We start from the raw sequence: 57,671 nt of genomic DNA, 5'->3' as shown, positions 1-57,671 counted from the left end.
GCTGGACGTCCTGCGGGCGAAGAGTCTGGCGCTGACGGACTTCTTCCTCCGCTGCGTGGAGGCGTACGCCCCGGCGGACCGGGTCTCCTCGCTGACCCCGGTGCCGCACGCGGAACGCGGCAGCCAGGTGGCACTGCGCTGCGCGGAGGCGCCCGCGGTGATGGCGGAACTGATCACCCGCGGGGTGATCGGCGATCTGCGCCGTCCGGACGTACTGCGGTTCGGCTTCACACCGCTGTACGTGGGCTTCCGCGACGCGGAGCGGGCGGCGCGGGTGCTGGGGGAGGTCCTGGCGAAGATCCCGGCGGGTGAACCCGCTGATGTTCCGGGGCCGGTGGGGGACCCGACTCCCTGAGCGTGTTCGGCCCCAGGGGCCGGGGGACCGCCGGTCGGCCCTCCGGCCTGGGGTCAGGAGCGGGTGGGCTGTCCCAGACGGCGGCCGACGGCCCGGCCCAGTTCGGTGAGTTCGTCGGTGTCGGGCCGGACGCCCAACTGGTCCGCCAGATCGGTGAGATGCAGGTCCACGGCGGCTTCGACGAGGGACGCGAGGACGGCCGCGGCGCCCCGGGCCCGTGCCACGGCGGTGACGAGCACGGCGGCACCGATCAGCGCGGCGGGCCACCACAACACGGCCAGCCCGGCGTAGAGCACACCCCAGCCGGCCAGCCGGGCCGCGGTGTCGTACGCCGCACGGGCGCCGGACAGATCGGCGCGCAGCGGGTCGGGCAGCACCGCCCACAGCCGGGGCCAGGCCAGGTCCAGGTCCAGCGCGTAGCGGGCGCGCAGGCGGACGGCGACCGCGTGGAGGGCGTCCCCGATCCTGGTGGGGCGATGCGGTTCCCGCTCCGCCCGCAGACGCAGGGCGCGTTGGGCGCGTGCCCGCCTCGCCGTCGCGGTGGCCGGGTCCGATCCCTCCGCGCGATCGGCGCCGACGGCCCGCCGGGCGCGCTCCGAGTACCACCTCTGCCACCACCGTTCACGCCACCGCAGCAGCCACGCGAGCGCCGGACCTGATCCGTCCGAACCCCACAACCGCTGGTGCAGGGCGCCCAGCCCGCCGGCCGCCAGACCCGCGGCACCGGCGGTGAGCAGGGCGGCGGCGACGGCGAGCAGGATGGCGGCGGGGCTGTCCCCGGCCCGGTGCGTGGCGATCTCGTCGAGCCAGGTGTGCAGCCGCGCCGCGTCGAACGGGTGCGACTGGCCTAACCGCGCGGCGACGACGAGCGTCGCGACCCAGAGCATGCCGGACAGGACGACCGTCTGGAGCCAGCGGTCCGCGATCCAGGTGCCGATGCCGGCGAGCAGTCCGGGCATCAGGGGGCCGGGTAGGCACGCAGCGGCTCGCCGCCCGCGGCGCAGGTCGGCGTGGAGGCACCGGCGTCGCCGGTGTCAACGGTGCCGCCGGTCTCGGGGAGAACCACCCGTCCGCAGTTGCCCCAAGGACAGACCCAGGCCCGCGCCACCCGCTCGTCCGGCGGCAGGCCGAAACCCAGGGGCAGCCGTGCGTTGCCGAACTCGCGCACATCGAGTGCGGACAGGCCGTGACGGACGCAGGCGTCCTCGATGCTGTCCAGCAGCTCCTTCTCGCGGGTCCCTTCGGCCGTCGAGGCTCCGCTCCTGACCAGTTCGAGCAGCTCGCGCAGTTGGGGTCCCGCTCCGGCGGCCTCGATCTCCGCCGCCATCGACCCGTGCCGGGTGAGCTGGTCGCACAGCACTCCCAGCCGGTTCCGCGCGCCGTTCCGCGACTTCGCCAATTCCGCCACCTCCGCGGTGCCCCGGTTGTGCGCCAACTGGCCTGTTTTCATGGTGATTTGTCAATGTAGCATCCAGTGTCCGGAGTGCCGGGCGAGGTTACGGACCCGAGGCTCCGCCGGCCTGAATCGGGGGACACGATGGCTGTTGGGGATCTGCTCGGTGACCTTCGGCGGCGTATCGAGACCGCCGTGGAGAGGGACGACGCCGGTGAGTTGTTCACCGACGGCGCGGAACGTACGGCCGCCGCCCTGGCCGCGGACCCGGGCACGGCGGCGGACGCCGACGCGTGCCACGTACTGGGTGTGTACCACTGGATCCGGCTCACCGCGCTGCCGGTCGGCGAGGCGCAGGACGAAGCGCTGATCGAGGCCGTGCGCTTCCTGGCCCCGGTCTACGACGTCGACCCCGAGGCGGTGCCGGAGCCGCTGCACATCGCCTTCACGGACGGAGAGGGCGAGGACCTGTCCGGCGGGGAGGCCCTCGAAGTGGGCCTCGCCGTGAGCCGGGCGTACGAGCGCGGTCGACATCTTCCGCTGCTGCGCCGGGCCGTCGAGCTGTTCCGTACGGCGATCGCCGGGCTGTCCGACCGGCCACTCGACCGGGCCATGGCCCTCAACAACCTCGGGCACGTCCTGCGGTTGACGTACGAGCTGACGAAGGACGCCGAAGCGCTGGACGAGGCGGTGACGGCGGCTCAGAAGGCGGTCGGCGCGTCCGGGCATCCCGAACACCCCATGTTCCTCAGCAATCTGGGGCTCGCCCTCTTCCTGTCGTACTCGCGGGACAAGGACTCGCGGGACAAGGACTCGGGGGACAAGGACACGCGGACGCTCGGCGAGGCGGTCGCCGTCGCGCGCGGGGCCGTTGAAACAGCCTCGTCCGCCGACCCTCATCTGATGATGTATCGCAGCAACCTCGGCATCATCCTGCACACGTGGGCCGACGCCGAGGCCGATCCGGTGGCGGCCGCCGAGGCCATCGAGCTGACCAGGACCGTCGTCGCCGCCATGGCCGAGGGGGACCCCGCACGCGGCACCCAGCTCCATATCCTTCTCTTCGCTCTCCAGAGGCAGCACGGGCGGACGGCCGAGGAGAGCCTGCTCACCGAGGCGGTGGCCGTCGGCCGGGAGGCCGTCACCACTCTTCCCGCCGGCCATCCCAACCTGGTCGACTGTCTGGACAAGCTCGCCATCTGTTTGAGCCGGCTGTTCAAGCACCGTGGTGAGATCGCGATGCTGCGGGAGTCGATCGCCGCCGGAAGGGCCGTGGTCGACGCGGCCCCGGCAGGCGACTCGGCCGACCATTCGCGGCATCTCCACAATCTCGGTGAGAGCCTTCGTACGCTGGCCGAGCACAGCACGGACCCCGCGGCGGCGGACGAGGCGGTCACCCTCGCACGGGCCGCGGTCGCCGCCGACGACGGTCCGCGGCGCCGGCTGTGGCTGAGCGGGCTGGCCGTCACGCTTCTCCAGCAGTACGAGTACACGGGAGACGTCAGCGGGCTCGTCGAGGCCGTCGCGTGCGAGCGTGCCGCCGTCGAAGCCACGCCCGTCGACCACCCCGAGCGACTTCAGTCGATGAACAACCTCGGTATGGCGCTGCGTCTGCGTTACGAGGCGGTGGGCGGGGACGAGTTCCTGGAAGAGGCGGTCGACATCGGCCGGGCGGTCGTCGCCGCGCTCCCCGCCGGCCATCCTCATCTGGCCATGGCCCTGAGTAATCTCGGGAACGCTCTGGCCAGGAAGAACGAACGCGACGGCGGATACGAGCGTGCACCCGAGTCCATCACCCACGCCCGCGCCGCCGTCGACACGACGCCCGTCGGTCACCCCGACCGTCCCAAGTGGATGAACAACCTGGGCATGGCACTTCAGGCGCTGGCGAGCCACACGGGGACGCGCGAGCCTCTTGAGGAGGCGGTCACCGTACTGCGCGGCGCCGTCGCCGCGCTTCCCGCCGGTCATCCCCATCTGGCCATTGCCCTGGGCAATCTCGGCAACGCCTTGAACAACCTGTTCGATCGGACCGGGGAACTGGCGTTGCTGCGGGAGGCCGCTTCGACCACCCGCCTGGCCGTCGACGCCACCCCCGTCCAACTCCCGCAACACCCGATCGCCTTGAGCAACCTCGGCCGCGTTCTGCACTTCCTGGTCTGGCAGACGGGCGAATCACGGCTGCTGCGGGAAGCGGTGGACGCAGCCCGCGCCGCTGTTGCCGCGCTTCCCGACGACCACCCGAACCACCCAAGTTTCCTGGGCTCTCTCGGGTCCGTACTGGAGACGAGTTTCCAGCGCACCGGTGACAGCGAGCACATCGCGGAGGCGGTCGCGGTCTGCCGCGAGGCCGTCGCCGCCTTCCCCGAAGGACATCCGCGTCGCGTCCATCACTTGTTCGGGCTCTCCAGCGCTCTCTACGCCCAGGCACTGCGGAACCGGGATGTCCGCACGGCGTCGGAGGCGGCGGCCACGGCCCGCCAGGTCGTCGACGCCATCCCCGGCGACCACTTCAACCGCAACGGGGCGCTGGTCAACCTGGCTACCGCACTGGTGCACCGGTTCAACCACGACGGCGATGTCGCCGGGCTGCGCGAAGCGGCCGACGCGACGCGCGAGGCCGTCGCGATCACACCGGCCGGTCTGCCGAGCTACGCGGCCGTACTCAACGCTCACGCCGGTGCCCTCCACACGCTCGCCACGAACACCGGCGACACCACGCTCCTGGCCGAGATCCTGGCCTCCTCCCGGTCGGCGGCCCAGGACGCCTCCGCTCCGGTCTGGACCCGCGTCGCCTCCTATCGGTCGATCGCCGCCCTGGCCGACCCGGCCGACAGCGGTGCGCAGGAAGCGCTCGCGGCGGCCGAGGCAGCCGTCGCCCTGCTGCCTCAGATCGGGCTCGGCACCCTGGACCTCACCGACCGGGGGCACCTGATCGGCGAAGCGGGCTCGCTCGCCGGGGCCGCGGCCGCCGCCGCGCTGAACGCGGGGCGATCCCACCGCGCCGTCGAACTGCTGGAGCAGTCACGTGGAGTGCTGACGGCCGAATCCGTCGCGGACGGGGGCGGCGACCTCGACCGCCTGCGGTCGGCGGCCCCCGATCTCGCGGAGGCCGTCGAAGAGGTACGGAACCGGCGCCAGGCCCTCGACCGCCCCGTCCTCACGGCCGTCGAAGCCCCCGCGCCCCCCGAAGCCCGTGCCGCCGCCCGCCGGGAGGCACAGGCCGAATGGGACGGACTGCTCAGGCGTATCCGCTCCCTCGACGGCTTCTCCGGCTTTCTCGCGCCCCCGGGAGCGGCCGAGCTCTCCGCCCGGGCCGCCGGGGGCCCGGTGGTGTACGTCTCCGCCGCCCCGGCACGCTGCGACGCGCTGGTCCTCACCGGTGATCCCGGCGACCCCGTACACGTCGTGCCTCTCAGCGGTCTCACCGAGGCGGAGGCCGTGCGCCGCATCGTGACGCTGGGGACGGCCATCGACGCCACCGCCGACCCCGCCCTGGATCCCGTCGGCCGCCGCGCGGCCCAGCGCGACATCCTGGACGTCCTGACCTGGCTCTGGGACACGGTCACCGAACCCGTTCTGACCGCCCTCGGTCACACCGGACCCCCGGCCCCGGGCGAGCCCTGGCCGCGGGTGTGGTGGTGCCCCGTCGGCCTTCTCGCCTACCTGCCGCTGCACGCCGCCGGCCATCACGAGGACCTGGCCGACGACTCCCCGCGGCGCGGCGCGCCGCGCACCGTGCTGGACCGGGTCGTCTCCTCCTACACCGCCACCGTGCGCGGACTGGCCCGCGCCCGCGAGCGCCGGGCCGGGCCGGGGATCCGGACCGCGATCGTCGCCGTCCCCGACGCTCCCGACGCCGGACCGCTGGAGGGAGCGGCGACCGAGGCCGAGCTCCTCACCGGGCTCGTCCCCGGCGCCGAGGCCCTTGCCCACCCGACCCGCTCCACCGTGCTCGCGGCGCTCCCCCACCACCAGGTGGCGCACTTCGCATGTCACAGCGAGCCCCACCGGACCGACCCCTGGCGCGGGCGGCTGATTCTCCGGGACCACCGGACGGATCCGCTGACGGTCGCCGACATCGGCGCTCTGCGCCTGGACGGCGGGCTGGCCTTTCTCTCCGCCTGCAACACCACGCTGACCGCCCCGCGGCTGGCCGACGAGGCGCTCCATTTGACCGGCGCGTTCCAACTCGCGGGCTACCCGCACGTGGTGGGCACCCAGTGGCCGGTGGCCGACCGCGCCGCCCACCAGCTCGCGACCGACTTCTACGCCCGGCTCACCGCCGGGGGGACAGCCCCGCCCGATCCGGCCCTGTCCCCCGAGGCCCTGCACCACGCCACCCGTCGGCTGCGCGCCGGCTACCCGGTCACCCCCACCGTCTGGGCCGCCCACACGCATACCGGTGCCTGAACGCGGGGGCGAGGGGGACGGGTTGTCCGCAACGCGGGGGGCGAGGGGGACGGGTCTTCCCGGTGATGAAGACTGAGGGCATGGAGTTCCTCTGCTATCACCGCGATCGGCCCGGTTCCCTGGCTCTGCGTCTTGAGTTGCTGGAAGCGCACTGGTCCTACATGGACGGGTACGCGGCGCAGATGATCGCCCGTGGGCCGACCATGGCCGACGACGGTGACACGCCCACGGGCAGTGTGCACATCCTCGATCTGCCGGATCCGGGCGTCGCCCGCGCGTTCGCCTTCGACGAGCCCGGTTATCAGGCGGGTGTGTACCGCGACGTGCTGCTGCGGCGGTGGCGCAACACCCTGGGGCGCACCATGTGGGAGTTCCCCGGAGGACCCGAGGAAGGCGACCGGTATCTGGTGCTCGGGCTCGGCGTGGGAGCGGCCGTCGATCTCGAACCACCGTCCGCGCGGGTCGAGTTGGACGAGTTGATCGCGTACGGGCCGCTGCTGTCCGACGACGGCGGGACCTGGGTGGGTACGGCGGCGCTGCTGCGGGCGCCGGACCCGGAGACGGCGCGCGCGGTGCTGACGCCGGACGGGTACGCCGACATCGAGGTTCACCACTGGCAGTTCGGCGGTCGGTCGTGACGCGCCGAGGGGCTGCTTGAGGCGGTACTTGATTCCGTCCTGGGGGTATCCCCACCTCGTGTCGGGTGGCCTGCTTCATGGATCGGGCCGGTGCCCCGGACCAAGCTTGACGACCATGAGCACTCAGTCGAAGACCTCACGCCGACCGCGGCTGCCCGTGGTCACCGCGCTCGTCACCGCCGCCGTGTGCGCGGTGTCCCTCGGGGTGTCCGCCGGGCCCGCGCCGGCGCACGGGAAAGAGGGCGGCCGGGACTCCGCCGGGGCCGCGCTGTCGCAGAAGCAGTTGCAGCGTGAGGTGGACCGGACGCTGAAGAAGGCCGGGTACATCGGCGTCTCCGTACAGGTGCGCGACGGGCAGCGCCGTACGTACGCCGTGGGCGGGGAGGCCGAACTCGGCACCGGACGGCCGGTTTCGCACGCGGCCGACTTCCGCGCGGCCAGCGTCACCAAGACGTTCGTGTCGATGGTCGTCCTCCAACTCGTCGCCGAGGGACGGCTGTCGCTGGACGACACCGTCGAGGAGTGGCTGCCCGGTCTCGTGGCGGGGAACGGCAACGACGGCAGCCGCATCACCGTGCGCCATCTGCTCCAGCACACCAGCGGGCTCTACAACTACGACTTCACCGAGGACACCGGGAACACGGCCGCGGACTTCGAGCGGACCCGGTTCGACCACTACGAGCCCGAGGAGGCCGTGGCCGGGGCGATGAAGCACCGGCCGGACTTCGACCCCGCGGACCCGAACGACCCCGATCCCGAGTGGAATTACTCGAACACCGGCTACATCGTCGCCGGGATGATCATCGAGAAGGTGACGGGCAAGTCGTGGGACACGGAGGTCCGCGACCGTATCGTCCGCCCGCTGGGGCTCACACAGACGTACGCCCCCGGTGACGACCCGAGCCTCAAGGGGCCGTACACGCACTCCTACCAGCAGTTCGCGGGGTCCACCGGCTGGACGGACACCAGCATCCGTAACGTCTCGTGGGCGACGGCCGCCGGTGAATTGATCACCGGCGAGCGGGACCTGGACCGGTTCCTGACGGCCCTTCAGCGCGGGCGGCTGCTGCCGCCGGCCCAGATGGCGGAGCTGCGCAGTGCGGTGCCCGCGGGCGCGGACTTCCAGCAGATCTTCCCGGGGCTGCACTACGGGCTCGGGGTGATGCGGCAGCCGCTGAGCTGCGGCGGGTACCGCTGGGGTCACGGCGGCGACCTCGAAGGCCAGACCGTACGGACGGCCGTCAGCGACGACGGGCAGCGGACGGTGGTCCTCAACGCGAGCGGCAAGAAGGCGGACGACGAGTCGCTGTTCAGGGCCGAGAAGGCGGTCCAGACGCTGCTCGACCGCGCGATCTGCGGTGATGGCGACAGGTGAGGCGGAGGCGGTCGGTGACGACGGCGCCGGGCGGGGTCGCGCCGACGCCGACGCATGAGGACCGCGCGCGGTGGTGTCCGGGTGGTGGCACGGGGTGACGGGGCCGCGGGCGGGGCTGTCACGGGGGCCGTGACGGGGGCGTCGAGGTGAGGCCGGGCCGTAAACCCGGGGCGTGGATGCTGATAGCGTCCGCGCTGATCAGGCCAATTCGGGTCTCTCATCGAAAGGTTGGAGCAGCATGACGGGTTCCGCCGCCCATGACTCCCCCGATGTCGCTGCGGTCGCCCGTGACCTCGCCGAGTCCGAGGCGCTGTTCGCGCGCCCGGGGGTGGAGCCGGATGTCACCGCGGCCTACGGGGAGCACCCTGATCAGGTGGTCGACTTCTACGCGCCGCGCGGTGGGCTCGATGGTGTGCCGCTGGTGGTCGTGCTGCACGGCGGGGCGTGGCGCGCGCCCTACGACCGGCGGCATCTGACGCCGTTCGCCGGCTTCCTCGCCCGGCGCGGCTTCGCCGTGGCCAACGTGGAGTACCGGCGGGGGAACGAGGGCGAGGCCGGCGGCTCCGGGGACGGGCCCGTCGCCGGTCGGTGGCCCGAGACGTTCGACGACATCGCCACCGTCATGGACGCGCTGCCCGCGCTCGTCGCCGACGCCCTGCCGCAGGCCGACCCGCGCAGGATCGTGGTCACCGGGCACTCAGCGGGTGGTCATCTCGCGCTGTGGGCCACGGCGCGGCATGTGCTGCCCGTGGGGTCGCCATGGCGGCTGGACGCGCCGCCGCGGCTGCGCGGGGTCGTCGCGATCGCGCCCATCGCGGACTTCACCACCGCCGTCGAGCTGGGCGTCTGTGGCGGGGCCGTCGCGCAACTCCTCGGCGGAGAGAGCGAGTTGAAGGCGCGCGGGGACAGTGCGGACCCGTCGGCACTGCTGCCCACCGGGATCGCCACCGCCGTCGTGCAGGGCCGGAACGACATCGTCGTGCCGCAGGCCGTCGCCGAGGCGTACGTCGACGCCGCCGCCAGGGCCGGCGAGATGGTGGGCATCACGCTCCTGGAGGACGTCGGGCACTACGCGCCGGTCGACCCCGGGGCCGACGCCTGCGCGGTCGTGGCCGAGGAACTGGCGCAGCTCGCGTACTGACACCCGCCGGGTCGCGGGACTCGCGGGCCTACGGGGGTTCGCGGGCGGGACTTGCGGACAGAAGCTGACCGCAAGCCCTCCTACCTTCGGAACATGACCAACAACGCGAACGCGAACGTGAACCTTGTGACAGGCGCGACCGGCACGGTGGGCCGGCAGATCGTCCTCGAACTGCTCAGCCGCGGCCACTTTGTCCGGGCCCTGACCCGTGACCCGGCCAAGGCCGACTTCCCCGACGGTGTCGAGGTCGTACGCGGTGACCTCGCCGATCCGGCCTCGCTCGTCCCCGCCCTGGAAGGCGTCACCGGCCTGCATCTGATCACCTTCGACGGCGGCCTCTTCGCACCGCTGGAGACGGGTCCCGAGATCGTCGAGCTGGCGGCCACGGCCGGGGTGCGGCGGATCACCGTGCTCAACGGCGGTGGCGACACCCCCCTCCAGGACGCCGTCAAGGCGGGCGGCATCGACTGGACCGTGATCATGCCCGTCGAGTTCATGGCCAACGCGCTGGAGTGGGCGGAGGGCATCCGCGCCGACGACGCCGTGCGTGAGCCGTTCGTCGGGCGGCTGAGCGCCATGGTCCACGAGGGCGACATCGGCGCCGTCGCCGCCGTCGCGCTCTCCGAGGACGGGCACGGCGGCAAGTCGTACCTGATCACCGGGCCCGAGGCGCTGACCATCCAGGACAAGGCGGACACGCTGGCCGGGGCGCGCGGCCGGAAGATCGAGGTGGTCGAGCTGTCCGAGGAGCAGGCCGTCGAGCAGTGGCGGGCGGCCGGGCAGCCGGAGGAAGTGATCGGATTCCTGCTGGAGGTGTACGGGAACACCCCGCCCGAGGGCCGGACCCCGATCGGCACGGTGGCGGAGGTCACGGGGCGGCCCGCGCGTACGTTCGCGCAGTGGGCGGCCGAGCACGCGGACGCGTTCCGTTCCCGGTCGTAGAAGTGGCTCACCGGGGGTACGCGGGCGACCGCGTATAGCTCTCGCGGGTGCCCTCGTAGTACCTGGGAGGGATGGGAAAGGATCCCTATCACTGGTGACGACCGGTGCCCGTCCCTCCCCTTACCTTTGAAAACGTGACCAATACACAGACGACGGCGGCGAAGGCCGCGACCGGGAAAGCCCGGAGCCCCGAGTTCCGCCTGGCCGACGGCCTGCTCAGGGGCCTGCGCCAAGACCTCTTCCACGACGCCTTCGCCTACCGGCCGCTGCCGCGCATGGCGACGGACGGACCCATCACGCGTCGCCTGCCGGGGGCGATCCGTGAGTACGCGGGATGGTTCCCGCACGCCGTGATCGCCGGCTGCGCGCTGTTCGCGCTGATGATCGGTATGGCCAACGGGACGGGCTTCGACCTGATCACGGTGGCGCCGGTCCTGCTGGTTCTCGTCAGGCCGGTCGCGGCCTGGTGGCTGGCCCTCGCCGTCACCGTGGTCACCGGCATGCTGGGTTCCTACTACTCCGACTGGCCATGGACGCCCTCCGCCTTCGCCGCGTATCTGGTCGTGATGACGATCGTCGCGATACGGACGGGCCCGCGTACCGCGGCCTGGATGTGGGTGCTCACGCTGGTGTACTCGCTGTTCGTCGGGGCGCTCTTCGGCGGCCGCGGTTACGGCTCGACCAGCGCGCCCATGCTCTTCGTCTCGGCGCTCATCCTGCTGACCGTCTCGGCGGTACACATCCGCCGCGACGCGAGGAAGGAAGTGGAGGTGCAGCTCAGCGTCAACGCGGTCGAGCGCAGCCGGCGCACGCTCCTCGAAGAGCGCACCACCATCGCCCGCGAGCTGCACGACGTCGTCGCGCACCACATGTCGGTCGTCGCCATCCAGGCGGAGGCGGCGCCCTACCGCGTCGAGAATCCACCGCCCGAGCTGGAGAAGGCCTTCGCCACCATCCGGGAGAACGCGGTGGCCGCGCTGACCGAGCTGCGCCGGGTCCTCGGAGTCGTACGGGCCGAGGACTACGACGCCCCCGACGCCCCGCAGCCGACCCTCGGTGACCTCGAAGGGCTGCTGTCCAACGTGCGGGAGGCGGGGCTGACCGTGGAGAAGGCGGTGACCGGAGCGGTGCGGGATCTGCCGCAGGGCGTCGAGCTGTCGGCGTACCGCATCATCCAGGAAGCGCTCAGCAACGCCCTGCGGCACGCGCCGGGGGCGACGGCGAAGGTGGAGGTCTCGTACGTGCTCGGCGGGCTCGGCCTGCGGATAGTCAACACGCCGCCGCAAGGGCTGGTGAAGCCCTCACCGGGGGCGGGGCACGGCATCACGGGGATGAGGGAGCGGGTGAGCATGCTGAACGGCGAGATGACGGCGAAGCTCCTGCCGGACGGCGGATACGAGGTGGCGGCGTACATACCGGTCGCCGCCCAGGAGGGGGACGAGCCCAGGGACGAGCCCCTGGGTACGGCTCCGCAGACCGACGGGAAGCCGTCATGACGATCCGCGTGCTGATCGTCGACGACCAGGTGATGGTCCGCGAGGGCTTCTCGGTCCTGCTGAACGCGATGCCGGACATCGAGGTCGTCGGTGAGGCGGTGAACGGCCGCGAGGCCGTCACCCAGGTCGCTGCCCTCGGCCCCGACGTGGTCCTGATGGACATCCGGATGCCGGAGCTGAACGGCATCGAGGCGACACGGGAGATCGTGGCGGCGGACGCGGACGCGAAGGTCCTCGTGCTGACGACGTTCGACCTGGACGAGTATGTGTACCAGGCACTGCGGGCGGGGGCCTCGGGCTTCCTGCTGAAGGACGCGTCGGCGCGCCAACTGGCCGACGGTGTAAGGGTGGTGGCGTCGGGTGAGGCGCTGCTGGCGCCCACGGTGACGCGCCGGCTGATCACGGAGTTCTCCAAGCTGGCGGAGTCCCCGCGCCCGCCGGCGCTGGCGCAGATGGGGGAGCTGACGGAGCGCGAGACCGAGGTGCTGGTCCTGATCGCGCAGGGGCTGTCGAACGCGGAGATCGCCGCGCATCTGGTCGTCGCCGAGTCCACGATCAAGACGCATGTGAGCCGCATCCTGGTGAAGCTGGGACTGCGGGACCGGACGCAGGCGGCGGTGTTCGCGTACGAGGCGAGGCTCGTCACCCCGGGGTGAGCGCGGGGTGAGCGCTGGGTGCGTCCGGGACGGCGGGCGGGACGGCGTCCGGGGCGAGATGGCGGGGCCGTGGCGTCCGCGCGGTGCGGGTCAGTAGCGTTCGGGCATGGCATCCTTCGACCCCTGGTCGCCCGGCTTCGTGGCCGACCCGTATCCCGCATACAGGGAGCTGCGCGACCGTGGCCGGCTCCACTACTTCGAGCCGTCGCGGCAGTGGCTGGTCCCGCACCACTCCGACGTGTCGGCCCTGCTGCGGGACCGGCGGCTGGGGCGGACGTATCTGCACCGTTTCACGCACGAGGAGTTCGGCCGGACGCCCACACCGGAGGCGCACGAGCCGTTCCACATCCTCAACGGCAACGGGCTGCTCGACCTGGAGGCGCCGGACCACACCCGGATCCGGCGTCTGGTGTCGAAGGCGTTCACACCGCGCAGGGTCGAGGCGCTCGCCCCCACCGTGGGGCGGCTCGCCGCCGAGCTGGTGGGCGGGCTGTGCGCGGCGGGCGGCGGCGATCTGCTCGCCGAGGTGGCGGAGCCGCTGCCGGTCGCCGTCATCGCCGAGATGCTCGGTGTCCCGGTGGCGGACCGGGGGCTGCTGCGGCCCTGGTCGGCCGACATGTGCGCGATGTACGAGCTGAATCCGACGGAGGAGGTGGCGCGGCGGGCGGTCCGGTCGTCGCTCGAATTCACCGACTACCTGCGGGAGTTGATCGCCGCCAGGCGGGCCGCGCCCGGTGCGGATCTGCTCTCCGCGCTGATCGCGGCACAGGACGAGGAGGACCGGCTGAGCGAGCAGGAGACGATCTCGACCTGTGCGCTCCTGCTCAACGCGGGACACGAGGCGACGGTCAACACCACCGCCAACGGCTGGTGGACGCTGTTCCGGCACCCCGAGCAGCTCGCGGCCCTGCGGTCCGGGGAGGCGTCGTTGTCCACAGCTGTGGAGGAACTGCTGCGGTACGACACACCGCTCCAGATGTTCGAGCGGTGGGTGCTCGACGACATAGAGATCGACGGCACGGTCGTGCCACGCGGGGCCGAGCTCGCGCTCCTCTTCGGCTCGGCCAACCGCGACCCGGCCCGTTTCGACCGCCCGGACACCCTCGATCTCACCCGCACCGACAATCCGCATCTGACGTTCGGCGCGGGGATCCACTACTGCCTGGGCGCGGCGCTCGGTCGGCTCGAACTGAGCGCGTCGTTCGGTGAGTTGCTGCGCCGGGCGCCGACACTGCGGCTCGTCGCCGAGCCGCAGTGGAAGCCGGGGTATGTGATCCGCGGGGTGAAGGAGCTGCTGGTGGAGGTGTGACGCCCTCCCCCGTGGAGCGTCACACCCCCGGCCGTCACTTGGTTTCCAGGTCCCGGCGGCGGAAGCCGGCGAGGCCGAGCCAGATCAGCCCGGCCGCGAGGGCGGTCAGGACGAGCATGGGCGTCCAGCTCATCCCGGCGGCCGGCAGCTGGGGTACGTGCCCGAAGGGCGACAGGTTGTTCATCCAGTCCGGGAACTGGAGGATCGACCCGAGATACCCGACCAGGAACGCGTACACGGGCACGATCCAGGCCGCCGTTCCGGCCCGCGGGAACCAGCCGAAGAGCACCACGGCCACGCCGACGGTCACCCACAGCGCCGGCGCGTACGCCAGGGCGGCGCCGACCAGTTGGAGGACGAGACCGCCGTCCCCGACCGACGCGGCGCCCGAGACGCCGAAGCCCAGCCCGGCGACGAGCAACAGCGCCGTACCGCCCGCGAGCGCGACGGCGACATGGCCGCCCACCCAGCGGTCGCGGGAGAGGCCGGTGGCCAGCAGCGGTTCGGCGCGGCCCGCGCTCTCCTCGGCGCGCGGCCGAAGCGTGGCCATCACCACGTACACGGCGGCGACGACGGCGATGACGACCATGATCATCGAGGCGAACGACTCGGCGACGGACACGCCGCCGATCTTCTCCAGCGCTTCCTGGAGCTGCTCGATGTCCTTCACCATGTCGGCGGCCTCGCCGAGGATGGAGCCGTACATCACGCCCATCAGGAACAGTCCCGCGCCGAAGCCCAGCAGGGTCCCCCGGTGCAGCCGCAGCGCGAAGCCGAGAGGCCGGGTGAGCGCGCCGGAGGCCGTACGCCGGCCGAGCCGGGAGGAGCGCAGCCCCGCGCCGACGTCGCGCCGGGTGCTCAGTACGAAGCCGGTGGCGGCGGTCAGCGCGGCGAGGCCCAGACAGAGCAGCAGCGGCCACCAGCGGTTGTCGACGAAGACGTATGTGCGCTGGCCCCAGCCGATGGGTGACAGCCAGGACAGCGCGTCGTTGCCCACGTCGCCGGAGGCGCGCAGCACATAGGCGACACCGATCACGGCGAGCGCCATGCCGGCGGCGCCGCGCGTATGGGCGGTGATCTGCGTGGTGATCGCGGCGACGCCCGCGAAGACGAGACCGATGGCGGCGAGCGTGAGCCCGTAGAGCAGCGCCTCGCCGGTGGCGATCCCGTCGACGCCCGCCGAGAGGACGCTCAGCGTCAGCAGGGCGGCGAGCGCGAGGTTGGCGACGGCGGCGACGACCAGCGCGGACGCGAGTTGCGCGTGGTGTCCGACGACGGTGGAGCGCACCAGCTCGGCGCGGCCGGTCTCCTCCTCGTCGCGGGTGTGCCTGGTGACGATCAGGACGCTCATCAGACCGACCAGGACGGCCATGAAGCCGATCAGCTGGTGGCCCATCATCGAGCCGATGTTGTAGTCGGTGAGGTAGTGGCGCGGGCCGGTCATGGCGAGCGCTGCGGGGCTGTCCATGGAGCCGACGGCCGAGGCGCGTTCCTCGGCGGTGGAGTACAGCGTCTTGAACTCGGTGACCGTGGACGTCGTGCCGAGGGTGAGGGCGACCACCCAGATAGGGATACGGACGCGGTCCCGGCGCAGACCGAAGCGGATCAGGGTCCCGGTGCCGGCGAGGGCGCCGGCGCCGATCCGGGCGGGCGCGGAGGCGCGGCCGGCGGCGGGTGCCGTGACGGTGGTCATCGGGCGGCCCCACTGTGGCCGTTGGCCGCCAGCTCGTCGCCGTAGTGGCGCAGCATCAGCTCTTCGAGGGTCGGCGGGTGGCTGATCAGGCTGCGGATGCCGAACTCGCCGAGCCTGTGGATCGCGGCGTCCAGGTGCGCGCCGTCGACGGCGAAGTGCACCCTGAGGTCCGTCACCCGCACCGCGTGGATCCCGGCCATGGCGTCGAGCCCGGTGACCGCGCGCTCGGTCTCGGCCTCGACGGTCGTACGGGTCAGGTGCCGCATCTCGGTGAGCGTGCCGGACTGCACGTTCCGGCCCTGCCGGATGATGCTCACGCGGTCACAGAGTTTCTCGACCTGGGCCAGGATGTGGCTGGACAGGAGCACCGTCTTGCCGGCGGCCTTCGCCTGGAGGATGACGTCCTGGAAGACGACCTCCATGAGCGGGTCGAGGCCGGCCGTGGGCTCGTCCAGGAGCAGCAGTTCGGCGTCGGACGCGAGCGCGGCGACGATGGCGACCTTCTGCCGGTTGCCCTTGGAGTAGGCCCGGCCCTTCTTGGTCGGGTCCAGGTCGAACCGTTCGATCAGCTCGTCCCTGCGCTGCCGGTCCAGGCCGCCGCGCAGCTTGGAGAGCAGGTCGATGGCCTCACCGCCGGTGAGGTTCGGCCACAGCTCGACGTCGCCGGGCACGTAGGCGAGCCGGCGGTGCAGGGCGACGGCGTCCTTCCACGGGTCCTTGCCGAGGAGCTGGGCGGCGCCCGAGTCGGCGCGCAGCAGCCCGAGCAGGACGCGGATGGTGGTGGACTTGCCGGCGCCGTTGGGGCCGAGGAAGCCGTGGACCTCACCGGAGTCGACGGCGAGGTCGAGGCCGTCCAGTGCGTGAGTCCGGCCGAACGACTTGTGCAGTCCGGCGACGGTGATTGCCTTCTTCATAGACTTGGAAAGTACGCTACTTTTGAAACTTGTGAAGTTAAGGAAGCGTATAAACGGCTGGATATACTTGATCCAGGCGTTGACGGCACGAGGACGCCGTGAGCACAGAGACAGAGACTGAGGTCAGCGCATGGGTGAGCGGCGGCGGGAAGACGGCCGTGACGAGATTCGCGACGACGCTCATGGCGGTGACCGTGGCGAGGCGGCCGCGACCTCACAGTTCGTGGAGCGCTTCGCGGCCCAGCTCGTCGAGGCCGGCATGACGCGCATGCCGGCCAGGGTCTTCGCCGCGCTGCTCTCCTCCGAGCGCGGCGTCATGAGCTCCGCCGAACTCGGCGAGCAGCTGAAGGTCAGCCCGGCGGCCGTCTCCGGCGCGATCCGCTATCTCGCGCAGGTCAACATGGTCATCCGCGAACGCGAACCGGGCTCCCGCCGCGAGCGCTACCGGGTCCAGGGCAACCAGTGGTACGAGGCGCTGACCAACCGCGACTCCATGCTGCGGCGCTGGCGGGACACCATGAAGGAGGGCCTCGACCACTTCGGCCTCGACACCCCTCAAGGGCGCCGGATCAACGAGACGATGGAGTTCTTCCAGTTCCTGGAGGTGGAGCTCGGATCGCTGATGGAACGCTGGGCGAAGCACCGGGCGGAGCAGCTCGGGAACTGAACAGGACCCCGCCGGTCAGGCCTCCGCCGGCAAGGTCAGCCCCCACGCCCCCGCCCGCAGCGTCCAGGTCCGCGTCCGCACCGGGCCGGTCACCGCCGCGTCCGCCCGGTAGCGGAAGTCCGCGCCCGAGACCGTCACCGACAGCGCGCTGGCGGTGATCGGCTCGGCCGAGGAGTGCGTACGGATCACGACCTCCGCCCGGCCGCCGCGCGAGCGCACCGTCACGGCCTCGACCGGCTCGTCCAGATCGCTCAGCACGACACCGTCCGCCTCCACGCGCAGCCGGTGCGTGTGGACGGCGAGCACCTGTGGCACCGGTTTGACCAGCGTCCGGACCAGGGACCGGCAGGTGTCCCAGACGGACGAGCCTCCCGGCCCGCCACCGCGCCCCGACTGCCCGTCGGCCGCCGGCGGCGCCGGGATCCGCAGATCCCCCAGCACCACACCGTCGCTGTCGTCGACGAGCAGATCCAGCCGCCGCACGACCCCGTCGAGCACCGCCCGCGCCGCGGCGACCGCGCCCGTGGGCACGCCGAGCGAGTGCGCCAGCTCGACCGAGACCCCGACCGGCACCAACGACAGCGCGCCCGCGGACAGGTCGCGCTCCCGGTGCAGCAGGGCGACCGTCCGCAGCAGGGCGCGGTCGTCGCCGACCACCACCGGCCGCCGCGAGCCTCTGCGGGCCAGCACCCGCGCGAACTCCGCCGGCCCGTCGGGCAGACAGATTTTCGCGGTCGCGCCCGCGCTCAACACATCTTTCGCGATCCGGACTGATTCGCCGTCGGTCCGGCGGGCGACCGGGTCGATGACCACCAGAAGCTGTTGCGCACCGTTCTCGGCGGGCTCTGGAGCCGACACCTCGGTCCTTCCTCGGGTAGCATCTTTGTGCAAGAGCCCCTTGCGCTATTGCGCCAGGGGCTTGGTCTATTCCGGGGCAACCGGTTCGACGGCTCAGGCTTTGTCATACACAGACGGACGGTTTCGTGCGAGATTTCGCACGTCCGCGTCCGGCGTATGTACGTTCCCTGACCTTGGACATGCCCCGCCCGGAAGGGGTGTACGCCTGTGCCCGCACTTGTGCTGCTCGGTGCTCAGTGGGGTGACGAAGGCAAGGGAAAGGCCACCGACCTGCTCGGTGGATCCGTGGACTATGTGGTGCGCTACCAGGGCGGCAACAACGCCGGCCACACGGTCGTCGTCGGCGACCAGAAATACGCGCTGCATCTCCTCCCTTCCGGAATCCTCTCGCCCGAATGCACGCCGGTGATCGGCAACGGCGTTGTCATCGACCCGGCCGTCCTGCTCTCCGAGCTGAGTGGGCTCAACGACCGTGGCGTTGACACGTCGAAGCTTCTGATCAGCGGAAACGCGCATCTGATCACTTCGTACCACACCACGATGGACAAGGTGACGGAACGGTTCCTCGGTTCCCGGAAGATCGGCACGACGGGCCGTGGCATCGGCCCGACGTACGCCGACAAGATCAACCGGGTCGGTATCCGCGTCCAGGACCTCTACGACGAGTCGATCCTGATCCAGAAGGTCGACGCGGCGCTGGACTTCAAGAACCAGATCCTCGCCAAGCTCTACAACCGGCGTGCCATAGAGGCCGGGAAGATCGTGGAGGAGCTGCTGGTCTTCGCGGACAAGCTGCGTCCGTACGTCAGCGACACGACGCTCGTCCTCAACGACGCGATCGACGCCGGAAAGGTCGTCCTCTTCGAGGGCGGCCAGGGCACCCTCCTGGACGTCGACCACGGCACGTATCCCTTCGTGACCTCGTCGAACCCGACCGCGGGCGGCGCCTGTACGGGCGCCGGTGTCGGCCCCACGAAGATCAGCCGGGTCATCGGCATCCTCAAGGCGTACACGACACGCGTCGGTGCGGGCCCCTTCCCTACGGAACTGCTGGACGCGGACGGCGAGGCACTGCGCCGCATCGGCGGCGAGCGTGGCGTCACGACGGGCCGCGACCGCCGCTGCGGCTGGTTCGACGCGGTGATCTCCCGCTACGCGACGCGGGTCAACGGCCTGACGGACTTCTTCCTCACCAAGCTGGACGTGCTCACGGGCTGGGAGCGGATCCCGGTCTGCGTCGCGTACGAGATCGACGGCAAGCGCGTCGAGGAACTCCCGTACAGCCAGAGCGACTTCCACCACGCGAAGCCGATCTACGAGTACCTGCCGGGCTGGACCGAGGACATCAGCAAGGCGAAGACGTTCGATGACCTGCCGAAGAACGCGCAGGACTACGTGAAGGCGCTGGAGGAGATGTCGGGCGCCCCGATCTCCGCGATCGGCGTGGGTCCGGGCCGTACGGAGACGATCCAGATCAACTCGTTCCTGTAGCCCACGGGTTCGACAGCACCTCCGCAACTCCACAGAACGACAGCTCCGCCCCGGTGGCCGTAACAGCCACCGGGGCGGCGTTCGTTCTGAGCCGGTCGGCCGACGGGTCAGCCGGCGCGGCGGTAGGTCGTCGGTTCGTCCTCGTTGTCCAGCCAGGTGAGGGTGAGCGCGTCCGTGCCCTTCATCTTCACCGTGCGGGAGCCGAACGCGTCGCATTCCTCCTCCGGTTCGGACGCCGTCACCGACTGCGGGCCCAGACGCAGGCCGTCGGGCTTCGCGTCGACCAGGACGCTCTCCCATTCGCAGTGGTACGAGGCGCTGTCACCGGTGTACTTGGCGACGACCGTGCCGGACTTTCCCTGGCTCAGTACGAGGGTCGTCCTGTCCCCGGGTTCGCTCGTGCTCTCCTCGTCGGTGGACGGTTCCATCGTCCAGGTGCCCAGGAAGCCCGCCGGGATCGGCTCGGCGGACTCGGTGAACTTGGTGAGGACGGCCGTCTCGCCGCTGTCCCCGCCGGTCCAGGTCAGCGTGCCGTCGGCGTTCGCGCGGACGGTCTGCCGGCCGCCGTCGGAGCAGCCGTCCTCGGGGATGCTCGTGACCGCCCGGGACTCCAGCACCATCAGGTTGTCGAACGAGACCAGCTTCGCCGCGCCCTCGCACAGCAGGTCGTCGAAGGAGTTGAACGTCGTGACGACGTCCGCGCCCACCGAGCCCTGAGTGATCTTCAGTCGGCGGAGCGAGACCTCCTCGTCGTCGTTCTTCCCCGGGCCCTGCCACGTGCCCAGGTACTCCTTGCCGATGACGCCCTCGACCGCGGGCGGGGCGGAGGCCCCTGACGCGTCGGACGCGTCGGAATCCTCGTCCGACGGCGTCTGCTTGTCCGAGGACCTGTCCTTCGCGCCCTCGTCCGCGCCGGAGTTGTTCCTGTCGTCCTGCCCGTTGCCGCCGCCGAGGCTCATCACCGCGTACGTCGCCCCGCCCGCGATCAGCGCGGCGGCCACGACGACCGACGCGACGACGAGCGCGGTGCGTCTGCCGCGCGCTGGACGCGGCTCCTGTACGGCGGTGGGCGCCCCGAACACGCCCAGCGGGGCGGGAGTCGGAGTGGCCGTCGCGGTGGGAGGCGGGGTCGGTGCCGGGGTGGGTGTCGGGGTGGGCGCCGGTGCGCTCGGCGGCGGCGTGGGCGCCGGGGTCTCGACCGCAGTCGGGGGCGGAGTCACCGGTGGCGGTGGGGTGGAGGGCGCGGGCGGGTTCAGCGGCGGCGGTGGGGTGGACGGTGCGGGCGGCCCCGCCGGACGCGCCGGGAGCGGCGAGGCGGGCGTCTCCGCCTCCAGCAGCTCCGCGGAGCGGCGCCCGAGGTCCGCGAGCACCGAGCCGGGCAGCCACGGCAGGTCGGTGTCGTCACCCTCGTTCGCCTCGTCCGCCGTGAGGTCGGCGACCTCCGCCGGTGTGGGCCGTTCGGCCGGGTCCTTCGCCAGACATCTGCGCACCAGGTCCGCGAGGCCGTCGGGCAGCCCCGCGAGATCCGCCTCCTCCTGCGCGATGCGGAACATCACCGCGTGCATACCGCTCGTGGACGTACCGAACGGCTGGCGCCGCGTCGCGGCGAAGGCGAGCACCGAGCCCAGCGAGAAGACGTCGCTCGCGGGCGTCAGCGTCTCGCCGCGCACCTGCTCGGGAGACATGTAGCCGGGCGACCCGATCACGACACCCGTACGTGTCCGGTTGTCGCCGGTGACGGCGTCCAGCGCGCGGGCGATCCCGAAGTCGATGACGCGCGGACCGTCGATGGTCACCAGTACGTTGGCGGGCTTGAGGTCGCGGTGGATCAGACCGGCGGTGTGGATGGCGGTGAGCGCCTGCGCGAGCCGGTGGGCGAGGATGCGCACCGACCGCTCCGGCAGCGGCTGCGGCCGGCCGGCGATCACGGCGTGCAGCGAGGGCCCGGGGACGTAGCCGGTGGCGACCCACGGCTCGCGGGCGTCGGTGTCGGCGTCGAGGACCGGCGCGGTCCACTCGCCGCCGACCCGGCGCGCGGCGGCGACCTCCTGGGCGAACCGCCGCCGGAACTCGTCCTCTTCGGCCAGTTCCGGGCGTACGAGCTTCACCGCGACGGTCCGGCCGCCCTCGGACCTGGCGAGGAAGACGCGGCCCATGCCGCCCGCGCCGAGTCTGCCGAGGAGCCGGTACGGGCCGATACGGGACGGGTCGTCCGGGGTCAGCGCTTCCACGTTGCCTGTGCCTCTCCTGACTGACAGTCAGCTGCCAACTGCCGCATGTCATGGGATCTTTGCACAGCACCAGGGGCCGGGACAGACTGAGGCGGCGCCTGTGGCCGAGCTGTGGCACAAGCGTTTTCGACCGATGTGCCGACGGCGGCGGGACCCGTCGCGACCGATGTGTCGGCAGTGACGGGGGACCCGTCGGGGAGCTGTCGGGGCACGCACGAGGAACGTACGAGAACCAACGGGGAACGGGGGACGCACGTCCGATGCTCGGTGAGCTTCATGAACGGTCGCCACGTCAGGTCGGGCCGTACCGCATACTCGCCCGCCTCGGCGCGGGCGGCATGGGCGAGGTGTATCTGGGCGCCGACACCCGGCCCACCACCAGCGGGGCCGCGTCGCTCGCCGCCGTGAAGGTCGTGCGCGCCGATCTCCTCGCGAGCGGCGAACACGCCTTCCGCGACCGCTTCCGGCGCGAGATTTCGACCGCACGCGCGGTCGAAGGCGGTTTCACCGCGCGCCTGTTGACCGGTGACGCGGACGCCCCCGCGCCCTGGCTCGCCACCGAGTACGTCGCGGGCCCGACGCTGGACCGCGCCGTACGGGAGAGCGGCCCGCTGCCGGTCGAGACGGTACGGAGCCTCGGTCTCGGTCTCGTACGGGCGCTGCGCGGAATCCACCACGCACGCGTCCTGCACCGCGACCTGAAGCCCGCGAACGTGCTGCTCGGCGCCGACGGTCCGCGCGTCATCGACTTCGGCATCGCCCGCGACTTCGGCGCGAGCACGCTGACGGCGACCGGCGCGATGATCGGCTCACCGGGCTACATGTCACCCGAGCATGTGCTGGGCGGGCGTCATGTCGTCTCCGCCTCCGACGTCTTCTCGCTGGCTTCCGTGCTCTGTTACGCGGCCACGGGCGAGGGCCCTTTCGGTACGGGGCCGGTCGCGGCCGTGCTGTACCGGGTCTCGCAGGCCGAAGCCCGACTCGACGACGTACCGGCCGAGTTGCTCGCGCTGATCGAGGACTGTCTGCGGCCCGACCCCTCGGCGCGCCCGGACGCGATCGAGCTGGAAGCGCGCTTCCGGGACGCCGGCGCCCCGGACCCCGTGGTCTGGCCGGAGGAGGTACGGGCCCAAGTCGCCCTGTACGAGGGGGAGCTGGCCCGCACCGTACAGGCGGCCGGTCCGGTCGCGGGACGCGTACCGACCATGCCGGGCGCCTCCCCCGTGCACAGCGCGCAGACCGTCACCGGCCCGCCGCGACAGCCGCCACCACAGTCGTCCGACGCCCGTCGCCGACGCACCACGATCCTCGCCGTCGTCGCCGGCGCGCTCACGATCGGCGTCCTGGGCGCCCTCGGTATCCGCGCGCTCCAGGACGATCCGGCCCCCAAGTCCCCTGCTCCGGAGGCCGGTTCGGGGTCGGACACGCGGTCCGCGCTCGTCGGACTCGACAAGCACGGGGCCGACCGCAGCCGCCACTTCCCTGTCGACCCGGCGGCCCGTCCGGACGGCTGGAAGCCGTGGACGGCGAAGCTGAGCGGCCGGCCCTGGGACTGCTCCCTCAACAGCGAGATCCTGGTGTGCCGCATGTTCTACGGCGGCCTGGAGGCGGTCGGCGCGGCCGACGGCAAGCCACGCTGGAAGGCCCCGTCTGCGGAGCCCGACGCGGAGCCGCTGCTGGGCGCGTCGAGCGGTATGTACATCCCCGGCGACGCCACCAACCCGGTGATCCACGGCGATTCGGTGCTCTCCACCGAGGGCGGCATGGTGCGGTCCCGGTCCCTCAAGGACGGCACGGTGCGCTGGGAGCAGCCCCTGAAGGCCGAGGGCACGGTGCGGCTGGCCAACGTGGGGGAGGCGATGGTCGGCGGCGGAGTCGCGTTCTTCACCACGCGCGGTGAGGGCACCGAGGTGCACGCCTTCGACGCCGGGACGGGGAAGCCGCTGTGGAAGCGCGCCCTGTCGACGTACGTCGGGGCGGAGGTCGGCTACGGAGGCTTCGGCCCCGACGCCTTCGCGGGCGGGCGCCTCCTCGCGTCGACGGACGGCGGCCTGACGGGGTTCGACGCGCGTACGGGCAAGCCGACGCCGTACACCGTGCCGGGTGAGGACGGGGGCGACTGCGTGAGCGTGCGCGTGCGGGGCGGCGAGGTGCTGTGCGGGATCGAGGGCGGGGGCAGCGTGGCCCTGGACGCGGAGACCCTGCTGCCGATCGACACCGGACAACCGGGGTTCGACTCGGATCTGCCGCCGCAGGATCTGGTGACGGTGGGACTGCGTACGTATCTCCTCGCACCGGACAGCGGGAGCGCCCGGATGGAACTCGTCGACACCTACAAGGGGGCCGACCCCACGCCGCGCACGGTGGGGACGTTCCCTCCCGCTCCGCAGGGCGGGCGGTATCTGCGCTCCGAGGCGTCGGTCGTCGGCAACACCGCCGTCTTCCTCGACAACGAATTCCTCTACACGCTGCCGGTGGCGGGCGATGCCCCGCGGGGGACGAGATCGCGGATCGAGGGCGCGCCCGGCAACCGGGCCGAAAGCGGTCTCGGAGACGACATCGACGGGCAGGTCTGGGAGCCCGAGCTGATCTCGGTCGGCGGGGTGTTGTTCCTGATGTTCCACGACGGGACGGTGCGTTCGACGGAACTGCCCGGCTGACAGTTGAGTGAGTGTCAGTGATCCTGTCCAGATGAGGAGTTGAGGCCGTGCTCCGCCCGCTCGATGCCCACGCCCCGTACGACGTCGGGCCCTACCGGCTGCTCGCCGGTCTCGGTTCCGGCGGTATGGGCACGGTCCACCTGGCGCTGCCGCCCGACGGCGGACCGCATGATCTGGCCGCCCTCAAGACGGTCCGCCAGGACGCCGATTCCCAGGGGGATTTCAGACTCCGGTTCCGGCGTGAGGCGCAGGCGGCGCGGGCGGTCCGCAGCCCGTACGTCGCCGCGCTGGTCGACGCCGACCCGGATGCCGAACGGCCCTGGCTGGCGACCGAGTACGTCGTCGGTCCGGCGCTGGACGAGGCGGTTGAGCGGTCGGGACCACTGCCGGTCGAGGCTGTACGGGAGCTGGGCGCGGACCTGGTGCGCGGGCTGGCCGCCGTGCACGGCGCGCGGCTCGTGCACCGTGACCTGAAGCCGGGCAACGTCATCCTCGGTACGGGCGGCCCCCGGCTGATCGACTTCGGTATCGCCCAGGCGTACGACGCGACCGCACTCACGGCGATCGGCGTCATGGTCGGCTCACCGGGCTTCATGTCGCCGGAGCATGTGGCGGCGGACCGCTCGGTGACGGCGGCGTCCGACGTGTTCTGTCTCGGCGCGGTGCTGTGCTTCGCGGCGACGGGCCAAGGCCCCTTCCACGACGTGGAGTTGGCGGCGGTCGTGAGCCGTATCGCGCGGGGTGGCGCCGATCTGTCGGGCGTGCCGGTGGAGTTGCGGGAGGTGATCGCGTCCTGCCTGCACACGGATCCGAAACAGCGCCCGACCACGGGCGAGTTGCTGCGGACACTGGACCCGGCGGGGACGGCCGCCGCCCGTCCGGGAGTGGCGCCGGCGCGGCGCGAAGGGGCCTTCCCGTGGCCGGAGGGCGTACGGAAGCAGATCGGCGAGTACGAGGTCGCGGTGGGCCGGGCGTTGCTGGCGCCGGTACGGAATCCGCCCGCCCCGGTCCCGACCACTCCGCCCCCCGCCCGCGCCAACCGGCTCAGGTGGGGGATCGGGATCGCTGCCGCAGCCGTCGTCGGGGTGGTGACGGCCGTCCTGATCTCCCTCTGGGGAGGCGGCTCCGGCGAAGGACAGAACGAAGGCGGTGGAGGCGGCGGCGGTACGGGCGGCTCGTCCGCGCCGCCCTCCGACGTGACCGTGATGAGCACCATGAGCGACTTCGGCCCGGACGCGACGGACCGCGCGAAGGCCCCCGACGGCTGGTCCCCCTGGTCGGCGGAGTCCTCGGAGCCCAAGGAGGCGGAGCGCTGCGCGCTCAGGGGCACGACCCTCGTCTGCTCCTTCCTCGCGGCCGAGCCCGACGACCAGGGCATCCGGGGCGGGTGGCTGGAGGCCCGTGACGCCTCGGACGGGACGCCCAAGTGGCGCTATCCCGCGGAGGGTACGACGCAGGGGGTGGTCGGCTTCGGCCCGGTGGACATGGACGCGGAGCGGGTCTACACGCAGGCGCCGGACGGTGACGGCTTCGCCGTGCTGGACCTCGCGACCGGTGAGCCGGTGGCCAAGCTGCCCGGCGAGCCCGGCTACCGGCCGGCACTGGTGCGGGTCCACGAGGGAAGGATCTTCACGTCGTACGAGGGCGCCTCCGGGGAGGGCGCGACGGGCAACATGCTGTTCCGCGCGTTCTCGGCCGACGACCGGAAGCTGATGTGGGAGCGAGTGATCAACAGGGCGTACCAGTACTCCCTGGACGTCGTCTCCGACGGCGACCGCCTCCATCTCACCAGTCCCAGCAGCACCTGGGCACTGGACGCGGCGACCGGCGAGACGGTGGCCGAGGTCCCGGGAATGTGCACGGCGCTGGCCCAGGGCGGGCCGTATGTGTCCTGCTCGCCGTCGGGGATGCGGGACAGCGCCACGCTCAAGAAGGCGGACGTGTACCAGACCGCCCTGCCCGTCGGGCTCAGCCGCGACGGCACGGTCCTCGTCCCGGGGGGAGGGAACGCGATCAACCCCGAGGGACTCGACGCGCACGACATGGAGACGGGCGACCGCCGCTGGACGACGGCGGAGTGGACGGCCGACAGCCTCGCGGCGGTGGCCGACGACCGGGTCCTGATCGCGGGCGCCGACGACATGCGCAGCCTCTCGCTGGCCGACGGCGAGGAGTTGGCGGGCCGGCGCAGCTTCGAGGGCTGGCCCGAGGGAGAGGCGCCCAAGGCGATGCTGGTCTCGGGCGGGGTGGTGTTCCTGGCGTTCCCGGACGGGACGGTGCTGACGGCGCACGTCCCCTGATGCGCGCCCCCGACGCCCGTGCGCGGAAGGCTGTTACTCCTCCGCGCAGATCTTCAGCCCCTCCGGCGTCGCGCACGGCAGATGCCCGTGCGTCCGGATCACGTCCTGTCCGCTGCCCCTGATCAGGTAGTTCAGGAAGCTGGAGACGAGCGAGCTGGCGGGCGGGCGGCCGTATGTGTACGCGTACTCGATCTCCCGGTACGGGTACCCGCTCTCCGCGATGTCGTCCACCGACGGCGCCCGCCCGTCCAGCTCCAGCCGGTGCAGCCCCTTCGTCGGGGCGGCGGAGCGCAGTTCGCTGTAGCCGAGGGCGCCGGGCAGTTCCGCGACGGTGTTCAGGACCTGCTCGGTACTTTCGAACTCGCAGCGGAAGACGCGGGCGCTCGCGTCGTCCTTCCGCCGGCAGTCGGTGGACGAGGCGCCGGGTTCGAAGCCCTGGAGGACACGGCGCTGGAAGGTGTCGCGGGTACCGGAACCGGCGTTGCGGCTGACGAGACGGATGTCGAGGTCCGGGCCGCCGACCTCCTGCCAGTTGGTGATGTCGCCGCGGTAGATCTTGCGTACGTCGGACGTGGTCAGCCCGTCGAGGCCCACGCCGTCGTTGACGACCAGGGCGAACGTCGACACCGCGACCCGGTTCTCCCGCAGCTGCCCGTACCCCGTCGACTTCGGACCGTCTGAGAGGGCGACGATCGCCGGTGAGCCCTCCTTCCGTCGCGCCCCGGCATCGGCCAGCTCGCGGATTCCGGCCGCGCTGCCGTTGAGGTCCACGGTGATCTCGGAGCCGGGGCAGTCGTCCTCGTACTTCTTCTCCAGCTCCTCGGCGACGGGCCTGAAGGCGGTCGACCCGATGACGGTCAGCTCGCCCTTCGCGCAGCCGATGGGGGGCCGGGTGTTGTCCCGCAGGAGGATGATCGAGGCGAGCGTGACCACACAGACCGTCAGCAGGACCGTGATGAGCCGGGTCGCGCGGCTGAAGACGGGCGGAGCCTCGTCGGGGACGATGGCACGGTTGACGACCACCTCGCCTTCGGAGATCCCGCCGCTGACGGTGACCTCCTCGCCCACCTCGCCGCCCGTCAGCAGTACCAGCAGCTTGAAGTGCTGACCCTTGTTGAGCGGGACCTTCGGGACGGTGAGCATGCTGCCCGAGCTGCGCAGGCCCCGCGCGTGGGTGAAGTGCGACATCAGATGGCGGGCGGCGGACGGCAGCGTGACGGCGACGCCCTTGATGGTCCGGCCGGTGAACGTGACGGTCAGACCGTGGATGTCGGGTGACGTGTAGTCGTCCACCGAGATGGTCTGCGAGCCGTCGTTCTCCAGGCGCAGCAGTACGAGCGTGGCGTCCGCCATGTCGGGGTCGTCGTCGAACAGCCCGAGGCGCACGTTCGTGTGGCCGGAGCGGACGTCGCTGCCGATGGCCGTGTCCATCTGTACGCGGTAGCCGATCCGTTTGCGGCGCGGCACCCTGCGCTCGTACCAGAGCACCCCGACCGAGGTCAGCAGGCCCAGCAGGGTGGAGAAGACCGCGAATATGTTCTCTCCGTCGAACCACTCCACGACCTGTCGCCCCCCGGCACTCTCCGACCTCGTGAGGTGACGGTAGGTGGGTACGGGACGAACAGCAGTACGGCGACGCCTTCGATGACGGATGTTCACGAACCGTTCCCCGGCGGGCATTTGCCGTTCAGGGGGACGTGCGGAGGAGTTCGGCGGGGTGGGTCGTCGAGCTCGGGGCTCGTGACGTGAGACGTGTCGGTGGGCCGTGGTCCGCTCTCCGGTCGGAAGGCTTCGGGGATGATCCACGACGTACTCCACGACGTACTCCACGCCGTACCGCACGCGCTGTCGATCGCCGGTTCCATGACCTGGGAGATCACCTGGGCCCTGATCCTGGGCTTCGCCCTCTCCGCCGTGGTCCAGGCGGTCGTCCGCAAGTCCACCGTGGTCGCCCTGCTGGGCGACGACCGCCCCCGCACCCTGGCGGTCGCCGCCGGGCTCGGCGCGGCCTCCTCCTCGTGCTCCTACGCCGCCGTCGCTCTCGCCCGCTCCCTCTTCCTCAAGGGTGCGAACTTCACCGCCGCGATGGCCTTCGAGATCGCCTCTACGAATCTCGTGGTGGAACTCGGCGTCATCCTGGCGCTGTTGATGGGCTGGCAGTTCACCGTGGCGGAGTTCGTCGGGGGACCGGTCATGATCGTCGTTCTGGCCGTACTGTTCCGGCTGTTCCTGCGCGAGGGGCTGCTGCGAGGGGCCCGCGAGCAGGCCGAGCGCGGGCTGGCGGGCTCCATGGAGGGGCACGCGGCGATGGACATGTCCGTCCGGAGGGAAGGGTCCTTCGCCCGGAGGCTGTTCTCGCGCGAGGGGTTCACCGCCACCTCTCACGTGTTCGTCATGGAATGGGCGGCGATCCTGCGCGACCTGGTGATCGGCCTGCTCATCGCCGGCGCCGTCGCGGCCTGGGTGCCGGACTCCTTCTGGCGCGCGTTCTTCTTCGACGGCCACCCGCTGGCGTCCAAGCTGTGGGGCCCGCTCATCGGCCCGCTGGTCGCCGTCGCGTCGTTCGTCTGCTCGATCGGCAACGTGCCGCTCGCGGTCGTGCTCTGGAAGGGCGGCATCAGCTTCGGCGGTGTCGTCGCGTTCATCTTCGCCGACCTGCTGATCCTGCCGATCCTCAACATCTACCGGAAGTACTACGGGGCGAGGACGGCGTTCTTCCTGCTGGGCACGTTCTACGTCGCGGCGGTCGTCGCCGGTTACGTCGTGGAGTTCGTCTTCGGCGGGCTGGGTCTCGTCCCCGACCAGGCCGACGCGAGGATCCCCATGGAGGGGATCACCTGGAATTACACGACCTTCCTGAACATCGCCTTCCTCGTCCTGGCCGCCGCGCTCCTGATCCGTTTCCTCCGGACCGGCGGCCTGGGCATGCTCCGCATGATGGGCGGGGCCCCGCGTGACGGGGAGGTTCACTCCGATGGGTGAACTCCGCAGGGGCGTGACGGGCTGTCACGAGCTGTGCGGAAGTGGACATTTGATTGATTTTCGCAGGTCGGGCCTGGCCCGGTTTCCGGGCTCCGGGTGCCCCAACTCCGGGTTCGGGGCCCGGCCTTGGCGTTTGCCATCGTCACGGTGTGTGGCGTTACAGTCACGGAGTCGATGCCGTCTCCGGTATTCGGACATGAGAATGCCCCCGCGGTGCGGTAACACCCGGGGGCTCGACAGCAGGAGCAGAACCTCCCGATGCGCATTCACCGTACAACGCCCACGCGTTCGTTCTCCACCTTCACTAATGCCCTGCTGCGCGATCGCAGCATCTCGTGGTGTGCGGCAGGCGTACTGCTGTACCTACTGAGCCTGCCCTCCGGGGCCCGCGCGTCGATCAGGTCTCTTGCCGAGCAGCGCAAGGAAGGCCGCGCGCGGATCGCCGACGCGCTGACTGACCTGGAGCGTTCCGGCTATCTGCGCCGGGTGCTGGTGAAGAACCCGGAAAGCGGCGAACTTTCCACGGTGTACGAGGTGTTCGATCGCCCGTACGTGGATCGGGTGACAGCCGAATCGGCGGAGAACGGCCGGAACCCGGCCTCCGGTGAGGGGACTTCCGGTGACACGGGCCCGCTCCCTACGGGAGTAAAGACGGAGGAACAAGAACCTCCCTCCCCGGACCCCGGTCCGGCCCCGGCCCAGGCCCCGGAGCCGGACAGCGAGCCGGTTCCGGTGCGGAAGCGTCGCCTGGCCAAGGTGACCGTCCCCGAACAGCTCCGCTCCGCAACGGAGTTGCTGCTCTCGCTCGGCCGCCGCGATCCCCGGCTCACGCTCGGTACGGCCGAGGCGGTACGGCTCGCGCCACTGGTCGGCGAATGGCGGGAGGCCGGTGCGAGTGACGCGCAGCTGCGCGAGGCGCTGACCGGCGGGCTGCCCGTACGCGTGCTCTCGGCCCCGGGCATCCTCGCGGACCGCCTGCGCCGCAAGATGCCGTCCCGGCCGCCGCGCCCCACTCCACCGGCGCTGAGCGCCGAGTGCGATGACTGCGGCGTGCCTCTGGCCCCCTCGGGCACCTGCCGTGCCTGCACACCGGAGCCCCCGCCCCCCGCGACCCACGGCTTCGCCGCGGCGGCCCGCAAGGGGCGGGCGCTGGCTCGCGAGGCCCTGACGGGCGCGGCCTTGGCGGGCGGGGCCTGCGCGGCGATGTGAGACTCCCGGCCCCGAGAGAGGGCCGGGTCAACCAAGAGAAGGAATCCCATGACCATCCAGTTGGAACGGCCACCCGAGGCGGTATACCGCCAGTATACTGTCGTTATGGCTGACACCACCGTCAAGGTTGACCCCGCAGTCCGTGACCGCCTCATGGTCCTCGCCCGCGAGCGCGGCCTGACGATGCGCGATCTGATCGCCGAGCTGGCCGGGGCGACGCCGACCAAGGAAGAACTGCGGCTGCGGTACGAGGCGACCAAGGCGTACTGCGAGACGCACTTCGGTGTGACGCTCACCGACGAGGACCACGACGAGGCCGAAAAGGTCTGGCAGGACTTGGAGGCCGGTCGGCCCGTGGACAGCCTGTGAACGGGTCAACCGGGGTCGTGTACGACGAGACCGCACTCATCGCGCTGGGCGCGGGCAACAGCCTCGCCTCGCAGTTCATGTCCAACACGGAACACGGCCCGACGCGGCACGTGTACGTACCGGCTCTCTGCCTCGCGGCCGCCGACGGCAGGCGCAAGGGCTTGGCCGACCATGTCGGCGCACTGCCGGCCGCCGAGATCGTGGCGCTGGACTTCGCCGGAGCCCAAGCCGTAGGGGCGTTGCTCCAGGCCGGTGTCGAGTGGCGACTCGGTCAGGCGATCCACCTGTCCCGCCCGACCGTGGACTGGCCGGACGGGCGCCCGGTTCTCACCGCCGAGCCGGACCTGTACGCGGACATGCCGCTCGTCCGTACGATCCGGCTGCCTGAGCGGCGGTAACCGGTCACGGGGTAGGGGGCCGGGTGCACCCGGCCCCCTACCCCGTCGGGGCGCTCGCGGCGGCGGGCCGTCGGGCCCGAAACACCGCCCCGTGGCGTGTCCAATGTTCCCGATCTTCGCAAGAGCGGCACATGGGGTCCGCACCGCCTCCCGGAGAGGTCGCTATGTTGTTCGCGCTCGATCCCGAGTGCGAAATCCGACAGGTCGTCGGTCCACCGATGGCGCAGTCAGCACAGAAAGATCGCGGATGGACTACTGCTCGACGTGCCGGCGGACTCTCAACGGGGTTTTCGTATGCCCCGGTTGTGGTGCCTATTCCCCCGACATCGCCCCCGCCGGCTCACACGTCCACCACACTCCGTCGACCGTCGCGGTGATGGCGGAGATATCCCACACGCGGGAGTTCGACGCGTTCCCGGGGTTCCCCGAGCCCGAGGCCGACGTACCTGTCGGCCCCTCCGCTCCCTCCGCGACGGGCCGTGCCGCCCGTCGGCGTCGGCTGGCGGACTGGAAGAAGCAGCGGCGCCGGGCCGTGGTCGCCTCGACCGTCGCGCTCGTCGGCGGCGGTCTGACCCTCGCCTTCATGCCGTCCTCGCGGCCCTCCGTCGCTCAGGCCCAGGCGTCCACACCGGACCCGTCCAGGGCCCCGACGCTGCCTTCGGTCGGTGGCGCCGACTCCACCACGGAGAAGCAGCGGCCCCACACCGGCGACATCGGCACCTCGGACAGCGGCACCCGCCCGTCCGGGTCCGGTAACGCGCCGGGCAGCGCGACGGCAACCACCCCCGTGGACGCCCCGGCGAAGCGGAAGACCTCGCCGCAGACCACCGGCGACGCCCGCCCCACCGCGGAACCGCAGCCGGAGTCCCCGAGCACGGCCCCCGCGGTGCCGGACGACCCGCCGCCGCCCGCGGCCGAACAGCCGACCCCCCAGCCGAACCAGCCCACTTCACCGGCCCAGCCGCCCCCGCCGCCGCCCCCGACCGCGGAGCCGCCGGAGGACGACTCGTCGGAACTCTGCGTCCTGGTCATCTGCCTGGGCCTGAACGGCAACAAGTAACCGTACGAGAAGGGCCGCCCGCCGGAGCGCGGGCGGCCCTTTCGGCTGTCACCCCGCCCGATACGCCCGGAGGAAGGTCCGCACTCCCTCGACCACCAGGGGGCGCACGCGCGGGTCCTCCGTGGCGTTCGCGGAGCCGAGTCTGTCCAGGGCGACGCCGAAGGTCAGCGCGATGAACTGGTCGGCCGCCAGCCGGGGGTCGGGGACGTCGAGCAGGCCGGCCGTGGCGAAGGCGGCGAACCGCTCGGCCAGTGCCTCGTCGGGGGTGTCGGCCATGGTGTTGTAGCCCCGGTGCGGGAGGTGGCCCGATTCCGCGCGGACCAGTCGTTGCAGCGTCGCGTACTCCGCCGAGCCGAGCATGTCCGTCGCGATGCGCATCGAGAACGTGACCAGCGCGTCCTCCAGGCCGGCGGCCTCGGTGAGATCCGCGAGGGTGTCGTCCAGGGTGCGCCGGACCGTGGTGATCATCGATTCGCCGACGGCGTCGACAACTGCCTGCAACAGCGTCCGCTTGTCGCCGAAGTAGTCGTAGACCGTCCGCTTGGACACCCCGGCCCGAGCGGCGACCGCGTCCACGCTGGAGCGGTCGAAGCCGTCGGCAAGGAACAGTTCGCGGGCCGCCGAGAGGATGGCGGCCCGTTTTTGTGTGGACCCCTCGCGCAGCGTCTTCGTGGTCGGCATGGACTCATCCTAGCCTCCTACACTGCACGGTGTAGTGTAGTTTCGGGTTACGGCGTTGACCCCTCACTCACCCGGCAATGACGGAAGGACGTCCATGACCGCAACTCTGGCTCAACCGGTCCGCATCGGGAAGGCAGCTGTCTGGGCCCTCGGCATGCTGGCGCTCGCCACCGGTGCCTTGGAGTCGGTGGTGACGCCGACGCTCCCGCTCCTGCAACGCGAACTGCACATGAGTCCCGCCGAAGGGGCGTTACTCAGCATCGTTCTTCTCATCACCGGCGCGCTCATCACGCCGGTCGCAGGGAAGTTCGGCGACCGCTACGGCGGGAAACGGGTTCTGATCCGGCTGATGACGGTGGTCTGTGCCGGTGGTCTGGTGTCCGCCATGGCGCCGAACCTGCCGATCCTGCTGCTCGGTCAGGTACTTCAGGGAGCGATGGTGGGCGCGCTGCCGCTGTCGTTCATCCTCGTACGCAAACACCTCCCCGCGGGAGAGGCGAAGGTGGCCATCGGGGTGGTCAGCGGGTTGTTCGTCGGGGGCGGGATGGCGGGAACGCTGTCGGCCGGACCCGTGGCGGAAGGGCTCTCCCGGCACTGGATGTTCGCGCTGCCGACGATCGCGGTCATCGCGTCCACCATGCTGGTGAACAGGCTGATGCCCCATGATCCGCCCGGCAGTTCGGACGACGCCGGCATCGACTGGCCCGGCCTGGTTCTTCTGAGCGGGACGCTGGTCATGCTCATGCTCGTACTCGCGACGGCGCCCGACCTCGTCTCGCAGCCACTCGTACTCCTGGCCCTCCTGGGGCTCCTGGCCGCCTTCGTGGCCGGATGGATAGCCGTCGAGCGCCGAGCGGCCTCGCCGATGGTCGATCTGCGCATGCTGGCGCGGCCCGCCGTATGGAAGTCGTGCGTGCTGACGTTCGTGATCTGCGTCGGCACCTCGGTGCCCGTCTATCTCGTCCCGCAACTCTTCGCGGTGTCCTCCGACGAATACGGCTTCGGGGCCAGCGCCACCGAGATCGGCTTCTTCCTGCTGCCCGGCGCCGTCGCCGCGTCGCTGGCCGGGCCGATCGCCGGGGTCGGAGCGCGGCGCTTCGGCTCGCGTGCCGTGGTCACCGCCGGGATCGTCATCATGGTCGGCGCCCTGATCGGCCTGGCGGCCGTACACACCGAGGTCTGGCACCTCGTCATCGGCAAGATGCTGATCGCGCTCGCCAACGGCCTGTGCGTCACGGCGATGGTCACCAGCACCGCCACATCCGTCGACCAGAGCGACACCGGCATCGCCACCAGCCTGGTCCTCGTGACTCGCGTGCTCGGCTTCGCAGTTGGTGTGCAGGCCAGTGGCGCGATCCTCACCGCCGCGACCCCGGCCGGGTCGGACGTCCCGGCCGAATCCGCCTTCGTCATCGGCTTCGTCATAGCCGCCGCCGTCACGGCGCTTTCCCTGCTCGTCGCCCGCACCATGAACAAAGGAGTCAAGGAATGACCCGCACCGGTCAGTTGAGGGACATCCGCACCACGCCGAGACGCACGGCCCTGATATCCGGCGCCAGCATCGCGGGGCCAGCCCTCGCGTTCTGGCTGAACCGATACGGATTCGCGGTCACGGTGGTCGAGAAGGCGGGCGCGCTTCGCGACGGTGGTTACCCCATCGACGTACGCGGCACCGCACTTGAGGTCGTCCGGAGGATGGGCATCCTGCCGCGGCTGCGGGAAGCGCACATCGACCTGCGCCGGCTGACCTTCCTCGACGGGGACGGCGGCGAGGTGGCCTCGGTCGACCCGCACACCCTCACCGGCGGCGTCGCGGGACAGGACGTCGAAGTGCGGCGCGGGGATCTGACCGACGCCCTCTACACGGCGGTCCGTGACGACGTGGAGTTCCTGTTCAACGACTCGATCGCCACCCTCGACCAGTCCGGCGACGGAGTCGACGCCACCTTCCGCGGCGGCAGCACGCGTACGTTCGACATGGTCTTCGGCGCGGACGGTCTCCACTCACGTACCCGCGAGTTCCTGTTCGGCCCCGAGGAGCAGTTCCACCGGTACCTCGGCTACTGCTTCGCCGGGTTCACCATGCGCAACACCTTCGGGCTCTCCCGCGAGACCGTGCTGTGGAACACCCCGGGCAGGGCCGCGGCGCTCTACGCCGTGGGGGACAACGACGAAGTGCACGGCTTCCTGAACTTCGCCCACCCGGAACCGCCGTTCGACGCGTTCCGGAACCCGCAAGCCCAACGGGACCTGGTCTCCAAGGTCTTCGCCGACGCGGGATGGGAGGTCCCGGGCATGCTCGCCGCCATGCACGACGCGGACGACCTGTTCTTCGACGCCGTCAGCCAGATCCGTATGCCCCGCTGGTCCAGCGGCCGGGTCGCGCTGGTGGGCGACGCCGCGTACGCGCCCTCGTTCCTCACCGGACAGGGCTCCAGCCTCGCGCTCGTCGGCGCGTACATGCTCGCCGCCTCCCTGGCCGACCGGGACCACGCCGCGGGCTTCGCCGCCTACGAAGACGACACCCGTGAGTTCGTGACCCTGAACCAGGACCAGGTGCGCGAGGGCGACGCCGCGCTCTTCCCGACCACCGCTCGGGCCCTGGAGCAGCGCAACGACATGCTGCGCGAACTCAGCGGCGCCATGCCCGCCTCGGCGGGGCGACCGGCCCACTCGGCGCTCGCTCTGCCCCCTATTCGGCCCAGGTGAGGAACGTCTTCCAGGCTATGGGAGCGACCGCGAAGGTGGGGCCTTCGTGGACCTTCGAGTCACGGACGTGGACGGCGTGGGGGCAGGTGGCCACCTCGACGCAGTCGCCGCCGCTCGGGTTGCTGTAGCTGGACTTGTGCCAGTCGAAGGCGATCTCGACGCAGCTACCGCCGCTGTCGCTGCTGTAGCTGGACTTGAACCACCGCAGGGTGCTGGTCATTCCGGTTCTCCTGCCAACCTCTCGATGAGGCCCAGCGATTCACGAGGGCCCATGGCCTGTGATCGGATCTTCGCATAACGCTGGGCGTAGGTGCTCACCTTTGCCGGGTCGGAGATCAGCACACTCTCGTCCTGCGGTTCCAGGTACACCAGGCGGTCGTGTTCTGGAGTCTCCACCATTTCCATTTCGCCTCGCACGCCTGCGTGCTCGCCCATCAAAGCGCTGTCCAAAGGCAGCACCTGGAGCGTCACGTTACGGCGCCTCCCGCACTCCGCCAAGTGCGAAAGCTGGTCACGCATGACCCCCGCGTCACCGATCGTGCGGCGCAGTACCGACTCCTCCAGAATCACCTCGATCAACGCCACCGGCTCCCGGTCGAACAGCGCCTTCCGCGCCATCCTCGCCTCGACCAGCTCCTCCACGCGCTGGTCCGACAGCGGTGGATAGCCTCCGCCGATCAGTGCCCGTGCGTACGCCTCCGTCTGGAACAGGCCGTGGACCACCAGCGTCGCGTACAGACACAGGCCCACCGCCTTCTGCTCCAGCAGCACGTAGTTCTTGAACTGCGCGGGGTACTTGTCCAGCCGTACGTACTCCCGCGCCTGCTCGAAGATGCCGAGTTCGTCGCCCAGGACCCGTCCCAGCGCCACCAGCATCTGGTCGCTCGCCGGCTGCGCGCAGGTCTCCATCGCGCTGATCGCCGCCGCGGAGAAGCCACTTTCGATGCCGACCTGTTCCTGCGTCATCCCCTTCCGCAAGCGCATCATGCGGGCGATGTCCGCCACCAATCGCGTCGCCGGACCTGCTGATTCCTTGTTTTCCGCTCGCGCCATTGCGATCACCGTTTCGACTGGACCGGACTCAACCGGTCACAACTGATCCTCGCTGGATTCGACCTGGCGTAACGGGAGTTCGTGCAGGTCAACCGGTGTCCGACGGCTCCCGTCGTGCCATGGAAAACGCTACCGGCGACTACGCAGAATGTCCGCGTGAATACACAGAATGAGCGTCTATGCGTCGACTGGGTCCCCGAAACCGGATTCCAACTCCGCAAGGCCGGCGTGCGATTCGACGCCGTACGCGTCGACGGGGCCGAGGGGCGGCGGCTCGCCGACATGATGGACTCGATCACGGCGGGGGATCCCGGCCCTATCGCGACCGAGTCGAACCGGTGCCGGGCGGTGTACTTCTATCTGCCCGCCGGGAGTACCGCGCACCGCGTCTGGGCGCCGGGTGTGACGCGGTTCAACTCGGTGAGCGGGACGGTGAGTTACGTACCGGTGCCCGCGCTCAGCGGGGAGACGTGGCCGCTTTTCTGGTACTGCCCGCCCTCGAATCCGAAGCGCTTCGTCCATCCGGCGATCCTGCGCAATGCCGCCGCCGCGCTGTTCGGGCACCCCATGTCGTTCGACGAGGAAAAGCGCTGTTGAGACGCGGTGTGGGCCCGGCGTTGGGCCCTGAGGTGGGTCCGCAGACCCTTCGGATTGGGTCTTGAACGGACATAACGTGACGGCAAATGCGTCATGGCTGGTTCGGGGGAGCCTGGCTTCAAAAGCAGTTGGTGGAGGGTTTTCCCGTTGTTGGACTCAAAGGGCCTGGCGTTCCAGGCCGGCATACCCACGCAGAGGTGGGAGTTGCCGCGACCACTCGTAGTGACACGGGTTCTCCTGTACCTGATGTTCGGCCTGACGTTGATGGGTGGCGTCGGTGTTGTGGACTCGATGCTGGATCTCGGCCGTCACATCACACCGACGTTGACTCTGGCCGCGCTGTACGCGGTGGTGCCGGGGATCGCGGCCGTGGTTCTGGCGCGGCGGTTGTGGACCGGGGGGAAAGCGGTCTGGTTCTCCCTGCTCGGTCTCCAGGCGTGGCTGGTGATCGGCAGCGTCGTCAATCTGTACGCGGGTTCGACGCGCGGGCTCAGTCAACTGCTGCTGCCGGGCGCGTTGTTGGCGCTGATGAGTGTGGGTGCGAGCCGGGCGTGGTTCGAACTGCCGACGGATCAGCGGGCCATGAGGCCGCGCTTGACGCTTGAGCGGCTGCGCCGCGAGGCGTTTCCGTCGATTCCGCATCTGATCACGTGGCGGCGGAATCGAGGCCAGTCCACCGTCGAGTACGTCGGCATGGTCGGCCTGGTCGCGCTGATCATCGGAACGCTTCTCTTCAGCGGCGTGGGTACCCAGGTAGCGACCGGTCTCCAGAACGCTGTGTGCAACGTCCTGGGCGGCGACTGCGAGAGCGAAACGGTCGTCGGGGACAACGGCGGTGGCGACAGCGGCGGTGGCGATTCCGGCGGTTCTTCCGGCGGTGGCGACAACGGCGGGGGGAACTCCGGGGGCGGTGACTCGGGTGGTGACTCCGGCGGGGGCGATTCCGGCGGTGGTGACTCGGGTGGTGACTCCGGCGGCGGTGACAGCGGTGGCGACTCGGGCGGCTCTTCCGGCGGTTCCGACTCGGGCGGTTCCGACTCCGGTGGTGCGGACGGTGGAGGCGACTCCGGCGGTTCGGACAGCGGTGGTGACTCGGATGGTGCGGTCGGCGGTGCGGTCGGCGGTGCGGTCGGCGGTGCCTCTGGTGGCAGGTCCGGTGGCAACAACACCGGCGGTGGTGACAGCGGCGGTTCGGACAGCGGTGGCGGTGCGGACGGCGGCGGGAACTCCGGCGGCTCCGACAGCGGCGGCGGTGCGGACGGCGGCGGTGACTCCGGCGGCTCCGACAGCGGCGGTTCGAACGGCGGTGGTGCGAACGGCGGTGGTGACAGCGGCGGTTCCGACTCCGGTGGTTCGGACAGCGGTGGCGGTGCGGATGGCGGCGGTGACTCCGGCGGTTCGGACAGTGGCGGCGGTGCCTCTGGTGGAGGTGACTCCGGTGGCTCCAACAGCGGCGGGAACTCTGGTGGCGCTGACGGTGGAGGCGACTCCGGTGGCTCCAACAGTGGTGGGAACTCCGGTGGCGCTGACGGTGGAGGCGACTCGGGCGGTTCGGACAGCGGTGGTGCTGCCTCCGGTGGAGGTGACTCCGGCGGCTCCGACTCCGGTGGTTCGGACAGCGGTGGCGGTGCCTCTGGTGGCGGTGACTCCGGCGGTTCCGACAGTGGTGGTGACTCCGGTGGTGACTCCGGTGGTGCTGACGGCGGTGGTGACTCCGGCGGTTCCGACAGCGGTGGTGGTGCCTCTGGTGGCGGTGACTCCGGCGGCTCCAACAGCGGTGGGAACTCCAGCGGTGGCTTGATCAGCGGCGGCGTGATCAGCGGCGGTCTGATCAGCGGTGGCCTGGTCACCGGCGGTCTGGTCAGCGGCGGCAGCTCCGGTGGTAACAACTCCGGCGGCAGCAGCAGCGGCGGCAGCTCCGGTGGTAACAACTCCGGTGGTGGCAGCAGCAGCGGCGGTCAGGACGAGGACGGCGACTGCGAGGACAACGGGTCCTCCGGCGGTGGTTCCTCGGCCACGGGTGGTGGCTCGACCATCGGTGGTTCCTCGACGAGCGGCGGCGGGGGCCGCAAGCTGATCTCGTTCTGCGAGGACGACGACGATGACGACGAGCCCGACGACGACTGCAAGACCAACGCCTCCTTCTACAGCAGCGTGACCGGCGGATCCGGCAGCGGGCGCTACATACTCGCCTCGGCCGGCCACCGTAAGCACGTCGTCGCCGGCGGCAACGTACTCCTGGCAGCTCCCAGCGCTCCGTCCCCGATGGACCTGGTCCGGACGGCGTCCGGCAGCTCTCTCGCCGGTGTCGACGCGTTCCAGGACGTGAAGAACCGGCTCCAATTCAAAATCGGTCTCACCGACCTGCCGCCCCCGCCGATCCCGGACGACCCGGAGGAGGAGCCGGAGCCGGAACCGGAGCCCGAGCCGGAACCGGAGCCCGAGCCGGGGCCGGAGGACTGCCCGCTTCCCAATCCGACGGACAACCCGCACCCTGAGGTCGCGGTCACGGACGTTGACACGTCCGGCCTCCCGAAGAACACGAAGTGGCGCGACACGGACGAGCCTCTGTACCGCTTCGACGACCGTCCGCCGGAGGACATCTTCGTGGACGACTTCGAGCCGAAGAACCCGGACAACATGGATCTGTACAACTACGTGGACAAGAACACGGAGTCCGGCTTCGTCTCGACGACGACGAAGGAGAAGCCGGTGCCGTTCTACGGTCAGGACTACATGTACGAGGTCGACGCGCCGGGCGGGATCGATGTCAACGGGACCTTCGGACCGAACAGCCCGCACCCCAACGAAGACGAGATCGCTTTCCCCGGCGGAATCGATTCGAAGTACATCAAGGGCGGCTGGAAGCTCGACTCTCGGGGCAACAAGACCGGTGAGTTCATAGAGAACCCGTACTACGAGTCGCCGGAGGAGCGGGGCGAGGCCTGACAGCCGCCGGCCGCACACCGGCCGCAACGACCGACCACCGGGTCGTGGGATTCCCACGGCCCGGTGGCCTTTTTCGTTACGGCGGGCCCGGCATGGGCCCGGAGGTGGGTCCTCGGGCCCTTCGGATTGGGTCTTGGTTCTACCTACCTTGGTCGCATAAGCGTCACGGCTGGGGGAGCCGGACTTCTTTTGCAGTTGGTGGAAGGGTTTCCCGTGTCGGACTCAAAGAGCCTGGCCTTCCAGGTCGGTGCACCGCCGCACCGCTGGGAGTTGCCGAGGTCACTCGCAGCGACGAGGGTTCTTCTATATCTGATGTTCGGCCTCACGCTGCTCGGCGGCGTGGGCGTGCTGAACTCGCTGCTGGAGCTGGGCACTCGCATCACGCCGGCGCTGAGTCTCGCGGCGGTGTACGCGATGGTTCCGGGGATCGCGGCCGTGGTCCTGGCGCGGCGGCTGTGGACCGGCGGGAAAGCGGTCTGGTTCTCCTTGATCGGTCTCCAGGCGTGGCTGTTGGTCGGCAGCGTCGTCAATCTGTACGGCGGGTCGGAGCGCGGGTTCAGCCAACTGCTGCTGCCGGGTGCCTTGTTGGCGCTGATCAGTGTGGGTGCGAGCCGGGCCTGGTTCGAACTGCCTTCGGAACAGCGGGCCGTGAGGCCGAGCTGGACGCGCGAGAGGTTCCGCCGGGAGGCGGTTCCGTCGATTCCGCACCTGATCACATGGCGCCGGAACCGTGGTCAGACCACGGTCGAGTACGCGGGCATGGTCGGCGTGGTCGCGCTGATCATCGGCACGCTGATGCTGAGTGGCGTGGGGACCCAGCTCGCGGGCGGTCTCCAGACGGCGGTCTGCAACATCCTCGGCGGCGACTGCGAGTCGACGACGGTCGGTGGCGGGGGCGACTCCGGCGGTGGCGACAGCGGTGGAGGTGACTCCGGCGGTGGCAACAACGGCGGTGGTGACTCCGGCGGCAACAACGGCGGCGGCGACTCGGGTGGTGACTCCGGCGGTGGCAACAACGGCGGTGGTGACTCCGGCGGTGGCAACAACGGCGGCGGCGACTCGGGCGGCAACAACGGCGGTGGTGACTCCGGCGGTGGCAACAACGGCGGCGGTAACAACGGCGGTGGCAACAACGGCGGCGGTAACAACGGCGGCGGTGACTCCGATGGAGACGACTCCGGCGGCGGGAACTCCGGTGGCGGTGATTCCGGCAGTGGCAGCAACGGTGGCGGAAACTCCGGCGGCGGTGACAGCGGGGGTGACTCCGACGGAGACGACTCGGGTGGCGGCTCCTCGGGTGGCGGCTCCTCCAACGGTGGGAACTCCGGCGGTGGCGATTCAGGCGGAGGGAACTCCGGCGGTGGCGACAGCGGGGGTGACTCCGATGGAGACGACTCCGGCGGCGGTTCGTCCGGCGGCAGTTCCTCGGGCGGCGGTTCGTCCAGCGGTGGGAATTCCGGTGGCGGTGACAGCGGCGGTGGTTCCGACGGCGGTGGCGATTCCGGTGGTAGTTCCGGGGGTTCGTCCTCCGGTGGGAGTTCCTCGGGTGGTGGCTCCTCCAGCGGTGGCTCGTCCAGCGGCGGTTCATCCAATGGTGGTTCGTCCAGCGGTGGGAGTTCCTCGGGTGGTGGCTCCTCCAGCGGTGGTTCGTCCAGCGGTGGTTCCTCCGGTGGTGGCTCCTCCAGCGGCGGATCTTCTGGCGGTGGGAGTTCCTCGGGTGGTGGGTCCTCCAGCGGTGGCTCGTCCGGTGGTGGCTCTTCTAGTGGTGGTTCCTCCGGTGGTGGTTCCTCCGGTGGTGGCTCCTCCAGCGGCGGCTCGTCCGGGGGCGGTTCGTCCAGCGGCGGCAACGAGGACGACGACCAGGACGACGACGAGGACGAGGACGACGAGCCGGAAGTCGAGTGCAATCCGGTCATGGCCCCCTGGGGCATCATGCAGAGCTGCCGGGAGGTCGGCCCCGGTGGTTCCGACAGCGGCGGTAACGACGACGACAAGGAAGAAGAGGACAACGACGACGACAAGGAAGAAGAGGACAACGACGACGACAAGGAAGAGGAAGACAACGACGACGACAAGGAAGAGGAGGACGAGGACAAGGAAGCCTGCCCGGAGGGCACTCAGGTCGCCTACCGCGGCAGTGTGACCGTCGGCGCCGCCGGCAGCGGGCGCTACACGCTCGCCTCCGCCGGGGTCCGTACGCCCGTCCTCGTCGGTGGTGCAACGCTCGCGGCCGGAACGCCTACTGCCGAGGGCATGATGCAAGCGCTCTCCGAAGCCTCCGCGGCCGCTGTCCCCGGTGTCGAGACGTACCAGGAAGTGGAAGACCGGCTCCGCAACGCTCTCGGCCTCACCGACGAGCCGAAGGAGCCGTCGACGCCGAAGCCGAAGCCCGAGCCGAAGCCGAAGCCGCCGCACCTGGCCGGTTGCCCGGTGAAGACTCCGATGAACGTCCTGGACAGCATCCCGGACTTCGACCCCACGGACAAAAAGGGCTGGGCGGAGAAGGTCGAGGAGATCGCCCGCCAGAACCCGATGACCAAGGACTTCACCGCCGACGACGCGCTCATCATCGCCGACTACACCGGCTCGTGGGCCCTGGACGCGAACAAGTACCTGCGTGGGGACGCGATCCCCGGCCGTCGTGGGGAGAAGGTCCCGGAGTTCATCGAGCGCATGGACCGCGCGCTGGACCATCTGCCGCCGGTCGAGGGGACGTTCCACCGGGGCACGTTCATGCCGGACGAGCTGCTGGACAAGTTCGCCGCCGGTGACGTGGTCGAGATGCCCGAGTACCTCAGTACGTCGAGCGACCCGGCGAAGGCCGACCGCGCGGCCAAGAACGCGAAGAGCAACGGGCGGCAGGGCGAGAACGTCGTGCTGGAGATCAGTACGGACAACGGCCGCAACATCGACCCCCTGTCCCGCTACCGGGGCAAGGAGTCGGAGGTTCTCATCCCGCGCGGCGGCAAGTTCGAGAAGACGGGCGAGACGACGAAGATCATCGATGGCAAGGAGTACAAGGTCATCCAGGTGAAACAGGTCGGCTGAGCCACGCGTAGGGCCGGAGTGGCCGCAGGGCTCCCTGCGGCGGGGCGCCCCCATCGGTACTTTCCGATGGGGGCGCCTGGCGTTGCGTCATGGGGTGGAACGGTGAAGCCGTCGATCAGTAGGCGTAGCTGGTGTTTCCGCCGAGGGACGCGGCTACGTTCTCGATCGGCGACCGGGGGTTGAGGGTGGCGACGCCGTCGACGCGCGCCGTGGTGGTGCGGTCGCCGAGCTGGCCCTCGTTGTTGTGGCCCCAGGCGAAGACTTCCTCGCCGAAGGTGGCGATGCCGTGGTTGGCACCTGCCGCGATCCGCTGCGCGCCTTCCAGTCGGGGGATCTCGACGGCAACGGTGCGGTTGGTCCGCGGCGCCCTGGCGTCGGTGTCGGCGTCGGCACCGGCGTTCGGGTTGGCGTTCGGGTTCTCATCCCGCGGGGCGTTCGGGTTCGCGTTGGGGTTGGCGTTCGGGTTGGCGCCGGCCGGGGCCTCGGACTGGAGGAGCTGGTTGTTCTTGTTGTTGCCCCAGCCCCAGACGATGCCCTGCTCCGTGATGGCGTAGTTGTGGTTGGCGCCCGCCTCGATGTCGTTCACGCCTCTGAGCCAGTCGACGTCGACCGGGACGACCGCGGACTTCGTGGAGGAGTCACCGAGCTGCCCGGAGGAGTTGTGGCCCCAGGACTTGACGGTCTTGTCGGCGGTCAGGGCCAGCGCGTGGTGGCAGCCGGCGTCGATGTCGGTGATGTTCTCCAGGCCCTCGACCTCGCGGGGGGTGGAGACGGTGGCACGGGTGCCGTTGCCGAGGGCGCCGTAGGCACCACGGCCCCAGGCGTACACCTTGCCGTTCTCCAGCAGCGCGAGGCTGAAGTCGCAGCCGGCCGAGACCTGCTTGACCTTGGCCAGCCCCTGGACGCGGTTCGGGACGCCGCGGGCGTCGCCCGTACGGCTGTTGCCGAGCTGACCGTAGGTGTTGTCACCCCACGAGTAGACCTGGCCGTTCTCGTTCATCGCGAGCGCGTGCTCACCACCGGCGGCGATGTCCTTGATGTTGGCCAGGCGCGGCACGGTGGTGGGCACGCTCTGGCTCTTGCGGCTGCCGTTGCCGAGCTGGCCGGAGGCGTTGTGACCCCACGACTTGACCGTCTTCTTCGTCAGGGCGAGCGCGAAGGAGTCGGTCGAGGCGGTGCCACCGGCGGAGATCCGGTCGACATCGCCGCGGAAGAGGTCGTTGACGGGGACCGGGCGGGAGCTGTCCGCCTTGGCCCCGTTGCCGAGCTGGCCGGTGCGGCCGGCGCCCCAGCTCAGAACGGACGGGTTGTCCTGGGCGGGCGCGGCGGAGACCGCGGCCATCGGGGTGAGTGTGAGACCGGCGGTCAGAGCGGCGGTCAGGAGTGCGCGACTACGGCGCATTGGGATTCCTCTCAGGATGCTGTGGCCCCGCCCTCGCGGGACCGCATCTGATCATCGGTATGTCCCACTGGCTGCCCCTGAGGCGCGACCGTCCGCACACCCGGATGGACCCGGACGGCGACCCGAACGGCGTGCAGTTGCGCGGTGCGCCGTGTACGCCGCGGCTGCGGCCCTCCCCGTTTGGTAAGGGTGGCCGGCTCAGGGGGCCGAGGGGGGCAGACAGGTGGGAGTGAACGCCCGCTCCGCGAAGCGTTCTCCCATGCGGCGGTGGGTCGCCGCGTCCGGATGGAGTTCGTCCGGGAGCGGGAGCTCCGCGTAGTCCGCCTCCCCGTACAGCTCGCGGCCGTCCAGGTAGCGCAGGTTCGGGTCCCGCGCCGACCGCTGCTCGACGATCCGGGCCAGCTCGTCCCGGATGACGTTCAGCGTCAGCTTTCCGGCCGCCCGCTCCGCCGGGTCGCCCGACGCCAGGAACTTCAGTCGTCCTTCGGCCATGCCGGAGAAGTCGGGGGCGCTCGGGCCGGGGGTGTCCTCGTGGATGGGGCACAGGATCGGCGAGACCACCAGCAGGGGTGTCGTCGGGTGGCCCTCGCGGATCGTGTCGAGGAAGCCGTGTACGGCGGGGGTGAAGGCGCGCAGGCGCATCAGGTCGGTGTTGACGAGGTTGATGCCGATCTTGACGCTGAGCAGGTCGGCCGGGGTGTCCCGCATCGTACGAGCCGTGAACGGGTCGAGCAGCGCACTGCCGGCGAAGCCCAGGTTGATCAGCTCCACGCCGCCCAGGCCGGCGGCGAGCGCGGGCCAGGTCGTGGTGGGGCTCGCGGCGTCGGAGCCGTGGCTGATCGAGCTGCCGTGGTGCAGCCACACCGGGCGGCCCCGGTCCCGTACGGGCTCGACGGGGGCGTCGGTGCGCAGGGCGACGAGTTCGGTGGCCTCGTTGTGCGGCAGCCAGATCTCGATGTCCTTCTCGCCCTCGGGCAGGTCGCCGAAGCGCAGGGTGCCGGGCGGGCCGGGTGTCCGCTCGGCGGTCCCGGCGGTCATGTCGATGGTCAGGGTGTTGCCTCCCGTGACAACGGCCCGACCGGCCGGGCGGCCGTCGACCAGCAGGTCGTACACACCGTCGGGGCGGGGCGGGGCGCCCACGTAGGAGCGCTTGGTGGGCAGCGCGTCCAGTTCGACGACCGTGGCCCGCGTACGGAACGCCAGTCGTACGCCGGAGGGCTGGGCCTCCGCCATGGCCAGCTGCGGGTCGGTGTTCTGGGCGCGGGCCCACGCGGGGAGCCGGTGGGGCAGGACGCCGTGCGCGGTGCGCTCCAGTTCGAGGGCGCCGCGCAGGATGTCGGTGGTGATGGGGGTGGTGGTCAGGGGGTGGTGTTCGGTGCTCACGGTGTCTCTGCCTATGGGTGATCTGTCGCTGATCGTCAGGGGGATGACGAGGTGAGATGGAGAGGGGGACCCGTCAGGGGGTGGCCGGCCAGGTGCGCAGCAGCGTGTCGACGCGGTCGACGATCCACGCCCACGTCTCCTCCGAGTCGGGTGTGCTGTGGCTGAAGCCGCCGGCCGTCTCCAGGCTGATGTAGCCGTGGAAGACGCTGCCCAACAGCCGTACGGCGTGGGTCTGGTCCGGCTCCGTCAGGTCGTAGCCGCGCAGGATCGCCCGCGTCATCCGCGAGTGCCTGGGGCCGGCGCTCGCCGCCGCCGTCTCCGGGTCGAGCGGCAGTCTGGCCGCCGTGTAGCGGCCGGGGTGCTCGCGGGCGTAGTCGCGGTAGACGTTCGCGAAGGCGGCGAGGGCGTCCTTGCCCGCGCGTCCGGCGAGTGCGGTGGAGACCCGGTCGGCCATCTCCTCCAGGGAGAGCAGCGCGATCCTGGTCCGGAGGTCCTGGGAGCCCTTCAGGTGCGAGTACAGACTCGCGACCTTGACGTCGAACTGCTTGGCCAGCGCCGAGACGGTCACCTGGTCGAAGCCGACCTCGTCGGCCAGGTCGGCTCCCGCCCGGACGAGGCGGTCGGTGGTGAGTCCTGCGCGGGGAGACATGGCTCTCGCCTTCCGTTTCGGGCATCCGTTCGCTTACCTAAAACGATTATGCGCATACCTAAACGCTTTAGGCAAGCGTGCGTAAGCGGCTCAGGGCGGCTTGGGCGGGCGTCGTTGTCAGACCCGTCTGCGACGGTGGGGAGATGGATGAGACGAGCTCACAGGTGGTTCTCCAGATCACGATCGACTGCGCCGACCCGGAGCGCCTCGTGGCCTTCTGGACAGAGGCGCTCGACTACGTGCCGGAGCCGCCGCCGGGCGGGCACGCCACTTGGCGGGAGTACTGGAAGGACAGAGGGCTGCCCGACGACGAACTGCCCGAGGGGGCCGGCGAGACCCCGGAGTCGATCGTCTCTCCGACGGGAGTGGGGCCCAGGGTGTGGTTCCAGCAGGTCCCGGAGAGCAAGGTCGTGAAGAACAGGGTGCATCTGGATCTCAAGGTGGGCGGCGGGCGCGAGGTGCCGTTGGCCGTACGGAAGGAGCGCATCACCGCGAAGGCGGACCGGCTGACGGCCGCGGGGGCGACGGTGTCGCGGGTGATGAACGAGCCGGACATGGGCTACTTCGCGATCGTGCTCCAGGACCCGGAGGGGAACGAGTTCTGCGTGGGTTAGGGGCGGAGGGAGCGGACGCGCGCAGGTTCACGTCGGCACGATCCGCGCCCGCTCGAAGCGGTGACCGGCAACTGACGGCGCACAACCGTCAGAAGCGATCCGGGCGGCAGCCCGACAGGGCCGACTCGACGGTTCCGTCGACCAACTCCCGTGCGACCAGGCGGCCCACGGCCGCAGCGAGCGTGATCGCCGAGTGCATCACCGCCAGGTAGAGGCCGGGGACCTCGGCGACCGGGCCGACGATCGGCTCACCGTCGGCCGGCATCGGGCGCACTCCGATCTGGGTGCCGAGCAGCTCGACGCTCCCGGCGCCACGGAAAGTGGACCGGACGGCGGCAAGGGTCCGTTCGGGCGAGTCCGCGGCGGCGATCAGCCGGTCCGCGCCGACCTGCCGAAGGTCGAAGTCCTCGGTGTTGACCAGGGTGCGGACGAGACCGGCCGGGGCGCTGAGCCGGAACAGCGGAGACGGCGACGGTTCGACCGGGACGCGCACGCCGAGCGACGCGCCCAGCGCGGCCGTGGCAACTCCGGCCGCCAGCACCACCGTCGCACCGGAGAGGGGCCCCGCTGTCGTATCGACTCCGTCGATCCGGCCCGCCGCATCCCGGCGAACCCCGGTGACCGGCGTGTCCAGATGTACCCGGGCTCCATGGGTGCGGGCGCCCGCGACCAGCCGCTCGGTCACGCCCACCGAGTCGACAGAGCCGTCACCCGGCGCCCAGACAGCCCACTCCGGAGGCTGCCGAAGGGTGGGCTCAAGCGTCGCCATCGTGGCCGCGTCCACGATCGTCTGCCCGATCCCGGCGTCCGGCGCACTGCCCTGCCCGGTCCAGCTCAGCGAGCCGGACCAGTTCACCGGGAGTCCGGGCAACTCGGCCCCGAGCCGGTGGTACTCCGCCGTGGCGGTCGCCCGCAGCCCGGCTGCCGGACCTTTGCGCACACCGGACGCTCCGATCCAGGCGAACGAGTCCGCCGTTACACCGGCGCCCGGCCGCCCGGCGTCGACCAACGTCACGGTGGCGCCCGCACGGGCAGCGTGATACGCCACCGACGCGCCGACAATGCCGGCGCCGACGACGACCAGATCCCTACTCACCGGTGAGCTCAACACGTGCACAACCTAACGAGATCCGCCGGACAGGACCTAGTCGTTTTTCGTGTACGTCACCGATTCGCCGTCCGACGTCGTGACCCGGCGCAGACGGCCGTCCGGGAGGATCGTCAACTCCGTTGCCGCGCCCGGCGTGCACGAGGACATCGGCCGGCCCTCCGTCACCTTGGACGGGCCGATCCGCAGCGGGCCGTCCGACGAACCCGGCGCCGCGCCGAGCGCGGCCTCGAAGACACAGAGGTACGTCCCGCCGGTGTCGGTCGGGCCCTCCGCCGTCAGTTCGAGCACGGTCTCGCCCACCTCGCCCTGCCGGATGGACAGTTCGCGGGTGCTGACCCCGGCGCCGCCGCTGATGGTGCCCGACCAGGCGCCGAGGTATTGCTTGGGCACGTCGCCGGGACCGGCGTCCTCCGAGGCGGACGGGGAAGGCGACTCCGTCGCCGGTGGCGTGTCCTCGGACGGGGTGTTCTCGGCCTGCGACGACTTGTCGTCGCCCGACTTGTCCGCCTGGCCGTCCGACGCCTCGTTCTTCTCGCTGCCGCTGTCCATGAACGCGTACACCGAACCGCCCGCGCCGAGCGCGACGACCAGCGCGACGGCGATCAGCGCGACCGTGCCACGTGCGCTACGGCGCGGCTCGGGCTGCGGGGCGGGGACGGGGGCGGCCGGGCCGTACGGGGGAGTGGGACCGTACGGCGAGGGATACCCGTACCCGGCGGGAGGGGTCGCGCCCCAAGGGGGGAGCGGGGGCTGGCCCGGCTGGGGATAGCCGTACTGCTGGGGCGGCGGGGGCTGTTGGGGTTGCTGGTTCTGCGGGTAGCCGTACGCCTGGGGTTGCGGCGGCTGCGCTGCCGGAGGCGGGCCCGGGACCGGCGACCCCGCACCGATCATCGTCGCCATGCCGTGTACGCCGTTCCCGCCGCCCTGGCCGGGCCCGCCCGGGGGCGGCGGCGGTATCGAAGCCGGGTCGGGAGCCGGCTTCGACGACGGTCCGGGCGGCGGCGTGGGCACCGACGCTGCCGACGGCGGCTTGGGCACGGACGCTTCCGACGGCGGTTCCGGCGGCTTCGAGAACGCCAGTTCCGTACGGGCCCCGGGCTCCTCGTGGTCCAGCAACTGCACCGCGTCGCTGCCCAGTTGGGCGAGCAGTGCGCCGGGCAGCCAGGGCTCGTCGTCGTCCGGTTCGCCCACCCGGGCCAGGATCTGCGCCGGGGTCGGGCGTTCCTCCGGGTCCTTCTTCAGGCAGTCGGCCACCAACTCCCGCAGACCCTCGGGGAGTTCGGACAGGTTCGGCTCCTCCTGGGCGATCCGGAACATCAGCACGTGTACGGCGGTGTCCGCCGTACCGAACGGGAGCCGCCCCGTCGCCGCGTACATGAGCACCGAGCCCAGGGAGAACACGTCGCACGCGGGGGTGACCGGGGTGCCGCGCACCTGCTCGGGCGCCATGAAGCCCGGCGACCCGACCAGGCCGCCGGTCCGGGTCAGCCCGGCGCCGGTGACCGTCTCCATCGCGCGGGCGATGCCGAAGTCGATGACCTTCGGGCCCTCGATGGTGACGAGGACGTTGGACGGCTTGAGGTCGCGGTGGATCAGTCCGGCGGTGTGGATGTCCTGGAGGGCGTGGGCGAGCCCCGAGGCGAGTATCCGCACCGAGCGCGCGGGCAGCGGCCCGTGCGTGCCGGATCCCTGCGTGCCGGATCCCTGCGTGCCGGATCCTTGTGTGCCGGAGGACCCGCCGGCACCGGGCCCGTGCGGACCGGATCCGCCCGCACCGGGCCCGCCGGAGACGATGTCCTGGAGCGCGGGGCCGGCCACGTAACCCGTCGCGACCCACGGCACCGCGGCCTCCGTGTTCGCGTCGAGGACCGGCGCCGTCCACGCGCCGCCGACCCGCCGGGCCGCGGCGACCTCCAGCCGGAAGCGGTTGCGGAACTCGTCCTGCTCGGCGAGTTCCTTGCGTACGAGCTTCACCGCGACCGTACGGCCGCGGTCCGAGCGCGCCAGATAGACCTGCCCCATGCCCCCCGCACCGAGGCGCGCCAGCAACCGGTAGGCGCCGATGCGCTGTGGATCTCCTGTAGCCAGCTTCTCCATGGCCGTACGGCCCTCCCCCAGATGCCCAAGCCCAACGGGCAGAGGATAGTGCCGGAGTCGTCGCACTGCGCGGTCACGGTGAAAGCGGCGGTCGGCCCGCCGGCGGAGGCTGATCTACCGGTCCGGCCGGCGGCCGATCGCCTCCATCGCCTCCGACAGCCGCTCCAGCACCCGCACCGTCTCGGCGAAGCCCGCCGCCCCCAACTCCTCCGCGAGGCACGCCGCGAGAGCCGCGTGGCCGGGCGTGATCTCATGGATCGCCGCGCGGCCCGCCTCGGTCGGGGCGAGCAGTTTCGCGCGGCGGTGGGCCGGGTTCGGCTCGTACGCCGCCAGCCCGCGCTCGACCAGCAGGTCCGCGATCCGCTGCACGCTCTGCCGGGTGATGCCCATCGTGCGGGCGATCCCGGAGACGGGCAGCGGCTGGGGCAGTACGGCTCCGAGGACCTGCCACCAGGCCGCCGTCAGGCCGGCCGGGGCTGCCAACTCCTCCGCCACGGAGAGGAATTGGCCGTTCAGCCGGAAGACGCCGAGTGCGCTCCTGCTGAGCAGCTCCGGGTAAGCGGCCTGCGCGCTCTGCTCGGTCACGCCCCGCTCGGTCCCGAGTCGCTCGGCCGCGCCCCGCTCGGTCATGAGTTGAGGGTGTCGTACGCGTTCACGTCCGAGTTCTTGAACAGCCGGTACCAGGCGTCCAGCTTCTCGCCCTCGTACACGCCGAGCAGTGCGAAGATCTCGCGGGCGAAAGCGACGGGCTCGGTCGGGCCGGCCGTGATCACGTTGCCGTCCGTGACCGCGTCCGCGTCGCGGTAGTGCTCGCCGCCCTCGTACCCCGTGGCGTCCAGATACTGGCTGACGGCGCTGGTGTGCGCCCGGTCGTCCAGCAGCCCCTCGCGGGCCAGCCCCGCCGTGGCGCCGCAGATCGCGGCGACGGGGAAGCCCAGCCCCACGAGCCGCCGGGCGGCGCGGGCGAACGGAGCCAGATCGTCCCCGGAGTCCCAGAGCCCGGCGCCCGGGAGGATGAACACAGCCGTGTCACCGGGCTCACCGAGCTGGTCGAGCGCGATGTCGGGCTCGATGCGCAGACCGCCCATGGTGGTCACCGACTCCATGGTCGGGCCGACGGTCCGCACGGAGAAGCCGTTCTGGGCGAGATGCGCGGTGGCGTACCCGGTCTCCCAGTCGGCGAGGGTGTCGTACACGGCGAGGTACACGGTCTTGCCGGTCATGGTGGCCTCCTCGGTTGTATGACAGCAGCCTGTCATTTCGACAGCATGCTGTCAATACTGTTTCGGGTGCGGGGAGGCGCGCGGGCCACGGAGCGCGCGGGCCACGGAGGGCGCGTGGGGCGACAACCTGCCGAGTCCCGCCGCGCACACCAGACAGGATGGTCATTTCGGTCCCCGCCAGTCCCTCTCTACGCTGGCCGCATGACCCCTCACCTCGACCCTCTCGACGCTGCCGACCCGAAGGCAGGCGCGGCCGTCAAGGCCGCCGACCGTGCGCATGTGTTCCACTCCTGGTCCGCCCAGGAACTGATCGATCCGCTCGCCGTCGCCGGCGCCGAGGGCTCGTACTTCTGGGACTACGAAGGCAACCGCTACCTCGACTTCACCAGCGGCCTCGTCTTCACCAACATCGGCTATCAGCACCCCGCCGTCGTGGCCGCGATCCAGGAGCAGGCGGGCAGGCTCACCACCTTCGCGCCCGCCTTCGCCGTCGACGTACGGTCCGAGGCCGCACGCCTCATCGCCGAGCGCACCCCCGGCGACCTCGACAAGATCTTCTTCACGAACGGCGGCGCGGAGGCCGTCGAGAACGCCGTACGGATGGCCCGGCTGCACACCGGCCGCCCCAAGGTGCTCTCCGCCTACCGCTCGTACCACGGCTCCACCTCCACCGCGATCAATCTGACCGGTGACCCGCGCCGCTGGGCCTCCGACTCCGGCAACGCCGGCGTCGTGCGCTTCTGGGCGCCGTTCCTCTACCGCTCGCCCTTCTACGCCACCACCGAGGCGGAGGAGTGCGCCCGCGCGCTGGAGCACCTGGAGGCGACCATCGCCTTCGAGGGACCCGCGACGATCGCCGCGATCATCCTGGAGACGATCCCCGGCACGGCGGGCGTCATGACGCCGCCGCCCGGATACCTCGCGGGCGTAAGGGAGTTGTGCGACCGGCACGGCATCGTCTTCGTCCTGGACGAGGTGATGGCGGGCTTCGGCCGCACCGGCGCGTGGTTCGCCGCCGACCACTTCGACGTGGTGCCCGACCTGCTGACCTTCGCGAAGGGCGTCAACTCCGGTTACGTACCGCTCGGCGGAGTCGCGATCTCCGCCGCCATCGCGGACACCTTCGCGACCCGTCCGTACCCCGGCGGCCTCACCTACTCCGGCCACCCGCTCGCCTGCGCGGCGGCCGTCGCGACACTGCGGGTGATGGCCGAGGAGAAGATCGTCGAGCACGCAGCGCACATCGGCGAGACGGTCCTCGGCCCCGGCCTGCGCGAACTGGCCGACCGGCACCCCTCGGTGGGCGAGGTGCGCGGGATGGGCGTGTTCTGGGCGCTCGACCTCGTACGGAACAAGGAGACGCGCGAGCCGCTGGTGCCGTACAACGCGACGGGCGAGGCGAACGCGCCGATGGCCGCGTTCGCCGCCGCGTGCAAGAAGGGCGGGCTGTGGCCCTTCGTGAACATGAACCGCACGCACGCGGTACCGCCCTGCAACGTCACCGAGGCGGAGGCGAAGGAAGGGCTCACGATCCTGGACGCGGCGCTGTCGGTGGCGGACGAGCACGTGGTGTGAGGCGCCGGATGTGGTGTGACGACGCACGTGGTGTGAGGGCGGACGTGGTGTGAGGCCGGGCGGCGCGGCCGTCAGCAGGTCTCGCGGTGGTCGAGCGACGGGACGTGGGTCCGCCAGGCGCTCCTGGACAGCCCGCCGCCCGCCCGCTCGCACACCGCGTCGGCGACGCGCCCCGGCGAGAGCGTGAAGGTGCGCGTCGTCGCGCGCGGGGTCGTGACGCGCAGCCCGGTGCCGCCGTCGGCGAAGGCCAGGGCGAGTACGGGGCCGTCCACCGTCGGCAGCGGCGCGCCCGCGCTCGTCGGCGTGGCCGCCTCCCAGATCCGCAGCGTGCCGTCGGCGCCGCCGACCGCGATCCTGCTCCCGTCGGGGGAGAAGGCGAACGACGGCCGTGTGATCGGCTGCCGTCCGGGCTCGCCGCCGGTATCTCCCGAACTCCCGGTGAGCACCGCGAGCCGCCGCTGCCCCCGGCCGTCCCACACGGTGACGCGGCTATCCATGTCGTTCACGGCGAGGAACCGGCCGTCCCGGCTGAAGACGGCCTTCTCGATGATTCCCTCGCCCGCCAGGACGCGGGTGGGGCGGCGGGTGACGGGATCGATCAACTCGTTGTCCCCGGTGAGGACATGACCCTGCGGACCGACGGCCAGGACGCTGCCCACGTCGGTGGCGTCGGCGGCGGATCCGGGCTGCCGCTGTTGCGTCGCGGTGCCGGTGCCGGCCGGCCGGCGTTCCAGCACGGTGTGGGTCAGCTCGGACCCGGGTGAGTGGACGGCACGGCTGACGACCGCGTACCGGCCATCCGGCGTGAGGCCGATGCCGTCGACGCCCTTGCCGAGGTGGTCGGCTCCGCCGCCCTTCAGGCTCCGCACGACGGCGGTGGCGGACTCCGCGTCGGCCCCGGCCCGGTACGCGAAGGTACGGCCGTCCGCGCTGAACACCATCAGCGACGCGGGGCAGTCGGCGCTGTCGCAGCCCCGCTCCGGCAGCGTGGCCCTGAGCCGTCCCGTCGCGCCGTCCCGGAGCTGGACACGTCCGCCCTCCGTGGTGGCGAGCGTGGCGCCGTCCGGGCTGAACAGGGCTTCGGAGTAAGGCCGTTGGCGTACGGAGCGGGGAACGGCACCCGCGAGTGACATCGTCCGTACGACGGCCGCCGGGTCGGATCCCTCCTCGTAGCGCAGGACCCCGCCCTCGACGTCGAGGCGCAGCGCGGTCGCGCCCCGCACCGGGTGGCGCAGGACGGGTGCGGACAGGTCGTCCGTCCGCCACACCTGTACGGCGCCGTCGGCGGCGGTCGCCACGTACGTGCCGTCGGCGCCGAACGCGATGTCGGACACCGGTCCGACGGCGGATCCGGCTCCCGTACCGGCTCCCGGCCCGCTTGGCGAACTGTTGGGGCGCTGCTTGCCGGAGCGCGCGTCCCGGATGTGCAGACCCGACTTCCCCGCCGCCGCGATGAACCGGCTGTCGGGCGTGAAGAGGAAGTTCTGGTCGCCGCACAACTCCGCACCGACGCTGTCCGCCCACGCGGTGGGCAGCCTGCGCCGCTCCCGCACGTCCCACACCTGGAGCCGTAGTTCGGGCGTGCACAGCGCCAACAGGCGGTTGTCCGGGCTGACTCGGGTGTACGGCTCCTCGCTCGGCGGCTGCGGGACGCTGAGCAGCGCGCGGTGTGCGGCCGGGTCCCAGAGTTCCACGGCGGGACTGTGCGGGGGCAGGCGGTGGACGACGAGGGTCCGGCCGCCGGGCGTGAACTCGGCGTTGCGCGCGGCGCCCCCGAACGGCCGCTCAGGGGTGAGCTTTCCGGCCGCCAGATCCCAGACGCGTATGCCCCGCGGAGTACGGACGGCGGCCCTGCGGCCGTCGTCGCTGATGTCCAGCACCTTCGTGGCCAGCGCACCCAGGCCCCGGTACGAGGGGAGTCGGCGGTGCGTCCTGAGGTCCCAGCGCTCCACCCGGTCCGGGCGGGTCATCATCAGCGTCCGGCCGTCGTCACTGATGTGGCGCCAGGTGTCGTTCGCGTCCTGTTCGAACGCGACGACCGGCGGCGCCGGGAAGGTGTCCACGTCGCGCTGCGCCCCGGCCTCGAAGAGGGCGCTACGGGTCTCCGGGAGGTCGGCGATCCGCCAGGCGGCGACGCTCAGCCGCAGTGCGGTGCGCGGGTCCGTGACGCGCAGCGTGCCCGCGACGGCCGCGATCCGCCGCGCCTCGGCGTCCCTGGCCTGGCGGGAGTTGACGCGGCTCTGCTGCCAGGCGGTCAGACCCGCGACGGCGGCGAGGCAGAGCAGTACGGAGAGCGTGACGGTGAGGACGCGCAGCCGCCGGGTGGTACGGACGGCGGAGCGTCGTACGCGGTCGTGCGCATCGGTGGAGGCGAGGAGGAAGTCGCTTTCGGCGGAGGTGAGTTCGCCGGCCCGTTCCCCCGGATCGCCGGTGTGCTGCGTTTCGCCGCCGAACGCCTCGCGGGCGAAGGCGAGTTGGGCGCCCCGGTAGAGCGCGCCCGCGTCCCGGCCCAACTCCTCCCAGGTGCGCGCCGCCGCGGTGAGCCTGCGGTGCAGACGCAGCCGGTCGCGGTCCTCGTCGATCCAGGCGCCGAGGCGGGGCCAGCCGGTGATCAGGGCCTCGTGGGCGAGGTTCACGGTGGTGGCGTCGGTGGTCAGGAGCCGGGCGCGGACGAGCCGTTCGAGCACGCTCGCGGTGTCCCCCGTGCCGGGGGCGGTGGCCAGTTCGCTCCGGTCCGCCGGGCGGCGGGTGTCCGGGGTGCCGTCGCCGGGGGAGACCAGCCGCAGCAGCAGCGCTTTGGCCGCCCGTGCCTCCGGCTCGGTGAAGTCCGCGAAGACCGCCTCGGCCGTGTGCGCGATCGCGCCCTGCACGCCACCGATCGCGTCGTACGCGGCCTCGGTGAGCGTACGGCCGCTGCGCCGGCGCCAGGTCTCCAGCAGGGCGTGCGACATGAGGGGGAGCCCGCCGGGCTCGTCGGCGACGTCGGCCACGATGCGGGCGGTCAACGACCGCTCCACGATGAGCCGTTCCGCCGTCGCGGGCCCGACGACTGCCTCCCGCAACTGGGCGGGGGACATGGGGCCGACGAGCAGGGTGGCGTCCTTGAGCGCGTCCGCGAGGGCGTGGTGCTCGGCGCACCGGCCGTAGAAGTCCGCGCGTACGGCGACGATCACGCGCAGGCGGGAGCCGGGGGTACGGGCGTGGAGGAGCAGACGCAGGAACTCGGCGCGTTCGGCGGGGTCGCGGCAGAGGGTGAAGGTCTCCTCGAACTGGTCGACAACGACGACGGTGTCGCCGGGTGGCACGTCGGTCGCGCCGCCGTCGCCGGCCGGGTCGTGTTCCTCGTCCGGCCGGAGCAGGTGCGCGTGCGTCCTCGCCGGATGCTCGCCGGGTGTGAGGATCCGGATCGCCGCAGGGCGGGACGGGCCGGTGGACTCGCGCAGTACGGGGATGAGCCCGGCCCGCAGCAGTGACGACTTTCCGCTGCCGGACGCGCCGACGACGGCGGCGAAGCGGCGGCGGCCGGCGAGTGCGACGAGATCCGCGCGGAGTTCGTCACGACCGAAGAAGTGCTCGCGGTCGTCGGCGCCGAAGCGCGCCAGTCCGGGGTACGGCGCGACGGCCTCGTCGGAGTCGTCCGCGTCGTCGGGCAACTCGGCCGTCGCCGCGCGCCAGCGCTTCTCCCACTCCTCGCGGTCCCCGCCGCAGACGGTCGCGTAGGCGAGCGCGACAGGCAGTGACGGCAGCCGCTCACCGGAGGCGGCGGCGGACAGCGTCGGCGCCGAGTACGCGGCCTGCCGCGCCATCGCCCGATAGGTGGGAGTGCCGGAGGCGCGGCGGAGTTCGCGCAGGTCGTGGGCGAATCGCTGGACGGGCCCGGCAGCCGGATCGAGAGCCTTCTCGTGACGACCCATGTGCCACCCCCGTTCACGCGTCCCGTTCACGCGTCCCGTTCACGCGTCCCGTTCACGCGTCCCGTTCACGCGTCCCGTTCACGCGTCCCGTTCACGCGTCCCGTTCACGCGTCCCG

43 protein-coding genes (1 of these 43 only partly in view) are annotated in these 57,671 nt (G+C 71.2%); 25 read left to right on the top strand and 18 right to left on the bottom strand.

Features of this window, described 5'->3' with window-relative positions:
- A protein-coding gene (kynU, locus tag ACFWHU_RS17825) for a kynureninase (protein WP_385797911.1) crosses the window boundary here: on the top strand, positions 1 to 355 show its 3' portion. 938 nt of this gene lie to the left of the window's left edge; only the last 355 of its 1,293 coding nucleotides appear in the window; the start codon falls outside the window, past its left edge; its stop codon occupies positions 353 to 355.
- A 53-nt stretch (positions 356 to 408) separates the two neighbouring features.
- Here the strand turns inward: kynU and ACFWHU_RS17820 are convergent, their stop codons facing one another.
- Together ACFWHU_RS17820 and ACFWHU_RS17815 are read right to left on the bottom strand one after the other, a co-directional pair.
- The gene (locus ACFWHU_RS17820) at positions 409 to 1,314 is read right to left on the bottom strand and encodes a hypothetical protein (RefSeq protein WP_385797909.1); all 906 of its coding nucleotides are present in this window, start codon (positions 1,312 to 1,314) and stop codon (positions 409 to 411) included.
- Positions 1,314 to 1,805: a hypothetical protein gene (locus ACFWHU_RS17815; protein ID WP_387225500.1), complete on the bottom strand. Its 492-nt coding sequence runs from the start codon at positions 1,803 to 1,805 to the stop codon at positions 1,314 to 1,316. Before ACFWHU_RS17815 ends, ACFWHU_RS17820 begins: the two co-directional genes overlap by 1 nt.
- Positions 1,806 to 1,892: 87 nt before the next feature.
- On the opposite strand from ACFWHU_RS17815, the gene ACFWHU_RS17810 reads away from it, so the two are divergent.
- The 8 genes from ACFWHU_RS17810 to ACFWHU_RS17775 all read left to right on the top strand — a co-directional run bounded on the left by ACFWHU_RS17810 (position 1,893) and on the right by ACFWHU_RS17775 (position 13,718).
- The gene (locus tag ACFWHU_RS17810) at positions 1,893 to 6,161 is read left to right on the top strand and encodes a CHAT domain-containing protein (RefSeq protein ID WP_387225499.1); all 4,269 of its coding nucleotides are present in this window, start codon (positions 1,893 to 1,895) and stop codon (positions 6,159 to 6,161) included.
- A gap of 80 nt (positions 6,162 to 6,241) precedes the next feature.
- A complete protein-coding gene (locus tag ACFWHU_RS17805; RefSeq protein WP_387225697.1) occupies positions 6,242 to 6,799 on the top strand; it encodes a YciI family protein in 558 nt (185 codons plus the stop codon).
- 115 nt (positions 6,800 to 6,914) lie between these two features.
- On the top strand, positions 6,915 to 8,174 hold the full coding sequence (locus tag ACFWHU_RS17800; RefSeq protein WP_387225498.1) for a serine hydrolase domain-containing protein: 1,260 nt from the start codon (positions 6,915 to 6,917) through the stop codon (positions 8,172 to 8,174).
- Between the two features lie 238 nt (positions 8,175 to 8,412).
- Positions 8,413 to 9,315, top strand: coding sequence for an alpha/beta hydrolase family protein (locus ACFWHU_RS17795; protein WP_387225497.1), 903 nt, complete (start codon positions 8,413 to 8,415; stop codon positions 9,313 to 9,315).
- A 93-nt stretch (positions 9,316 to 9,408) separates the two neighbouring features.
- Entirely contained in the window at positions 9,409 to 10,257 is an 849-nt protein-coding gene (locus ACFWHU_RS17790; protein WP_387225496.1) for an NAD(P)H-binding protein, read from the top strand.
- Positions 10,258 to 10,391: 134 nt separating this feature from the next.
- Complete coding sequence (locus ACFWHU_RS17785; protein WP_387225495.1) at positions 10,392 to 11,753, top strand: sensor histidine kinase; 1,362 nt, start codon at positions 10,392 to 10,394, stop codon at positions 11,751 to 11,753.
- Complete coding sequence (locus ACFWHU_RS17780) at positions 11,750 to 12,409, top strand: response regulator transcription factor (RefSeq protein WP_147873526.1); 660 nt, start codon at positions 11,750 to 11,752, stop codon at positions 12,407 to 12,409. Before ACFWHU_RS17785 ends, ACFWHU_RS17780 begins: the two co-directional genes overlap by 4 nt.
- 106 nt (positions 12,410 to 12,515) lie before the next feature.
- Positions 12,516 to 13,718 (top strand): cytochrome P450, encoded by a 1,203-nt coding sequence (locus tag ACFWHU_RS17775; protein ID WP_385797894.1) that lies wholly within the window; start codon positions 12,516 to 12,518, stop codon positions 13,716 to 13,718.
- Positions 13,719 to 13,752: 34 nt separating this feature from the next.
- Here ACFWHU_RS17775 and ACFWHU_RS17770 read toward each other — a convergent pair whose 3' ends face one another.
- Together ACFWHU_RS17770 and ACFWHU_RS17765 are read right to left on the bottom strand one after the other, a co-directional pair.
- Positions 13,753 to 15,411 (bottom strand): ABC transporter permease, encoded by a 1,659-nt coding sequence (locus ACFWHU_RS17770; RefSeq protein WP_387225494.1) that lies wholly within the window; start codon positions 15,409 to 15,411, stop codon positions 13,753 to 13,755.
- Positions 15,408 to 16,325 (bottom strand): ABC transporter ATP-binding protein, encoded by a 918-nt coding sequence (locus ACFWHU_RS17765; protein WP_385797890.1) that lies wholly within the window; start codon positions 16,323 to 16,325, stop codon positions 15,408 to 15,410. The genes ACFWHU_RS17770 and ACFWHU_RS17765 overlap by 4 nt, the downstream gene beginning before the upstream one ends.
- Positions 16,326 to 16,455: 130 nt before the next feature.
- Between ACFWHU_RS17765 and ACFWHU_RS17760 the strand changes: the two genes are divergently transcribed.
- On the top strand, positions 16,456 to 16,992 hold the full coding sequence (locus tag ACFWHU_RS17760) for a GbsR/MarR family transcriptional regulator (protein ID WP_387225493.1): 537 nt from the start codon (positions 16,456 to 16,458) through the stop codon (positions 16,990 to 16,992).
- 15 nt (positions 16,993 to 17,007) lie between these two features.
- Here the strand turns inward: ACFWHU_RS17760 and ACFWHU_RS17755 are convergent, their stop codons facing one another.
- Positions 17,008 to 17,850 carry a diacylglycerol kinase gene (locus tag ACFWHU_RS17755; RefSeq protein WP_385797886.1) on the bottom strand — a complete coding sequence of 281 codons (843 nt, stop codon included), beginning with the start codon at positions 17,848 to 17,850 and terminating at the stop codon, positions 17,008 to 17,010.
- Positions 17,851 to 18,057: 207 nt separating this feature from the next.
- On the opposite strand from ACFWHU_RS17755, the gene ACFWHU_RS17750 reads away from it, so the two are divergent.
- Positions 18,058 to 19,341, top strand: a complete 1,284-nt coding sequence (locus ACFWHU_RS17750; RefSeq protein ID WP_385797884.1) for an adenylosuccinate synthase — start codon at positions 18,058 to 18,060, stop codon at positions 19,339 to 19,341.
- 107 nt (positions 19,342 to 19,448) lie between these two features.
- On the opposite strand, the gene ACFWHU_RS17745 is transcribed toward ACFWHU_RS17750, so the two are convergent.
- Complete coding sequence (locus ACFWHU_RS17745; protein WP_387225492.1) at positions 19,449 to 21,572, bottom strand: serine/threonine-protein kinase; 2,124 nt, start codon at positions 21,570 to 21,572, stop codon at positions 19,449 to 19,451.
- Between the two features lie 260 nt (positions 21,573 to 21,832).
- On the opposite strand from ACFWHU_RS17745, the gene ACFWHU_RS17740 reads away from it, so the two are divergent.
- Both ACFWHU_RS17740 and ACFWHU_RS17735 read left to right on the top strand, forming a co-directional pair.
- On the top strand, positions 21,833 to 24,232 hold the full coding sequence (locus ACFWHU_RS17740; protein ID WP_387225491.1) for a protein kinase: 2,400 nt from the start codon (positions 21,833 to 21,835) through the stop codon (positions 24,230 to 24,232).
- A 47-nt stretch (positions 24,233 to 24,279) separates the two neighbouring features.
- Positions 24,280 to 26,532: a protein kinase gene (locus ACFWHU_RS17735; protein ID WP_387225490.1), complete on the top strand. Its 2,253-nt coding sequence runs from the start codon at positions 24,280 to 24,282 to the stop codon at positions 26,530 to 26,532.
- 33 nt (positions 26,533 to 26,565) lie between these two features.
- On the opposite strand, the gene ACFWHU_RS17730 is transcribed toward ACFWHU_RS17735, so the two are convergent.
- A complete protein-coding gene (locus ACFWHU_RS17730; protein WP_387225489.1) occupies positions 26,566 to 28,092 on the bottom strand; it encodes a PstS family phosphate ABC transporter substrate-binding protein in 1,527 nt (508 codons plus the stop codon).
- A gap of 237 nt (positions 28,093 to 28,329) precedes the next feature.
- On the opposite strand from ACFWHU_RS17730, the gene ACFWHU_RS17725 reads away from it, so the two are divergent.
- The 5 genes from ACFWHU_RS17725 to ACFWHU_RS17705 all read left to right on the top strand — a co-directional run bounded on the left by ACFWHU_RS17725 (position 28,330) and on the right by ACFWHU_RS17705 (position 32,550).
- The gene (locus tag ACFWHU_RS17725) at positions 28,330 to 29,514 is read left to right on the top strand and encodes a permease (protein ID WP_387225488.1); all 1,185 of its coding nucleotides are present in this window, start codon (positions 28,330 to 28,332) and stop codon (positions 29,512 to 29,514) included.
- Positions 29,515 to 29,772: 258 nt separating this feature from the next.
- Positions 29,773 to 30,723 (top strand): hypothetical protein, encoded by a 951-nt coding sequence (locus ACFWHU_RS17720; protein WP_387225487.1) that lies wholly within the window; start codon positions 29,773 to 29,775, stop codon positions 30,721 to 30,723.
- 105 nt (positions 30,724 to 30,828) lie between these two features.
- Entirely contained in the window at positions 30,829 to 31,092 is a 264-nt protein-coding gene (locus ACFWHU_RS17715; protein ID WP_385797870.1) for a hypothetical protein, read from the top strand.
- Entirely contained in the window at positions 31,089 to 31,490 is a 402-nt protein-coding gene (locus ACFWHU_RS17710; protein ID WP_387225486.1) for a hypothetical protein, read from the top strand. Before ACFWHU_RS17715 ends, ACFWHU_RS17710 begins: the two co-directional genes overlap by 4 nt.
- A 376-nt stretch (positions 31,491 to 31,866) precedes the next feature.
- Positions 31,867 to 32,550: a hypothetical protein gene (locus ACFWHU_RS17705; protein ID WP_387225485.1), complete on the top strand. Its 684-nt coding sequence runs from the start codon at positions 31,867 to 31,869 to the stop codon at positions 32,548 to 32,550.
- A gap of 48 nt (positions 32,551 to 32,598) precedes the next feature.
- On the opposite strand, the gene ACFWHU_RS17700 is transcribed toward ACFWHU_RS17705, so the two are convergent.
- Positions 32,599 to 33,231, bottom strand: coding sequence for a TetR/AcrR family transcriptional regulator (locus ACFWHU_RS17700; protein ID WP_385797864.1), 633 nt, complete (start codon positions 33,229 to 33,231; stop codon positions 32,599 to 32,601).
- A gap of 94 nt (positions 33,232 to 33,325) precedes the next feature.
- Here ACFWHU_RS17700 and ACFWHU_RS17695 point away from each other — a divergent pair, with 94 nt between their 5' ends.
- Entirely contained in the window at positions 33,326 to 34,723 is a 1,398-nt protein-coding gene (locus tag ACFWHU_RS17695) for an MFS transporter (RefSeq protein ID WP_387225484.1), read from the top strand.
- Complete coding sequence (locus ACFWHU_RS17690; protein WP_387225483.1) at positions 34,720 to 35,940, top strand: FAD-dependent monooxygenase; 1,221 nt, start codon at positions 34,720 to 34,722, stop codon at positions 35,938 to 35,940. Before ACFWHU_RS17695 ends, ACFWHU_RS17690 begins: the two co-directional genes overlap by 4 nt.
- Here the strand turns inward: ACFWHU_RS17690 and ACFWHU_RS17685 are convergent.
- Entirely contained in the window at positions 35,924 to 36,160 is a 237-nt protein-coding gene (locus ACFWHU_RS17685; protein WP_387225482.1) for a DUF397 domain-containing protein, read from the bottom strand. The genes ACFWHU_RS17690 and ACFWHU_RS17685 overlap by 17 nt on opposite strands.
- Positions 36,157 to 36,993, bottom strand: a complete 837-nt coding sequence (locus tag ACFWHU_RS17680; protein WP_387225695.1) for a helix-turn-helix domain-containing protein — start codon at positions 36,991 to 36,993, stop codon at positions 36,157 to 36,159. Before ACFWHU_RS17680 ends, ACFWHU_RS17685 begins: the two co-directional genes overlap by 4 nt.
- A gap of 156 nt (positions 36,994 to 37,149) precedes the next feature.
- Between ACFWHU_RS17680 and ACFWHU_RS17675 the strand changes: the two genes are divergently transcribed.
- The 3 genes from ACFWHU_RS17675 to ACFWHU_RS17665 all read left to right on the top strand — a co-directional run bounded on the left by ACFWHU_RS17675 (position 37,150) and on the right by ACFWHU_RS17665 (position 43,587).
- A complete protein-coding gene (locus tag ACFWHU_RS17675) occupies positions 37,150 to 37,590 on the top strand; it encodes a hypothetical protein (RefSeq protein ID WP_385797855.1) in 441 nt (146 codons plus the stop codon).
- Positions 37,591 to 37,836: 246 nt separating this feature from the next.
- The gene (locus tag ACFWHU_RS17670) at positions 37,837 to 40,539 is read left to right on the top strand and encodes an enterotoxin A family protein (protein ID WP_387225481.1); all 2,703 of its coding nucleotides are present in this window, start codon (positions 37,837 to 37,839) and stop codon (positions 40,537 to 40,539) included.
- Between the two features lie 312 nt (positions 40,540 to 40,851).
- The gene (locus ACFWHU_RS17665; RefSeq protein ID WP_387225480.1) at positions 40,852 to 43,587 is read left to right on the top strand and encodes an ADP-ribosyltransferase; all 2,736 of its coding nucleotides are present in this window, start codon (positions 40,852 to 40,854) and stop codon (positions 43,585 to 43,587) included.
- 115 nt (positions 43,588 to 43,702) lie between these two features.
- Here ACFWHU_RS17665 and ACFWHU_RS17660 read toward each other — a convergent pair whose 3' ends face one another.
- The 3 genes from ACFWHU_RS17660 to ACFWHU_RS17650 all read right to left on the bottom strand — a co-directional run bounded on the left by ACFWHU_RS17660 (position 43,703) and on the right by ACFWHU_RS17650 (position 47,021).
- Entirely contained in the window at positions 43,703 to 44,989 is a 1,287-nt protein-coding gene (locus ACFWHU_RS17660) for an RCC1 domain-containing protein (RefSeq protein WP_387225479.1), read from the bottom strand.
- 198 nt (positions 44,990 to 45,187) lie between these two features.
- On the bottom strand, positions 45,188 to 46,372 hold the full coding sequence (locus ACFWHU_RS17655) for a GDSL-type esterase/lipase family protein (RefSeq protein WP_387225478.1): 1,185 nt from the start codon (positions 46,370 to 46,372) through the stop codon (positions 45,188 to 45,190).
- 73 nt (positions 46,373 to 46,445) lie between these two features.
- On the bottom strand, positions 46,446 to 47,021 hold the full coding sequence (locus tag ACFWHU_RS17650) for a TetR/AcrR family transcriptional regulator (RefSeq protein WP_385797843.1): 576 nt from the start codon (positions 47,019 to 47,021) through the stop codon (positions 46,446 to 46,448).
- Between the two features lie 143 nt (positions 47,022 to 47,164).
- Between ACFWHU_RS17650 and ACFWHU_RS17645 the strand changes: the two genes are divergently transcribed.
- Positions 47,165 to 47,635, top strand: a complete 471-nt coding sequence (locus ACFWHU_RS17645) for a VOC family protein (RefSeq protein WP_387225477.1) — start codon at positions 47,165 to 47,167, stop codon at positions 47,633 to 47,635.
- Positions 47,636 to 47,723: 88 nt separating this feature from the next.
- On the opposite strand, the gene ACFWHU_RS17640 is transcribed toward ACFWHU_RS17645, so the two are convergent.
- The 4 genes from ACFWHU_RS17640 to ACFWHU_RS17625 form a co-directional block, all read right to left on the bottom strand.
- A complete protein-coding gene (locus tag ACFWHU_RS17640; RefSeq protein ID WP_385797840.1) occupies positions 47,724 to 48,731 on the bottom strand; it encodes an NAD(P)/FAD-dependent oxidoreductase in 1,008 nt (335 codons plus the stop codon).
- A 48-nt stretch (positions 48,732 to 48,779) separates the two neighbouring features.
- Positions 48,780 to 50,843 (bottom strand): serine/threonine-protein kinase, encoded by a 2,064-nt coding sequence (locus tag ACFWHU_RS17635; protein WP_387225476.1) that lies wholly within the window; start codon positions 50,841 to 50,843, stop codon positions 48,780 to 48,782.
- Positions 50,844 to 50,957: 114 nt separating this feature from the next.
- Positions 50,958 to 51,473, bottom strand: a complete 516-nt coding sequence (locus tag ACFWHU_RS17630; protein WP_387225475.1) for a MarR family winged helix-turn-helix transcriptional regulator — start codon at positions 51,471 to 51,473, stop codon at positions 50,958 to 50,960.
- Positions 51,470 to 52,066, bottom strand: coding sequence for a type 1 glutamine amidotransferase family protein (locus ACFWHU_RS17625; RefSeq protein WP_385797834.1), 597 nt, complete (start codon positions 52,064 to 52,066; stop codon positions 51,470 to 51,472). Before ACFWHU_RS17625 ends, ACFWHU_RS17630 begins: the two co-directional genes overlap by 4 nt.
- A 201-nt stretch (positions 52,067 to 52,267) precedes the next feature.
- Here ACFWHU_RS17625 and ACFWHU_RS17620 point away from each other — a divergent pair, with 201 nt between their 5' ends.
- Positions 52,268 to 53,641, top strand: a complete 1,374-nt coding sequence (locus ACFWHU_RS17620; protein WP_387225474.1) for an aspartate aminotransferase family protein — start codon at positions 52,268 to 52,270, stop codon at positions 53,639 to 53,641.
- Positions 53,642 to 53,712: 71 nt separating this feature from the next.
- On the opposite strand, the gene ACFWHU_RS17615 is transcribed toward ACFWHU_RS17620, so the two are convergent.
- On the bottom strand, positions 53,713 to 57,555 hold the full coding sequence (locus ACFWHU_RS17615) for a hypothetical protein (RefSeq protein ID WP_387225473.1): 3,843 nt from the start codon (positions 57,553 to 57,555) through the stop codon (positions 53,713 to 53,715).
- Positions 57,556 to 57,671 lie beyond the last annotated feature (116 nt).

It is taken from the genome of Streptomyces sp. NPDC060366 (assembly GCF_042725135.1).
In the GTDB taxonomy this organism is placed as follows: domain Bacteria; phylum Actinomycetota; class Actinomycetes; order Streptomycetales; family Streptomycetaceae; genus Streptomyces.
The sequence above is the reverse complement of the archived record's forward strand: the minus strand, read 5'-3'. Positions and strand labels throughout refer to the sequence as shown.

Excerpts from the sequence above, each read along its gene's own strand:
- ACFWHU_RS17670 (WP_387225481.1), top strand. The coding sequence starts at position 37,837 with ATGTTCGGCCTGACGTTGATGGGTGGCGTCGGTGTTGTGGACTCGATG.
- ACFWHU_RS17645 (WP_387225477.1), top strand. The coding sequence starts at position 47,165 with ATGGATGAGACGAGCTCACAGGTGGTTCTCCAGATCACGATCGACTGC.
- ACFWHU_RS17740 (WP_387225491.1), top strand. The coding sequence starts at position 21,833 with ATGCTCGGTGAGCTTCATGAACGGTCGCCACGTCAGGTCGGGCCGTAC.
- ACFWHU_RS17615 (WP_387225473.1), bottom strand. The coding sequence starts at position 57,555 with ATGGGTCGTCACGAGAAGGCTCTCGATCCGGCTGCCGGGCCCGTCCAG.
- ACFWHU_RS17765 (WP_385797890.1), bottom strand. The coding sequence starts at position 16,325 with ATGAAGAAGGCAATCACCGTCGCCGGACTGCACAAGTCGTTCGGCCGG.
- ACFWHU_RS17760 (WP_387225493.1), top strand. The coding sequence starts at position 16,456 with ATGGGTGAGCGGCGGCGGGAAGACGGCCGTGACGAGATTCGCGACGAC.
- ACFWHU_RS17775 (WP_385797894.1), top strand. The coding sequence starts at position 12,516 with ATGGCATCCTTCGACCCCTGGTCGCCCGGCTTCGTGGCCGACCCGTAT.
- ACFWHU_RS17690 (WP_387225483.1), top strand. The coding sequence starts at position 34,720 with ATGACCCGCACCGGTCAGTTGAGGGACATCCGCACCACGCCGAGACGC.
- ACFWHU_RS17705 (WP_387225485.1), top strand. The coding sequence starts at position 31,867 with ATGGCGGAGATATCCCACACGCGGGAGTTCGACGCGTTCCCGGGGTTC.
- ACFWHU_RS17650 (WP_385797843.1), bottom strand. The coding sequence starts at position 47,021 with ATGTCTCCCCGCGCAGGACTCACCACCGACCGCCTCGTCCGGGCGGGA.
- ACFWHU_RS17625 (WP_385797834.1), bottom strand. The coding sequence starts at position 52,066 with ATGACCGGCAAGACCGTGTACCTCGCCGTGTACGACACCCTCGCCGAC.
- ACFWHU_RS17665 (WP_387225480.1), top strand. The coding sequence starts at position 40,852 with ATGTTCGGCCTCACGCTGCTCGGCGGCGTGGGCGTGCTGAACTCGCTG.
- ACFWHU_RS17810 (WP_387225499.1), top strand. The coding sequence starts at position 1,893 with ATGGCTGTTGGGGATCTGCTCGGTGACCTTCGGCGGCGTATCGAGACC.
- ACFWHU_RS17700 (WP_385797864.1), bottom strand. The coding sequence starts at position 33,231 with ATGCCGACCACGAAGACGCTGCGCGAGGGGTCCACACAAAAACGGGCC.
- ACFWHU_RS17635 (WP_387225476.1), bottom strand. The coding sequence starts at position 50,843 with ATGGAGAAGCTGGCTACAGGAGATCCACAGCGCATCGGCGCCTACCGG.
- ACFWHU_RS17780 (WP_147873526.1), top strand. The coding sequence starts at position 11,750 with ATGACGATCCGCGTGCTGATCGTCGACGACCAGGTGATGGTCCGCGAG.
- ACFWHU_RS17795 (WP_387225497.1), top strand. The coding sequence starts at position 8,413 with ATGACGGGTTCCGCCGCCCATGACTCCCCCGATGTCGCTGCGGTCGCC.
- ACFWHU_RS17715 (WP_385797870.1), top strand. The coding sequence starts at position 30,829 with ATGGCTGACACCACCGTCAAGGTTGACCCCGCAGTCCGTGACCGCCTC.
- ACFWHU_RS17685 (WP_387225482.1), bottom strand. The coding sequence starts at position 36,160 with ATGACCAGCACCCTGCGGTGGTTCAAGTCCAGCTACAGCAGCGACAGC.
- ACFWHU_RS17720 (WP_387225487.1), top strand. The coding sequence starts at position 29,773 with ATGCGCATTCACCGTACAACGCCCACGCGTTCGTTCTCCACCTTCACT.
- ACFWHU_RS17725 (WP_387225488.1), top strand. The coding sequence starts at position 28,330 with ATGATCCACGACGTACTCCACGACGTACTCCACGCCGTACCGCACGCG.
- ACFWHU_RS17820 (WP_385797909.1), bottom strand. The coding sequence starts at position 1,314 with ATGCCCGGACTGCTCGCCGGCATCGGCACCTGGATCGCGGACCGCTGG.
- ACFWHU_RS17800 (WP_387225498.1), top strand. The coding sequence starts at position 6,915 with ATGAGCACTCAGTCGAAGACCTCACGCCGACCGCGGCTGCCCGTGGTC.
- ACFWHU_RS17630 (WP_387225475.1), bottom strand. The coding sequence starts at position 51,473 with ATGACCGAGCGGGGCGCGGCCGAGCGACTCGGGACCGAGCGGGGCGTG.
- ACFWHU_RS17620 (WP_387225474.1), top strand. The coding sequence starts at position 52,268 with ATGACCCCTCACCTCGACCCTCTCGACGCTGCCGACCCGAAGGCAGGC.
- ACFWHU_RS17680 (WP_387225695.1), bottom strand. The coding sequence starts at position 36,993 with ATGGCGCGAGCGGAAAACAAGGAATCAGCAGGTCCGGCGACGCGATTG.
- ACFWHU_RS17660 (WP_387225479.1), bottom strand. The coding sequence starts at position 44,989 with ATGCGCCGTAGTCGCGCACTCCTGACCGCCGCTCTGACCGCCGGTCTC.
- ACFWHU_RS17790 (WP_387225496.1), top strand. The coding sequence starts at position 9,409 with ATGACCAACAACGCGAACGCGAACGTGAACCTTGTGACAGGCGCGACC.
- ACFWHU_RS17770 (WP_387225494.1), bottom strand. The coding sequence starts at position 15,411 with ATGACCACCGTCACGGCACCCGCCGCCGGCCGCGCCTCCGCGCCCGCC.
- ACFWHU_RS17695 (WP_387225484.1), top strand. The coding sequence starts at position 33,326 with ATGACCGCAACTCTGGCTCAACCGGTCCGCATCGGGAAGGCAGCTGTC.
- ACFWHU_RS17815 (WP_387225500.1), bottom strand. The coding sequence starts at position 1,805 with ATGAAAACAGGCCAGTTGGCGCACAACCGGGGCACCGCGGAGGTGGCG.
- ACFWHU_RS17805 (WP_387225697.1), top strand. The coding sequence starts at position 6,242 with ATGGAGTTCCTCTGCTATCACCGCGATCGGCCCGGTTCCCTGGCTCTG.